This window comes from Streptomyces thioluteus, assembly GCF_039535865.1.
The window spans coordinates 1-53,969 of the sequence record NZ_BAAAXZ010000033.1; the positions used below are offsets into that span (position 1 = coordinate 1).

At 71.6% G+C, this 53,969-nt stretch carries 32 protein-coding genes, 1 tRNA gene, 13 pseudogenes and 1 riboswitch; of the genes and pseudogenes, 24 read left to right on the top strand and 22 right to left on the bottom strand.

All coding sequences use genetic code 11. The features are described from left to right. Nucleotides 1-1,073 precede the first annotated feature (1,073 nt). A pseudogene (locus ABD794_RS04135) lies at nt 1,074-1,214 on the bottom strand (threonine synthase); the annotation flags it as partial. Continuing rightward, nucleotides 1,208-1,351, bottom strand: a riboswitch (SAM riboswitch). (Overlaps the previous pseudogene by 7 nt.) Nucleotides 1,352-1,536: 185 nt before the next feature. On the opposite strand from ABD794_RS04135, the pseudogene ABD794_RS04140 reads away from it, so the two are divergent. From ABD794_RS04140 to ABD794_RS04150, 3 genes and pseudogenes are all read left to right on the top strand, one after another. Next, a pseudogene (locus ABD794_RS04140) lies at nt 1,537-2,497 on the top strand (glucosyl-3-phosphoglycerate synthase). A gap of 81 nt (nt 2,498-2,578) precedes the next feature. Next, nucleotides 2,579-4,069: an alpha,alpha-trehalose-phosphate synthase (UDP-forming) gene (locus ABD794_RS04145; RefSeq protein WP_344960949.1), complete on the top strand. Its 1,491-nt coding sequence runs from the start codon at nt 2,579-2,581 to the stop codon at nt 4,067-4,069. 67 nt (nt 4,070-4,136) lie between these two features. Beyond that, nucleotides 4,137-4,880 carry a hypothetical protein gene (locus ABD794_RS04150; protein WP_344960950.1) on the top strand — a complete coding sequence of 248 codons (744 nt, stop codon included), beginning with the start codon at nt 4,137-4,139 and terminating at the stop codon, nt 4,878-4,880. A gap of 81 nt (nt 4,881-4,961) precedes the next feature. On the opposite strand, the pseudogene otsB reads toward ABD794_RS04150, so the two are convergent. The 3 genes and pseudogenes from otsB to ABD794_RS04165 form a co-directional block, all read right to left on the bottom strand. Continuing rightward, nucleotides 4,962-5,820: pseudogene (gene otsB, locus ABD794_RS04155) on the bottom strand (trehalose-phosphatase). 30 nt (nt 5,821-5,850) lie between these two features. Next, nucleotides 5,851-6,081 carry a DUF3263 domain-containing protein gene (locus ABD794_RS04160; protein ID WP_344960951.1) on the bottom strand — a complete coding sequence of 77 codons (231 nt, stop codon included), beginning with the start codon at nt 6,079-6,081 and terminating at the stop codon, nt 5,851-5,853. Nucleotides 6,082-6,091: 10 nt separating this feature from the next. Next, on the bottom strand, nt 6,092-7,378 hold the full coding sequence (locus ABD794_RS04165) for an extracellular solute-binding protein (protein WP_425585918.1): 1,287 nt from the start codon (nt 7,376-7,378) through the stop codon (nt 6,092-6,094). A 172-nt stretch (nt 7,379-7,550) separates the two neighbouring features. Here ABD794_RS04165 and ABD794_RS04170 point away from each other — a divergent pair, with 172 nt between their 5' ends. The 5 genes and pseudogenes from ABD794_RS04170 to ABD794_RS04190 all read left to right on the top strand — a co-directional run bounded on the left by ABD794_RS04170 (nt 7,551) and on the right by ABD794_RS04190 (nt 12,891). Then, nucleotides 7,551-8,438, top strand: a complete 888-nt coding sequence (locus ABD794_RS04170) for an SIS domain-containing protein (RefSeq protein ID WP_344960953.1) — start codon at nt 7,551-7,553, stop codon at nt 8,436-8,438. A gap of 419 nt (nt 8,439-8,857) precedes the next feature. Further along, nucleotides 8,858-9,811 (top strand): ROK family protein, encoded by a 954-nt coding sequence (locus tag ABD794_RS04175; RefSeq protein WP_344960954.1) that lies wholly within the window; start codon nt 8,858-8,860, stop codon nt 9,809-9,811. Next, on the top strand, nt 9,811-10,965 hold the full coding sequence (gene nagA, locus ABD794_RS04180) for an N-acetylglucosamine-6-phosphate deacetylase (protein WP_344960955.1): 1,155 nt from the start codon (nt 9,811-9,813) through the stop codon (nt 10,963-10,965). Before ABD794_RS04175 ends, nagA begins: the two co-directional genes overlap by 1 nt. Before the next feature lie 128 nt (nt 10,966-11,093). Next, nucleotides 11,094-12,024 (top strand): annotated as a pseudogene (locus ABD794_RS04185) (1-phosphofructokinase family hexose kinase). 6 nt (nt 12,025-12,030) lie between these two features. After that, nucleotides 12,031-12,891: a class II fructose-bisphosphate aldolase gene (locus tag ABD794_RS04190; RefSeq protein WP_344960956.1), complete on the top strand. Its 861-nt coding sequence runs from the start codon at nt 12,031-12,033 to the stop codon at nt 12,889-12,891. Here ABD794_RS04190 and ABD794_RS04195 read toward each other — a convergent pair. The 3 genes and pseudogenes from ABD794_RS04195 to cdgB form a co-directional block, all read right to left on the bottom strand. Continuing rightward, nucleotides 12,854-13,060: a carbohydrate-binding protein gene (locus ABD794_RS04195; RefSeq protein WP_344960957.1), complete on the bottom strand. Its 207-nt coding sequence runs from the start codon at nt 13,058-13,060 to the stop codon at nt 12,854-12,856. The genes ABD794_RS04190 and ABD794_RS04195 overlap by 38 nt on opposite strands. Continuing rightward, nucleotides 13,057-13,491 carry a hypothetical protein gene (locus ABD794_RS04200; protein ID WP_344960958.1) on the bottom strand — a complete coding sequence of 145 codons (435 nt, stop codon included), beginning with the start codon at nt 13,489-13,491 and terminating at the stop codon, nt 13,057-13,059. Before ABD794_RS04200 ends, ABD794_RS04195 begins: the two co-directional genes overlap by 4 nt. 405 nt (nt 13,492-13,896) lie before the next feature. Continuing rightward, nucleotides 13,897-15,659: pseudogene (gene cdgB / locus ABD794_RS04205) on the bottom strand (diguanylate cyclase CdgB). 322 nt (nt 15,660-15,981) lie between these two features. Between cdgB and ABD794_RS04210 the strand changes: the two are divergent. Continuing rightward, a complete protein-coding gene (locus ABD794_RS04210) occupies nt 15,982-16,533 on the top strand; it encodes a flavin reductase family protein (RefSeq protein ID WP_425585919.1) in 552 nt (183 codons plus the stop codon). A gap of 487 nt (nt 16,534-17,020) precedes the next feature. Here the strand turns inward: ABD794_RS04210 and arfB are convergent, their stop codons facing one another. Beyond that, nucleotides 17,021-17,455 (bottom strand): alternative ribosome rescue aminoacyl-tRNA hydrolase ArfB, encoded by a 435-nt coding sequence (gene arfB / locus ABD794_RS04215; protein WP_344960960.1) that lies wholly within the window; start codon nt 17,453-17,455, stop codon nt 17,021-17,023. A 195-nt stretch (nt 17,456-17,650) separates the two neighbouring features. Between arfB and ABD794_RS04220 the strand changes: the two genes are divergently transcribed. The 3 genes from ABD794_RS04220 (at nt 17,651) to ABD794_RS04230 (ending at nt 19,056) form a co-directional block, all read left to right on the top strand. After that, a complete protein-coding gene (locus tag ABD794_RS04220; RefSeq protein WP_344960961.1) occupies nt 17,651-18,226 on the top strand; it encodes a TerD family protein in 576 nt (191 codons plus the stop codon). A gap of 386 nt (nt 18,227-18,612) precedes the next feature. Continuing rightward, entirely contained in the window at nt 18,613-18,798 is a 186-nt protein-coding gene (locus ABD794_RS04225; protein WP_344960962.1) for a hypothetical protein, read from the top strand. A 69-nt stretch (nt 18,799-18,867) separates the two neighbouring features. Further along, nucleotides 18,868-19,056, top strand: a complete 189-nt coding sequence (locus ABD794_RS04230) for an antitoxin (RefSeq protein WP_344960963.1) — start codon at nt 18,868-18,870, stop codon at nt 19,054-19,056. 15 nt (nt 19,057-19,071) lie between these two features. Here ABD794_RS04230 and ABD794_RS04235 read toward each other — a convergent pair whose 3' ends face one another. Next, complete coding sequence (locus tag ABD794_RS04235) at nt 19,072-19,629, bottom strand: GNAT family N-acetyltransferase (RefSeq protein WP_344960964.1); 558 nt, start codon at nt 19,627-19,629, stop codon at nt 19,072-19,074. A 365-nt stretch (nt 19,630-19,994) separates the two neighbouring features. Here ABD794_RS04235 and ABD794_RS04240 point away from each other — a divergent pair, with 365 nt between their 5' ends. From ABD794_RS04240 to ABD794_RS04250, 3 genes are all read left to right on the top strand, one after another. Next, nucleotides 19,995-21,539 carry a M4 family metallopeptidase gene (locus ABD794_RS04240; RefSeq protein ID WP_425585920.1) on the top strand — a complete coding sequence of 515 codons (1,545 nt, stop codon included), beginning with the start codon at nt 19,995-19,997 and terminating at the stop codon, nt 21,537-21,539. A 70-nt stretch (nt 21,540-21,609) separates the two neighbouring features. Continuing rightward, complete coding sequence (locus ABD794_RS04245) at nt 21,610-22,107, top strand: hypothetical protein (RefSeq protein WP_344960966.1); 498 nt, start codon at nt 21,610-21,612, stop codon at nt 22,105-22,107. A gap of 63 nt (nt 22,108-22,170) precedes the next feature. After that, nucleotides 22,171-23,676 carry an MFS transporter gene (locus ABD794_RS04250; RefSeq protein ID WP_344960967.1) on the top strand — a complete coding sequence of 502 codons (1,506 nt, stop codon included), beginning with the start codon at nt 22,171-22,173 and terminating at the stop codon, nt 23,674-23,676. Between the two features lie 158 nt (nt 23,677-23,834). On the opposite strand, the gene ABD794_RS04255 is transcribed toward ABD794_RS04250, so the two are convergent. Beyond that, a complete protein-coding gene (locus ABD794_RS04255; RefSeq protein ID WP_344960968.1) occupies nt 23,835-24,959 on the bottom strand; it encodes a M24 family metallopeptidase in 1,125 nt (374 codons plus the stop codon). 246 nt (nt 24,960-25,205) lie between these two features. On the opposite strand from ABD794_RS04255, the gene ABD794_RS04260 reads away from it, so the two are divergent. Continuing rightward, nucleotides 25,206-27,365, top strand: coding sequence for an MMPL family transporter (locus ABD794_RS04260; RefSeq protein WP_344960969.1), 2,160 nt, complete (start codon nt 25,206-25,208; stop codon nt 27,363-27,365). Between the two features lie 90 nt (nt 27,366-27,455). Here ABD794_RS04260 and ABD794_RS04265 read toward each other — a convergent pair. Further along, a tRNA-Thr gene (locus ABD794_RS04265) sits at nt 27,456-27,529 on the bottom strand. Between the two features lie 186 nt (nt 27,530-27,715). Here ABD794_RS04265 and ABD794_RS04270 point away from each other — a divergent pair. The 3 pseudogenes from ABD794_RS04270 (at nt 27,716) to ABD794_RS04280 (ending at nt 30,288) form a co-directional block, all read left to right on the top strand. Beyond that, nucleotides 27,716-28,839: pseudogene (locus ABD794_RS04270) on the top strand (ABC transporter ATP-binding protein). Nucleotides 28,840-29,049: 210 nt separating this feature from the next. Continuing rightward, nucleotides 29,050-29,467, top strand: a pseudogene (locus ABD794_RS04275) (hypothetical protein). A 163-nt stretch (nt 29,468-29,630) separates the two neighbouring features. Further along, nucleotides 29,631-30,288 (top strand): annotated as a pseudogene (locus tag ABD794_RS04280) (nucleotidyltransferase family protein). A gap of 1,811 nt (nt 30,289-32,099) precedes the next feature. On the opposite strand, the pseudogene rlmB reads toward ABD794_RS04280, so the two are convergent. Both rlmB and cysS read right to left on the bottom strand, forming a co-directional pair. Continuing rightward, nucleotides 32,100-33,052: pseudogene (gene rlmB / locus ABD794_RS04290) on the bottom strand (23S rRNA (guanosine(2251)-2'-O)-methyltransferase RlmB). Nucleotides 33,053-33,127: 75 nt separating this feature from the next. After that, nucleotides 33,128-34,519, bottom strand: coding sequence for a cysteine--tRNA ligase (gene cysS / locus ABD794_RS04295; protein WP_344960970.1), 1,392 nt, complete (start codon nt 34,517-34,519; stop codon nt 33,128-33,130). Between the two features lie 193 nt (nt 34,520-34,712). On the opposite strand from cysS, the gene ABD794_RS04300 reads away from it, so the two are divergent. Then, complete coding sequence (locus ABD794_RS04300) at nt 34,713-35,921, top strand: acyltransferase family protein (protein ID WP_344960971.1); 1,209 nt, start codon at nt 34,713-34,715, stop codon at nt 35,919-35,921. A gap of 139 nt (nt 35,922-36,060) precedes the next feature. Beyond that, nucleotides 36,061-37,275: an acyltransferase family protein gene (locus ABD794_RS04305; protein ID WP_344960972.1), complete on the top strand. Its 1,215-nt coding sequence runs from the start codon at nt 36,061-36,063 to the stop codon at nt 37,273-37,275. Nucleotides 37,276-37,397: 122 nt separating this feature from the next. Here ABD794_RS04305 and ABD794_RS04310 read toward each other — a convergent pair whose 3' ends face one another. From ABD794_RS04310 to ABD794_RS04325, 4 genes are all read right to left on the bottom strand, one after another. Continuing rightward, nucleotides 37,398-37,796 carry a PPOX class F420-dependent oxidoreductase gene (locus ABD794_RS04310; RefSeq protein ID WP_344960973.1) on the bottom strand — a complete coding sequence of 133 codons (399 nt, stop codon included), beginning with the start codon at nt 37,794-37,796 and terminating at the stop codon, nt 37,398-37,400. A gap of 53 nt (nt 37,797-37,849) precedes the next feature. Further along, the gene (gene ispF, locus ABD794_RS04315; RefSeq protein ID WP_344960974.1) at nt 37,850-38,344 is read right to left on the bottom strand and encodes a 2-C-methyl-D-erythritol 2,4-cyclodiphosphate synthase; all 495 of its coding nucleotides are present in this window, start codon (nt 38,342-38,344) and stop codon (nt 37,850-37,852) included. Next, entirely contained in the window at nt 38,331-39,089 is a 759-nt protein-coding gene (gene ispD, locus ABD794_RS04320; protein ID WP_344960975.1) for a 2-C-methyl-D-erythritol 4-phosphate cytidylyltransferase, read from the bottom strand. Before ispD ends, ispF begins: the two co-directional genes overlap by 14 nt. Nucleotides 39,090-39,380: 291 nt before the next feature. Next, nucleotides 39,381-39,863, bottom strand: coding sequence for a CarD family transcriptional regulator (locus tag ABD794_RS04325; RefSeq protein WP_003953493.1), 483 nt, complete (start codon nt 39,861-39,863; stop codon nt 39,381-39,383). Between the two features lie 533 nt (nt 39,864-40,396). Between ABD794_RS04325 and ABD794_RS04330 the strand changes: the two genes are divergently transcribed. Then, nucleotides 40,397-41,086 carry a copper chaperone PCu(A)C domain-containing protein gene (locus ABD794_RS04330; RefSeq protein WP_344960976.1) on the top strand — a complete coding sequence of 230 codons (690 nt, stop codon included), beginning with the start codon at nt 40,397-40,399 and terminating at the stop codon, nt 41,084-41,086. Nucleotides 41,087-41,161: 75 nt separating this feature from the next. Here the strand turns inward: ABD794_RS04330 and phoP are convergent, their stop codons facing one another. Together phoP and phoR are read right to left on the bottom strand one after the other, a co-directional pair. Further along, nucleotides 41,162-41,833 (bottom strand): two-component system response regulator PhoP, encoded by a 672-nt coding sequence (gene phoP / locus ABD794_RS04335; RefSeq protein WP_468532994.1) that lies wholly within the window; start codon nt 41,831-41,833, stop codon nt 41,162-41,164. Nucleotides 41,834-41,882: 49 nt separating this feature from the next. Then, entirely contained in the window at nt 41,883-43,115 is a 1,233-nt protein-coding gene (gene phoR / locus ABD794_RS04340) for a two-component system sensor histidine kinase PhoR (RefSeq protein WP_344960978.1), read from the bottom strand. 185 nt (nt 43,116-43,300) lie between these two features. On the opposite strand from phoR, the gene phoU reads away from it, so the two are divergent. Continuing rightward, nucleotides 43,301-43,999, top strand: a complete 699-nt coding sequence (phoU, locus tag ABD794_RS04345) for a phosphate signaling complex protein PhoU (protein WP_344960979.1) — start codon at nt 43,301-43,303, stop codon at nt 43,997-43,999. A 317-nt stretch (nt 44,000-44,316) separates the two neighbouring features. On the opposite strand, the pseudogene ABD794_RS04350 reads toward phoU, so the two are convergent. Beyond that, a pseudogene (locus ABD794_RS04350) lies at nt 44,317-45,082 on the bottom strand (phosphoglyceromutase). A 185-nt stretch (nt 45,083-45,267) separates the two neighbouring features. Here ABD794_RS04350 and ABD794_RS04355 point away from each other — a divergent pair. Beyond that, nucleotides 45,268-46,488, top strand: a pseudogene (locus ABD794_RS04355) (MDR family MFS transporter). On the opposite strand, the pseudogene ABD794_RS04360 reads toward ABD794_RS04355, so the two are convergent. Beyond that, nucleotides 46,485-47,011 (bottom strand): annotated as a pseudogene (locus ABD794_RS04360) (type III secretion system chaperone family protein). The pseudogenes ABD794_RS04355 and ABD794_RS04360 sit on opposite strands and share 4 nt — an antisense overlap. Continuing rightward, nucleotides 47,004-48,337 (bottom strand): annotated as a pseudogene (mshA, locus tag ABD794_RS04365) (D-inositol-3-phosphate glycosyltransferase). The pseudogenes ABD794_RS04360 and mshA overlap by 8 nt, the downstream one beginning before the upstream one ends. Nucleotides 48,338-53,969: the final 5,632 nt, after the last annotated feature.

Here is a 53,969-nt window from a genome sequence, read left to right on the forward strand (position 1 = left end):
TCCTCCACCGCAGACGCCCGTCCGCGCGCGATGTCCAGGATCGTACGGCGCCGTCGCCGTGCCGATGGCGAGGGACTTGGCGATACTGTGTCCGCTTCACCGGGCGGTACCGACGTCGTGGCCGTCCTTGTCCGCCGCGGGAGGACTGCGGAGCGCACCCGCGCCTGGGCGCGAAGATCCTGGTACGGACGGTCCTCGACCGAAGCCCGAGTCGCGACGATCAGCTCCGCCCCAGCCCCTGTGTCGATCTTCGATGAGCTGGGAGCACGTGCAGGCCACGGGATCACGAGCGTGATCGGCAGCCGCCAGCCCAGGCTTTTTTTGGTTCGCAGATCTCGTACGCGCGGGTCTTTGTGAGCCTCCCCGTGAGTAGTAGGGCAGCAGGTTGCACGTTGAGCGAAGCCCCACGGTGCCGCCCCAGCGGATCCACGCATGCAGCTCGAGCAGACGCGGTGACGTCGTTGCGTAGGTGCCCGTCTGAGTACTCTGAGACGACCAGGTCGCCCCGTAGACGCACTCGCGGCCACTGACGACCGTTCCGCTCCAGGTCGCTGCGGCTGATAGACGCAGGAGCGTCAGGCCGCGCGGGCGGCCCGCGGCGCGGCACGCGCACGCAGTGCCCAGTACGAGGATACAGGAGAGCGTCGGGAAACCGAAGGCGCGCGCCGCCTCGACGGCGATCGGCGACGACGTCGGTCGCTTGAAGGAGTAGGGTCTGCGGTATTCCTGAGTCGTCTCTTGAATCGAACATGCACGCCGCGTTGACGCCCAGTTCACCAAACGGAATTGTATAAACAACACTATAATGAATCATGCACAAAGACGAGGATGCTATACAGTACTGTCCATACCCAATCGAGACGGTGAGCTATGAGTGACGCTCGGGGTTCACAGACTGGGTCGTGCGTGTGCGACGTGCAGCGTACGTGGAAACAGCAGGGGGTGACGATTAGCGCCAACAGAAAAGTGTAGCTTCTGCCGCGACGCCCCGTACGACTCGATGCGGGCGCACCGCAGGCCCAGATCCTGTGTCCCGGCGGGCACGCTCTGTAGAAGTACGACCTCCAGCGGACGAAGCAGGAGGTGCAGGCGAAGACGGGCCCGAGGGCGAAGCGCTCGCCGCACTCGCGGCAGGAGAGCGCGACGGCGGGACCGAAAGACGTTGCGCGTTCGACGGCTTGCACAGCCATGGAGGCGAGGCCCTTTCTCCTCATCTTCCTCGTGACGAACCTCGCCACGAGACGGATTTGGCACCTTCCCCGCCGGGAGCCTCGCCGTGAGAACGGTGAGACCGGCTGGAGGGTTGCCGGGGCTTCATCGGGCCGTGTCCCTCTGCCCCTCTGGATGAGCGGTATGGCACCGGTCGGCGGCATCGCCGGCCGGGCGTTTGTGGCACGCGCACGGACCCCGACATACGGGCGGGCCGTGCGTTGTTCAAGACTGTATCGGACGGTGCGCGCCCTTGAGAGGGGCGTCCGCACAGCGAGATGCGTCACAAACGCAACAACGTGCCTGAGTCAACGAGGAGTCGTACACGTGCTGGAAGAGGTGGAGCGCTGGCTGGCCCGGCGGTCCTGGTCCGCCGAAGACCGTCCGCTCGACCGGCTGCTCGCCGCCAAGCGCGAGACGGGGAGCACCGTGAGCGTGGTGCTCCCCGCCCTGAACGAGGAGGCCACGGTCGGAAACGATCGTGGCCACGATCCGGCGCGAGCTGATGACGGAGGACGTGCCGCTGGTGGACGAACTGGTGGTGCTCGACTCCGGCTCCACGGACGGGACGGCCCGGGTCGCCCGGGCGGCCGGGGCGCGGGTGGAGCACCGGGACGCGGTGCTCCCGGAGCTGCCCGCCGTGCCGGGCAAGGGCGAGGTGCTGTGGCGGTCGCTGCTGGTGACGAGCGGCGACATCGTGTGCTTCGTGGACGCCGACCTGCGCGACTTCTCGGCGACGTTCGTCTCGGGGATCGTCGGGCCGCTGCTCACCGACCCGGAGGTGGCGTTCGTCAAGGCGATGTACGACCGTCCGCTCGGCTCGGAACCGGGCCAGGGCGGCCGGGTGACCGAGCTGGTGGCCCGCCCGCTGCTCAATCTGCACTGGCCGCGGCTGGCGGGCTTCGTCCAGCCGCTGGGCGGGGAGTACGCGGCGCGGCGCTCGCTGCTGGAGCGGCTGCCGTTCCCCGTGGGGTACGGCGTGGAGCTGGGGCTGCTGGTGGACGCGCTGCATACGGTCGGGCTCGACGCGCTCGCGCAGGTGGACGTGGGCGTGCGCAAGCACCGGCACCAGGACGGGCAGGCGCTGGGCCGGATGGCCGCCGCGATCTACCGCACCGCGCAGCTGCGGCTGGGCCGCGGGCCGCTGGTGCGGCCGGAGATCGTCCAGTTCGAGCGTCCCGCGGACGGTGCGGCGGCGGGCTTCGTACCGCGGACGTACCCGGTGGACACGGAGGAGCGGCCGCCGATGGCCGGGATACCCGCGTACGCGGAGCGCCGCGCCGCCTGAGCGACGGCCGCGAGCAGCATGGGCGGCGTAGGCGGCGTAAGCGTACGTTTGAGCGGTTGGCGGCGCGGCAAGGCTGGCGTCATGGTCGCCGATCACGTGCCCGCCGCCCCGCATGCCGCCCCGATCCTCGTCGCCTCCAACCGGGGCCCGGTCAGCTACCGGCTCGCCGAGGACGGCGGCCTCGCGGCGGGCCGCGGCGGCGGCGGGCTGGTCTCGGGGCTGAGCGCGATCGGACCGGAGGCCGGGGCCGTATGGGTGTGCGCCGCGCTCGGCGAGGGCGACCGGCTGGCGGCCCGCCGCGCGGGCCGCAGACTCGACCCCGCCGACACCGGCGGGCAGCGGGTGCGGATGCTCGACATCCCCGCCGAGACCTTCGCCACCGCGTACAACGGCGTGGCCAACTCGGTGCTGTGGTTCGTCCACCACCTGCTCTACCAGACCCCGCTGGAGCCGGTCTTCGACGCCGGCTTCCGCGAACAGTGGGCCGCGTACGAGACGTACAACGCGGCCTTCGCGGACGCGCTCGCCGAGGAGGCGGCCGAGGGCGCCGCCGTGCTCGTCCAGGACTACCACCTGACGCTGGTCCCCGCGCTGCTCCGGGCCCGCCGCCCCGACCTGCGCATCGGCCACTTCTCCCACACGCCCTGGGCGCCGCCGGACTACTACCGGATGCTCCCCGACGACGTGGCGGCGCAGGTGCTGCGCGGCATCCTGGGCGGCGACCGGGCGGCGTTCCTCACCCGGCGCTGGGCCGAGGCGTTCGCCGCGTGCTGCGCGGACGTGCTCGGGGCCGAGGTGCTGCGCGTCGGGGACCGGCTCGCGGTGCGCTCCGAGGGACGGACGACGGCGCTCGGCGTCCACGGGCTGGGCACGGACGGCGACTTCCTGCGCGAGCGCGCGCACCGGCCGGACGTCGAGGAGCGGATGGCGGCCCTGCGGGAGCAGATCGGGCCGGACCGCCGGACGATCGTCCGGGTGGACCGCACCGAGCTGTCCAAGAACATCGTGCGCGGCCTGCACGCCTTCCGGTCGCTCCTGGAGGAGCACCCGCAGTGGCGCGGCAAGGTGGTGCACATCGCCTTCGCCTACCCCTCGCGGCAGGACCTCGCCGTCTACCGCGACTACACGGCCGAGGTGGAGCGGCTGGCCGGCGAGATCAACGCGGCCTGGGGGACGGCGGACTGGACCCCCGTCGCCCTGCACGTCAAGGACGACTTCGCACGCTCGCTGGCCGCGTACCGGCTGGCGGACGTGGCGCTGGTCAACCCGATCCGGGACGGGATGAACCTGGTGGCCAAGGAGGTCCCGGTGGTCTCCGACCACGGCTGCGCGCTGGTGCTCTCCCGGGAGGCGGGCGCCGCGGCGGAGCTGGGCGAGGACGCGATCGTCGTCAACCCGTACGACGTGGTGGCCACGGCCCGCGCGCTGCACGAGGCGCTGCTGATGGACCCCGTCCAGCGCGCGGAGCGCTCGGGGCGGCTGGCCGCGGCGGCGACGGCGCTGCCGCCGGCGCGCTGGTTCGTCGATCAGCTGGAGGCGCTGACGGCGGCAACCGCGGGGCGCGCGGGGTGAGTTGACGTGCGCCGTCGCGCATCCACCGCCCGGCTGAGGGTGCGCGGGAGCGGGTAGCCATGCTGCCATGTCCACCACACCGCGTTGGATCGCCCTGGCGACGGCCTCGGCCGCGCTCCTCGCCGTGACGACGTCCGGCTGTTCGTCCGGCTCCGACGACAAGAAGTCCGAGTCCAAGGGGACGTCGCCGTCCTCTTCATCCGCCTCTTCGTCTTCGTCTGCCTCCCCCGGGAGCGAGGAGCCGGTCCCCGTCGGGGCGGGCCCCCAGCCCTCGTACACGGTGCAGAAGCAGCCGGCGGCCGGGACGTGCACCTACCGCTTCACGGCGGGCAAGGAGCCGCTGCCCGACCCCAAGTGCACGCCGGGGGCGACCAATCCGAAGGTCACGCAGGCGACGCTGAAGACGACGATCTGCCGCGCCGGGTACACGAAGGGCATCCGGCCGCCGGTGAGCATCACCAACCGGGAGAAGACGGCGAACGCCGAGTCCTACGGCTACAAGAAGTCGCTCCGCGAGGCCGAGTACGACCACCTCATCAGCCTCCAGCTCGGCGGCGACCCCAACGACCCGCGCAACCTCTGGGTGGAACCCCCCTCCCCCGGCCACCGCGACGGCGCGGGCCCCAACAACCCCAAGGACGCGATCGAGACGAAGCTGAAGAACGCGATCTGCTCCGGGAAGGCGGACCTGGTGAAGGTCCAGCGCGCGATCGCCCACGACTGGACGACGGCACTGGCGGCGGTGGGCGTCGCGGACGACGCGAAGGGGAAGGGCAGGCGGGAGGAGGCGCCGGACGCGGACGGGGACTAGTCGCGCGGTTGGAGTCGCCCCGGTCCCGCCCTTTCTCCCCCAGCGGTAGCCGGGGGAGAAAGGGCGGGACCGGGGCACACCTCACGCCACGGCGGCGGCCAGCGCACCCAGCAACGCCACCACACCCCCCGGCCCGTCCACCACCACATCCGCCCGCGCCGCCAGCTCGGCCACCTCCGAGCTCCCGCTGCACACCAGCACCCCCCGAACCCCTTCCCCCCCGCAACGCCTCCACCGCCGCGAACGCCGCCAGGTCCCCCAGGTCATCGCCCGCGTACAGCACGCACTCCGCGCCCACTTCCCGCACGTACTCCGCGAGGGCGACGCCCTTGTCCATGCCCGGGGGGCGGAGCTCCAGGACCAGGCGGCCCGGCTCGACGATCAGGCCGTGGCGGGCGGCGAGTTCACGCAACGGCTCCTGGAGGGCACGGAATGCGGCCTGCGGGTCGGGCGCGCGGCGCGTGTGGACCGCCACCGCCCGGCCGCCCTTGTTCTCGATGGGCGCGGTCTCGACCCATGTCCCGCTCCAGACACCGGACTTGTCGAGGACCCCCGGCAGCTCCGCCAGCACCCCCGCGACCCCGGGATGCGGCGCCGGCGAGTGCACGGTCCCCGACACCGCGTCCCAGCGCTCCGCGCCGTAGTGCCCGAGCACGACCAGGTGCTCCAGCCCCGCGACCCCGGCGAACCCCCCGTAGCGGACCGCGACCCCGGCCGGCCGACCGGTGATCACCGCGACGGAGGCCAGCCGCGGGGCGAGCCGGGAGAGCGCCGGCACGGCGCCGGGGTGGGCGCGGGCCCGCTCGGGGTCGGGCACGATCCCGGCGAGCGTGCCGTCGAAGTCCAGAGCGACGACCGCCCGCTCGGGCCGGGCGAGGAGCGCGGCGAGGCCCTCGCGCCCGGCGGCGGTCACGGGTTCCGGAAGGGGTTGGCTGCCCATGGCAGCGACCCTACCCACGCGGACGCCACTTCAGCGCCGCGCCCGCCGCTCCTCCCGCAGCCGCCGCAGCCGGTTGACGGTCACCGGGTCGTGCGCGAGGGCCCGCGGGTCGTCCAGGAGCGCGTTGAGCAGCTGGTAGTAGCGGGTCGGGGTGATGCCGAGCCGCTCGCGGACGGCCCGCTCCTTGGCGCCGGGCCCCGCCCAGGACTCGCGTTCCAGGGCGAGGACGGCGAGGTCCCGCTCGGACAGATCGCCGGACATGCCCGCCAGCCTAACGGGACGCGCCGTCCGTGGAGTCGGCCTCCCGCTGGATCTCGTCGAGGATGCCCTGCACGTCGGCGCCCTTCTGCACCGTGCCGCCGATCCTCTCCTTGACGGTCTTGCTGACCTTCGCCCAGGAGGTCTTGTTGGCGGGGTAGAACTCGGCGTTCTTGAGCTGCGCCAGGAACGGGATCAGCTTCTTGCGGCGCGGCGTCGCGTCGTCGTCCTTCATCATCTTGTCGGACGCGGTCTGCGTCACCGGCAGCAGGTCGTACTTGCCGGTGAAGTCGAGGACGGTCTGCGTGCTGTAGAGGAAGTCGAGGAACAGGCCGACCTCCTTCTTGTGCCCGGTCTGCTTGAACGCCATGACCCAGTCGGCGACGCCCATGGTGGACGCTGCCCGGCCGTGACGGCCGGGCAGCGGCTGCATCCCGTACTTCACGTCCTTGGCCTCGGCCTGCTGCATCAGGGACGGGTGGCCGTGGATCATGCCGACCTCGCCGCGCGCGAAGGCGTCGAAGAGCTCCTGGCGGTTGGTACGGGCGGGGTTGCCGGGGCCGGTGAGCCCCTTGCCGACGAGTTCGTCGCGCAGCCACTCGAAGGCCTCGACGTTCTTGGCCTGGGCGATCTGGTAGTTGCCGTTCTTGTCGGCGTAGCCGCCGCCGTTGCCCAGCATCCACAGCATCGTCTCGGCCGGCGCCTCCTCCGGGCCCAGCGGGAGCCCGAAGGGGATCTTCACCTTGGCGGCCTTCAGCTTGACGGCCGCGGCCTGGAGCTCGTCCCAGGTCTCGGGGGCCTTGAGGATCCCGGCCTTCTCGAAGAGCGTCTTGTTGTAGAAGAGCAGTCGCGTGGAGGAGACGAACGGCAGGCCGTACTGCATGCGGTGCACCTCGCCCGCCTTGCCGATCGAGGTGATGAAGTCGGCCTGGGTGGGCACGGAGAGCAGCTGGTCGGCGCTGATCAGCTTGCCGGCCGCGGCGAAGTCGGCGTACGCGCCGATCTGCGCGATGTCCGGGGCGTTGCCGGCCGCGACCATGTCGGCGACCTTCTTGTCGACCTCGGTCCAGCTGTAGACCTGGACCTCGACCTTGACGCCCTTGTGGTCGCCCATGAACGTACGGGCCACCGACTCCCAGTACTTCTGGGAGCTGTTCTCCGGCTTGCCGTCGCCGTACTCGGCCGCGACCACCGTCAGCGTCTTGCCGCCGGGGCCGCCGCTGCACGCCGTGAGGGCGGGCGCCATCGCCGCCGTGGCGGCGCCCGCCGCCGAGAGACCCAAGAACCGCCGCCGCTGCACGTGCTTTCCGCCCTCGTGGTTGTGATCGTTCGGCCGCCGTGGACCGCGCGTGTCTTCCGCGCCACCTTAAGGGCTCTTCGAACGGGCACTCGCTCCGGCCTCACTCTTCCGCTTCCGGGCGGTCGGCTGCTATCCACGGACGTACTGCCGGATTCATGGAGGAGCCCAGGTCATGGCCGTATCCCGTACCGCTCTCGAACTCGCCGCCCAGCCCGACTGCTGGCGCCGGGCCGCCGCGCTCGCCCCGGAGGGGCTTCCGCTTCCCGGCGAACGGGTCGCCGTCACCGGCTGCGGCACGTCCTGGTTCATGGCGCAGGCCTATGCCGCGCTGCGCGAGGCCGCGGGGGAGGGCGACACGGACGCGTTCCCGGCGTCCGAGTTCCCCGCGCGGCGGCGCCCCTACGACCGCGTCGTGGCGATCACCCGCTCCGGGACGACGACGGAGATCCTCGGCCTCCTCGCCGCCCTGGGCCGCACCACGCCACGGCTCGCCGTCACCGCGTCCCCGGGGACCCCGGTGACCCGGGCGGCGGAGACGGTGGCGGTACTGGACTGGGCGGACGAGGAGTCCGTCGTCCAGACGCGCTTCGCGACGACGGCCCTGGCCCTGCTCCGGGCCGCCCTGCCCGGCGGCGCGGACGCGGTGGCGGCGGCGGCCGACGCGGCGGAGACGGCCCTCGCGGAGCCGCTGCCGGAGGAGGTGCTGACGGCGGAGCAGTGGACGTTCCTGGGACGGGGCTGGGCGTACGGCCTGGCCCAGGAGGCGGCGCTGAAGATGCGGGAGGCGGCGGGGGCGTGGACGGAGGCGTACCCCTCCATGGAGTACCGCCACGGCCCGGTGGCGATCGCGGGCCCGGGACGGGTCACGTGGTCCTTCGGGCCGGTGCCGGACGGCCTGGCCTCGGCGGTCGCGCACGCCGGGGGCGTCCTGGTCCGGGGCGACGACCCGCTGGCCGAACTGGTGCGGGCGCAGCGGGTGGCCGTCGCGGTGGCGGAGAGCCGGGGCTACGACCCGGACCACCCCCGCGGCCTCACGCGCAGCGTGATCCTCACGCCCTGAGGGCGGCGCCCGGCGGGGGGCCCGCGTGCGGGGCGTGGTCTCCGCCGGGGGCGCCCGCGTGCGGGACATGCTCCCTGCGGAGGGCGCCCGCGTACGGGGCTTGGTCCCAGCTGACGGCGCCCACGTACGGCGGCTGGTCCCCGCCGGGGGGCGCCCGCCTGCGGCGTGTGGCCCCTGCCACGGACGCGCCGCGGGCGGCTGCGGATCGGGGGCCGCCCGTACCGCCCACCCACGCGCAGACGCCGGCGGCGCTCGGCCCCCGCCGGTGAGCGCACCCGTTCACTCGACGGTGCCGGGCGGCGCGCGGGTAGGGCAGGGCCCACGCGCCGCAGGCGCGTGCCCACCCGCCCCGCCGCGCGCCCCACCACTCCCCCAAGTGGACTAGACCTTTCACGCCCGAACGCGCGACACTACGTCCCGTGAAACATGTCATCGCCCTCGACGTGGGCGGCACCGGGATCAAGGCCGCCCTCGTCGGCGCGGGCCCAGGCACCGAGCTCCTGCACGAGACCCGCCGGCCCACCGGCCGCGACCGCGGGCCGGAGGCCGTCGTCGAGGGCATCCTCGACCTCGCCGCGGAGCTGTACGCGCTCGGCGAGAAGGAGCTGGGCGAGCCGCCGGCCGCCGCCGGCGCCGCCGTCCCCGGCATCGTCGACACCCGCACCGGCACCGCCGTCTACGCCGCCAACCTCGGCTGGCGCGACGTCCCCCTCCGCGACCTGCTGAGCCGTCACCTCAAAGGCATCCCGGCCGCCCTCGGCCACGACGCCCGCACCGCCGGCCTCGCCGAGGGCCGCGTCGGCGCCGGCCGGGGCGCCGACCGCTTCCTGTTCGTACCGATCGGCACCGGCATCGCCGGCGCGATCGGCATCGACGGCCGCGTCGAGGACGGCGCCAACGGCTCCGCCGGCGAGATCGGCCACATCGCCGTACGCCGCGGCCCCGACGCCCCGGCCTGCGGCTGCGGCGCCCGCGGCTGCCTGGAGACGCTCGCCTCGGCGGCGGCGGTCGGACGGGCCTGGGCGGCGGCGAGCGGCGATCCCGCCGCCGACGCGGCCGGCTGCGCCCGCGCCGTCGAGGCCGGCGACCGGGCCGCCGCCCGTGTCTGGCAGGACGCGATCGACGCCCTCGCCGACGGCCTCGTCATCGGTCTGACCCTGCTCGACCCCCGTACGCTGATCGTCGGCGGCGGCCTCGCCGAAGCCGGCGAGACCCTGTTCCGCCCGCTGCGCGCGGCGGTCGCGGAGCGCGTCACCTTCCAGAAACTCCCCCTCATCGTCCCGGCGGCCCTCGGCGACACCGCCGGCTGCCTGGGCGCGGGCCTGCTCGCCCGGGACCTGCTCGCCACCCACACCACGGAGGTAACCGGCTGATGGTCGAACGAACGGTTCTCGACGGCGCCCGCGTCGTTCTGCCGACCGGGGTGGTGGAGAACGGCCGGCTCACCATCGAGGACACCCGCATCGCCGCGGACGTCCCCGAGGAGCCGCCGACGTGGGACCTGACCGGCCACTGGATCGTCCCCGGCTTCGTGGACATGCACGTCCACGGCGGCGGCGGCGCCTCCTTCTCGTCCGGCGACCCGGCCGAGGCCCTCACGGCCGTCCGCGCGCACCGCGCGCACGGCACCACCACCATGGTCGCCTCGACCGTCACCGGCGACCTGGACGACCTGGCCCGGCAGGCCGCCGTCCTCGCCGAGCTGACCCAGCAGGGCGAGCTGGCGGGCGTCCACTTCGAGGGCCCGTTCATCTCCCCGCACCGCTGCGGCGCCCACCAGCCGGAACTGCTGCGCGACCCGGACCCGGCGGACGTGCGCAAGCTCCTCGACGCCGCGCACGGCACCGCCCGGATGATGACCCTCGCCCCCGAACTCCCCGGCGGCCTCGACTCCGTCCGGATGCTCGCCGACCACGGCGTGATCGCGGCCGTCGGCCACACGGACTCGACGTACGAGGCGACCCTCGACGCCATCGAGGCCGGCGCCACGGTCGCCACCCACCTCTTCAACGCGATGCCGTCACTCCTGCACCGCGCCCCCGGCCCGATCGCCGCGCTGCTGGAGGACGAGCGCGTCACCGTCGAGCTGATCAACGACGGGACGCACCTCCACCCGTCCGTCCTGGAGCTGGCGTTCGCCCGCGCGGGCGCGGACCGGGTCGCGTTCATCACCGACGCGATGGGCGCGGCGGGCATGAGCGACGGCATGTACGCGCTGGGCCCGATGCGGGTCGAGGTCAAGGACGCGGTCGCGCGGATCGCCGACGGCCCGACGGCCGGCTCGATCGCCGGGTCGACGCTGACCCTGGACACGGCCTTCCGCCGCGCGGTGACCGTCGACCGGCTGCCCGTCGAGGACGCCGTGCGCGCCCTCTCGGCCAACCCGGCCCGCCTGCTGGGCCTGGACGACCGGGTCGGCTCCCTGGAGGAGGGCAAGGACGCCGACCTCGTCGTGCTCGACGCCGCGTTCGAACTCGTCGGCGTGATGCGCAAGGGCGAATGGCTGGTTCGCCCCGAAGTACGGTAATTATTCCCGAGGTTGTCGAAGAGCGGCAGGTCCAGGGTCTGGGCCTGCCGCTGCTGTTTTGGCATGATCGCTCCCGCAATCGTGTCCCCGCGCCGCCCTGCCCGCGCCCGGTCCGAGAGAGGTCGCCGATGATCCTCACGGTCACGCTCAACGCCGCGCTCGACCTCACCTACCGGGTGCCCAGGCTGCGCCCGCACACCTCGCACCGGGTCACCGATGCCGTCGAACGGCCGGGCGGCAAGGGCCTCAACGTGGCGCGCGTCCTGGCCCGGCTGGGCCACGCCGCCACCGTCACGGGCTTCGCGGGCGGCCCCACCGGCGAGACGCTGCGCCGCCTCCTCGCCGACACCGCCCCCGCCCTGACGGACGCCCTGCTCCCCGTCACCGGCCCCACCCGCCGCACCGTCGCCGTCGTCGACTCCGCCACCGGCGACACGACGCAACTCAACGAACCGGGCCCGCAGATCACCCCCGCCGAGTGGTCCGCCTTCACCACCCGCTACGACCGACTCCTGGACGGAGTCGGCGCGGTGGCCCTGTGCGGCAGCCTCCCGCCGGGCGTACCGGTCGGCGCGTACGCCCACCTGATCCGCCAGGCGCGGGCCCGCCGCATCCCCGTCCTCCTCGACACGGACGGCGAACCCCTGCGCCGCGGCATCGCCGCCCGCCCCGACGTCGTCACGCCGAACGCGGTCGAACTCGCCGCGCTCACCGGCTCGACCGAGCCGCTCCGCGCGGCCCTCGACGCCCGCCGCCGCGGCGCCCACACGGTCGCCGCGACGCTCGGCCCCGACGGCGTGCTCGCCGTCACCCCCGACGGCGCCTGGCGCGCCACCCCCGCCGTCCCGCATCAAGGGCAACCCCACGGGCGCGGGCGACTCCGCGGTCGCCGGCCTCCTCTCGGCCTGGCTGGAGGGCCTCTCCTGGCCGGACCGGCTGACCCGCGCGGTCGCCCTGTCGGCCGCGACGGTCCGGGCGGCGACGGCCGGGGAGTACGACGAGGGGGCGTACGAGGCGGCACTGCCGCTGGTGAAAACAGTCCCACTGGGAGGGAGTTGACCCGCCTTGCCCCTGACCCGCACCGCGGACCTGCTGGCGAGCGGCTCGCCCGTGGCCGCGTTCAACGTCATCACCGTCGAGCACGCCGAGGCGATCGCCGCCGGCGCGGAGGCGGCCGGATCCCCCGCGATCCTCCAACTCTCGGAGAACGCCGTGAAGTTCCACGGCGGCCGCCTGACCCCCATCGCCTCGGCCACGGCCGCCGTGGCCCGCGCCTCCTCCACCCCCCTGGCCCTCCACCTCGACCACGTGGAGTCCGTACGGTTGCTCCACGCCGCAGCCGCGCACGACTTCTCATCGGTCATGTACGACGCGTCGAAACTCCCCTACGCGGAGAACGTCAAGGCGACAGCAGAGGCAGCCCGTTGGGCCCACGCCCGGGGCCTGTGGCTGGAGGCCGAACTGGGCCGCATCGGCGGCAAGGCGGGCGACGCCCACACGCCCGGCGTCCGCACGGACCCCGCCGAGGCGGCGGCGTACGTCGCGGACACGGGCGTGGACGCGCTGGCGGTGGCGGTCGGCAGCAGCCACGCGATGACGGACCGCACGGCGACCCTCGACCACGCCCTGATCGCGGCCCTCCACACCGCGCTCCCGGTCCCCCTGGTCCTCCACGGCTCGTCCGGCGTCCCCGACCCCGAACTCCGCCGCGCCGTCGCCTCCGGCATCACGAAGATCAACGTGGGCACGGCCCTCAACACGGCCTACACGGGCGCCGTCCGCGCCTTCCTGGAGGCCCACCCGTCGACGGTGGACCCGCGCCGCTACCTCGCCCCCGCGCGGGAGGCGATGGCGGGGGCGGTGGAGCGGTTCCTGCGGGTGATCGGGGCTACGAGGGACCCGAGACCTCTCCCGGGATCACCCTGATCCGGGCCACGTTGGCGTTGCAGTTGCCCGAGTCGCACGACAGCTTGATGTCGTTCTTGCCACCCTTGAGCGAGACCCAGTTGTAGGTGTGCGACCAGTCGGTGCCGGAATAGCTCTTCAGCTTCGCGGTGGTCAACTTCTGCCCGTTGATCCAGAGATCGCCGGTCACGTCCCCCGCCCGGGGCACCGTAGTCGATGTACACCGTGTAGCGGCCGTCGCTCGGGACAGTCACCTTGTTCCACTCGATCGAAGCACCCGGCTTCAGAGTGACGTAGGCACCACCGTCCGACGGCGCCCCCTTCACATCCTTGGCCGTGGCCGCGCCACCGCTCAGGCGCAGGGGACGACGCGTCCCGGTCCAGGTCCAGGACCGGCTTGCCGGACGGCTTGTCGTCGTCCTTCTTCTTCTCGTCCTTCTTCTTCTCATCGGCACTCGGCGACTGCGAGCCGTCCGCGTTCACGGACGTGCTCTTGCCGTCGCCATTGTCCTTGTTCAGGACTATCGCCGTACCGATGCCGCCCGCGACCACGAGCACCACGGCTATCGCGGCTATCAGCAGCCCCCGCCGCTTCGGCCGCGGCTGCGCGGCCGACGGCATCGGGCGGCTCGGGGCGCCGCCGCCGGGGAAGGTCTCCGGCGCCGCGTAATGCGGCGCCGGCTGGTGCTGCGGGGGGATGCCCGCGCCGTACGTGCCGCCGCCGGGCTGCTGGTTGTACTGGCGGGAGCCGACCGGGCGGACCTGGTTGTACGACGTGCGCGGGACGCCGGGCTGTGGCGCCTGCGTGCCCGGCGCGCTCGACGCGCCGCCCTCCGAGCGGTAGAGGTGGGGCGAACGGATCGTCCTCCTCCGGCTTGCCCGTGCCGTCGGCGCCGCCGTTGTTACCGGCCGTCATCCCTTGTCACTCCCCACGTGATGTGCCCATCGGCACCCACGTCGCTGTGCACCGGGCGGTGCCGTTCGGCGCAGCCTACCTCGGCCCGCCCGCACACACGCATCCCCGCGTCAGCCCGCACGGCGTCCCGCCCGGGCCCGGGACCGCTTCTCGACGTACATCCGCTGGTCGGCGGAGCGCAGCACCTCGTCTGCGGACATGCCGCAGCCCGCCCAGCCGATGCCGAAGCTGGCCCCGACGCGGACCGCGCGGCCGTCCACCCGTATCGGGGGGATGATCGCGTTCCGCAGCCGGACCGCGAGGTCCTCCGCGTCGGCGAGGCCGAGCCCGTCGGCGAGGACGACGAACTCGTCGCCGCCGAGCCGGGCCACCGTGTCGCCGTCGCGGACGCCGCTGGTCAGCCGGCGGGCGACCTCGATCAGGACGGCGTCGCCGGTGTGGTGGCCGAAGCGGTCGTTGATCGACTTGAAGCCGTCGAGGTCGCAGAAGAGGACGGCGAGGCCCTTGCTGCCGTCGTCGCTGTCCTCGTCGAGCGCGACGGTGTGCTCGTGGTGGTCGAAGCCGCCCTCGATGCCGGGCGGGTAGTCGTCGACGAGCGAGCCGGGGATGTCGGGGCCGTGGTCGTGGCCGTAGGCGCGGTCGGCCGCGTACGCCCCGTCGGCGCCCAGCAGGACCGGCTCGCCGAAGGGCCCCCCCGAAGGGGCTGCCCACGCCGACGACCTCGGCGAAGCCGTCGAGGCGGCCGAAGGGGCCGGGGACGGCCTCCGCGCGCCCGTCGGCGCCGGGCGGGCGGGAGCACAGCCGGCTGCTGAGCCGGGCGCGCAGCTCGGCGCTGTTGGGCAGGCCGGTGAGCGCGTCGTGGCTGGCGCGGTGGGCGAGCTGGAGCTCGTGCCGCTTGCGGTCCTCGATGTCCTCGACGTGGGTGAGCAGGAAGCGCGGGCCGTCGGCGGCGTCGGCGACGACGGAGTTGCGCAGCGAGACCCAGATGTAGCTGTCGTCGCGCCGGCGCAGCCGCAGCTCGGCCCGGCCGCCCTCGGCGGAGGTGCGCAGCAGGGTGCCGATGTCCTCGGGATGGACGAGGTCGGAGAACGAGTAGCGGCGCATCTGGGTGGCGGGGCGGCCCAGCAGCCGGCACAGCGCGTCGTTGGCCTTGTGCAGCCGGCCGTGCTGGTCGCCGCCGAGCTCGGCGATGGCCATGCCGCTGGGCGCGTACTCGAAGGCCTGGCGGAAACTCTCCTCGCTGGCGCGCAGCGCCTGCTGCTCGCGCTCCAGGCGGAGCAGGGCCCGTTGCATGTTGGCCCGCAGCCGGGCGTTGCTGATGGCGATGGCCGCCTGGAAGGCGTACATCTGCAGGGCCTCGCGGCCCCAGGCGCCCGGGCGGCGGCCGTTGCGCGGCCGGTCGACGGAGATGACGCCGAGCAGCTCGCCGGTGGTGGAGCCGGCGGTGTACATGGGGGCGAGGAGCCGGTCCATGGGGTGCCACTCGTCGGCGAAGCCCGGCGCGGGGCCGGTGGTGCGCCACTGCGGGGACGTCGTCCTCGTCGAGCACCCATCCCTCCGTGTACGGGATGAAGCGCAGCTCGCCCCAGCGCTCCCCCATCGACAGCCGGCGCTCCCAGGACACGCGTGATCCGACGCGGCCGGACAGGAACGCCTCGGCGCTCGCGTCGCCCGCCACGGCGGCCACGACGAGATCGCCGTTCTCCTGGACCAGATTGACGGCCGCGAGCTCGTACCCGAGCCCGTTCACGACGCCTTCGGCGACCGTCTGCAGGGTGTCCGCGAGACTCCGTGCGCTATTCAGCTCCGCTACGGCCTGATGAACCTGCCTCAAGGTCGCCAGACGGACATACGGCTCCGACTCGGTTTCCATGGTTCGCTCTCCCCCGAGACCTCGACAGCGACTCTCCAGATTTTCTTGTCGTCCGTTTACACGGCCACTGAATCACAGCGAGCTGACAACTCGGTACACAGGGTCAACAAATAGGGCCTTATGTGACTCATGTCACAGGTCACACCTGCACGCTTCGCTTCGGGAATTTCCGTCCATTGACCGTTCACGAATAGCAAATACGGCAGTCCCTGTCAGGGTTCCCGGAAGGGAAAGCGCCGGAAGCCCTAGTCCCCAATACCAGGCCGGTCCTGGGACCGCAGCCCGATGCAGCGGCCCGGCGCGGGCCGCTAGCGTGCGGAGCGTGTTGCAGACGACTTCGCCCGCAGAGGCCCGCATACCGCATCCTGACGGTGTGACCGCCGAGGAATTCCGCGCAGCTCTCGCCCGCCTCGCCGCCGGTGTGGTGCTCGTGACCGCGCACGACCCCGAGGAAGGCCCGCGCGGTGAGGACGTGGGCATGACGGCGACGGCGTTCCTCTCCGTCTCCCTGGAACCGCCTCTCGTGATGGTGAGCGTTCGCAACGACTCGCGCATGGAGGACCTGCTCGACCGGCAGCCGCTGTGGGCGGTGTCCCTGCTCTCGGAGAGCCAGCGGCACATCGCCGGCCGCTTCGCGATGAAGGGGCGCGTCAGCGACCGGCTGCTCTTCGAGGACATCCCCTGGGAGCGCGGCGGCGTCTCGGGCGCGCCTCTGGTGCGGGGGTCGCTCGCGGTGCTGGAGTGCCGGACGGAGCAGCGGGTGGCTGCGGGCGATCACACGCTCTACATCGGGCGGGTGCTCGGCGCGTCCACCCCGAGCTCGGAGAGCTCTCCCCTGATGTACTTCCGCGGCCGCTACCGCCAGCTGTCGTAGCGGGGGTTTGCTCCCCGCCCCGCCCTAATCCGTTTTCACAGGGGCTGCGCCCCTGCGCCACCCGCGGTGCGCGGAGCCGTGCCCCGCGCGGGTGGGCGGGGCTCCGCCCCTGCACCCCACCGGGGGCTCCGCCCCCTGGACCCCCGACGGGGGCTGCGCTCCTGGCCCCCGCCGGGCCCTCCGAGCGGGCTCCATCAGCGCCCTGCGGGCGCTGTCCTCAAGCGCCGGACAGGCTGAAGTGCGCACCCACGCCGGATTTAGAGCGCGGGCTGCATGGTGCGCCCGGGCTGGATTTCAGGCGCGGGCACGCCATTTCAGCCCGTCCGGCGCTTGAGGACGAGCGGCGGAGCCGCGATACGGGGTCCGGGGCGGAGCCCCGGCCAGGGGCCCAGGGGGCGAAGCCCCCAGCGAACGCGGCGCAGCCGCGATACAGGCCCGGGCGCGGCCGCCCAGGACGCGGCCACCACCCGCCACGACCACCCCACCCTCAGTCCCAGCGACCCGAGCGCCCCCGCTTGGTGTCCGACCGCTGCTTCTTCTCCCTCAGCCGCCGCTCATTGATCCCGCGAGGGATCCGCGTGGCCCGGCGCGGCTTCGGCGGTGGTGCCGTCGCCTCCGCCAGCAGCGCGGCCATCCGTACCGCCGCCGCCTCGCGGTTGCGCCACTGGGAGCGGTGTTCCGACGCCCGTACGGTCAGGACGCCGTCCGTCAGCCGCCCGGCCAGCCGCTCCAGCGCGCGTTCCTTCCACACGGCGGGCAGTGATTCCGTCGCGGCCAGGTCGAAGCGCAGCTCCGCCTGGCTGTCGCTGGTGTTGACGTGCTGGCCGCCCGGGCCGGAGGAGCGCGAGAAGCGCCACACCAGCTCCGCCTCGGGCAGGGCCACGGCACCGCGGATGATGTGGGGTCGGGAAGCGGAGGACACGGACCCATGGTCGCCCGCCGGTGATGCCCATGTCACCTGGGTTTGCCCCGGTCCGTCGCCGACCCGGCATCAGAAACCGGTAAAGAAAGTAAAGGAGGACGGAACCTCACCACCCCCCGTCGGCGTTTACCGGGGTGACAGCGGCTCGCGCAGGCAGCGCGTGGCCGCGAGTCCGACGAGAAAGGGATCACCCCCATGCCTGTAAGCCTGTCCAAGGGCGGCAACGTCTCCCTCACCAAGGAGGCCCCGGGCCTGTCGGCCGTCACCGTCGGCCTCGGCTGGGACGTCCGCACCACCACGGGCACGGACTTCGACCTCGACGCGAGCGCGATAGCGGTGAACCCCGCCGGCAAGGTCTACTCGGACGGCCACTTCGTCTTCTTCAACAACAAGCAGACGCCGGACGGCTCCATCGTGCACACCGGTGACAACACCACCGGTCAGGGCGACGGCGACGACGAGCAGATCAACGTCAACCTCGCCGCCCTCCCGGCCGACGTCGACAAGATCGTGTTCCCGGTCTCCATCTACGACGCCACCGCGCGCTCGCAGAACTTCGGCCAGGTGCGCAACGCCTACATCCGCATCGTCAACCAGGCCGGCGGCGCCGAGCTCGCCCGTTACGACCTGAGCGAGGACGCGGCCACCGAGACCGCCATGGTCTTCGGCGAGCTCTACCGCCACGGCGCCGAGTGGAAGTTCCGTGCCGTGGGCCAGGGTTACGCCTCCGGCCTGGTCGGCATCGCGCAGGACTTCGGCGTCAACGTCTGACATTCCACGGGCGATTGAGCCGGATCGCGTGACGCGCGTGACGAGGGCCGCTTTCCCGCCGGGGAGCGGCCCTCTTCGCCGCCATTGTCGAAATGCATTCGAAAATGCAAGTACGCGCCCGGATTCCCCTGACGAATATGTCAGGTGACGATCCCGTACGGATGCCGGCGCGGATGCCGGCGCCGATGCCCATACGGATGAAGGGCCGCCGTTTCCCGGAACCGGCACCGCGGTACGGACCATCATCGTCCGCGATGACGGACAGCGATAACCCCCAGGAGCCGGGCCCGGATTCCGATTCCGGATCCGGCCCGGATTCCGGCTCCGGCCCCTTTCCGGCGCGCCCGCTCTGCCATTGGTGCCAGGGCTCCGGATTCGTTCCCCGCGTGCTGGCCCACCACCCCGGCCCCGACCCGTTCCGGGGCCCGGCCGACACCGTCCACCGGACCGGCCAGTGCAAGCACTGCCGGGGCACGGGGACGTACGACTCGGCCCTCGACCCCACGATCGGCCCGGAGGAGCGCACGCCCCCGCACGAGCCGCGCAAGCCGCCGGGGCCGCACGAGCCCTGAGACGCGCACTGGCCAAATACCGCGGATGCGGTGATCCTGGACTTGTCAGGCACTCGCAAGGAGGACTCCATGTCCATGCTCGACAAGCTCAAGGGCCTGCTCAAGGGCCATGAGGACCAGGCCAGGCAGGGCGTCGAAAAGGCCGGCGATGCGTTCGACGCGCGGACCGGCAACAAGTACCAGAGCCAGGTCGACGAGGCCCAGCGGAGGATCAACGAGCAGCTCGGCAACCGGCCGCCCACGGACGACCAGCCGTAGCGGCCCGTAGAGGACTCACCACAGCCTGTCGACGCCGCCCGGGTACAGCCCGACGCGGCACCCCCGGAACGCGTCCGCGTCCCGTCGCGCCCGCGCCGTGAAGAATCCGGCCATGGTGACTTTGTCGAACCCGGGCCCGTCGCTGGGGAAGGGATCCTCCGGCGTTCCGCCGACGAGGACGGTGCCTTCCAGCTCCTCCCACCCGGCGCTCGCATAGAAGCCCCGCAAGGGGCGGTCACAGGTGAAAACGCCCAGGTCGACGCTTTGCGCGGCGATCCACTCACGGGCGGCGGCCACCAGCCGCCGCCCGTTTCCGCTGCCCCGGTGCGCCGGGTCGGTGACCACCGCGCTCAGCCCGGCGGCCCGGTAGACCCGGCCCGCGTGGGCGACGTCCTTGAAGAGGACGTCCAGCGCGGCCACCACCTCGTCGTCCGCCGATAGCAGCAGCATCACCACCGGCCGCAGCGCCGGATCGTGCGGCCCGCCGCCGGGCCACTCGCGCTCGCGCAACGCCTCGGCCGCGGCGGCCAGATGCCCCGGTACGGCGCCTTCCGCATACGTCCTGACCCGCATGGATCCCCTGTTCCCCGGCCCGTTCCACCGGCCGGCGGGGCGGGGGATCCGGCATGTCCACCGGGCAGTCCCACCAGCCTCATCGGCCACTTCAGCCTCAACTCTGCCTTTTCTAAACCCGATCGGCCAACACCGACCGGAATTAGTCGTTCTGAGATAACGACAGATCACATCCTTGTTGCGCCCCTGTCAAAAGCGCTCAAGGGGTGGCACGCTCTCCTCACATTCGCTCCTGCACCTCTCGTACCAAGGGGCCGCCCCCACCCGGGCTGCCCTAACCCCCCTCAGAGGAGACAGAGTTGAGACTCACCGCCACCCCCCGCACCACCGCCCTGCGTGCCGCCGCCCTCGTCGCCTCCGCCGCGATGGTCGTGGTCGGCGTCCAGACCGGCAGCGCGAGCGCCTCGGGTGACCGTGACAGCGGAGGACTTCCGGTGGGCCTGTCCGCCGGACAGCGGGCCGCCGCCATCCAGGACGCCCAGGGCGCCGCCGCGGGCACCGCCGCGAAGATCGGGCTGGGCAGCAAGGAGAAGCTCGTCGCCCGCGATGTCGTCAAGGACGCCGACGGCACCGTGCACACCCGCTACGAGCGCACCTACGACGGACTCCCCGTCCTGGGCGGCGACTTGATCGTCCACGAGACGAAGGCCGGGGCGCGCTCGGTCACCAAGGCGAACGAGGCGTCCATAGCCGTCTCCACGGACGCGTCCCTCGCCCCGGCCGAGGCCAAGAAGTCCGCGCTGAGCGCGGCCGCCGCGCAGAAGACCGCCAAGCCCGCCGGCCAGTCCCCGCGCAAGGTCGTCTGGGCCGCCCAGGGCAAGCCGGTCCTGGCGTACGAGACCGTGGTCACCGGCGTCCAGAAGGACGGCACCCCGAGCGAGCTGCACGTCGTCACCGACGCGGCGAACGGCAAGAAGCTCTTCCAGTACGAGGGCATCGAGACCGGCAGCGGCACCAGCACGTACAGCGGCACGGTGCCCCTGGACACCACCAAGTCCGGCTCGCAGTACCAGCTCGTCGACGGCAAGCGCGGCGGCCACAAGACGTACGACCTCAACCAGGGCTCGTCCGGCACCGGTTCGCTGTACACCAACAGCACCGACACCTGGGGCGGCGGCCGGCAGACCGCCGGCGTCGACGCCCACTACGGCGCGGCCGTCACCTGGGACTTCTACAAGAACACCTTCGGCCGCAACGGCATCCGCAACGACGGCAAGGCCGCCTACTCCCGCGTCCACTACGGCAAGGGCTACGTCAACGCCTTCTGGTCGGACTCCTGCTTCTGCATGACCTACGGTGACGGCGAGGGCGACAAGAAGCCGCTGACCGCCATCGACGTGGCCGCGCACGAGATGAGCCACGGCGTCACCGCCGCCACCGCCAAGCTGGTCTACAGCGGCGAGTCCGGCGGCCTCAACGAGGCGACCAGCGACATCTTCGGCACCGCCGTCGAGTTCTACGCCAACAACAAGTCCGACGTGGGCGACTACCTCATCGGCGAGAAGATCGACATCTTCGGCAACGGCAAGCCGCTGCGGTACATGGACAAGCCCAGCAAGGACGGCAAGTCGAAGGACAGCTGGTACTCCGGCCTCGGCGGGATCGACGTCCACTACTCGTCCGGCCCGGCCAACCACTTCTTCTACCTGCTCTCCGAGGGCAGTGGCAAGAAGACGATCAACGGCGTGAACTACGACAGCCCGACCGCGGACGGCTCCAAGGTCACCGGCATCGGCCGCGACAAGGCCACCAAGATCTGGTACAAGGCGCTGACCACGCAGTTCACCTCCAACACCAACTACGCCAAGGCCCGCACCGGCACCCTCGCCGCCGCGGCCTCGCTCTACGGCAACAACAGCGCGGAGTACAAGGCGGTGGCCGCGGCCTGGACCGCGATCAGCGTCAAGTAGTCCCGCCCTGCGACCGGGCGGAGCCGCCCCCGGCCTCCGGGGGCGGCTCCGCCGTGGCACCATCGACGACGTGATCGACCTCGGCTACTCCCTCTCCCGCCGCTTCCCCGACCCGCCGCAGACGGACTACCGCACCGCCGACGTGCGGACCCTGCGGCACGACCTGTTCTGCGGCGACGTCTACGTCGCCGACACGAAGGAAGACCGGGAGCTGTCCACAGCCTGGGGATGGGTGCCCGTACTGGACTTCGCCTGGGCCCTGTGCGACATCGTCGAGGAGCTCGACCGCGACCCCCGCGGCTCCCGCTCGGCCGCCCCGCAGTACGCGGAGCTCGACTTCACCGAGTCCAGCGACCGCATGCTCTTCGAGCGCCGCTTCGGCTGGGTGGAGGTCACCGCCGACTGGGCACCGGTCGACGAGCCCCCGCTCGTCCTCGACCACCGGGCACTGCGCCGCGAGGCCCGGGACTTCCTGCACGACCTCGTCGCGGACCTCACCGACATGCACGACGGCCTCGACGCCAACCCGGCCGTGTGGACGCTGCTGAGCCGCTTCCCCCGGGTGTGACTCGGGTGTGACTCGGGAGGCAGATGCCATCCGGCGGGCCTAGCCTGGTGCGAGAGGTCCCCGATGAGCACTGTGTACCCCGCACCGGACGCCGTCTGCCGTTCCCGCCGCTGGTGGGGACTGGCCTTCATCGGCATCGCACAGCTGATGGTCGTGCTCGACTCGACCATCGTGAACATCGCCCTGCCGTCCGCCCAGCGCGAGCTGCACATGTCGGACACCAACCGGCAGTGGGTGATCACCGCGTACACGCTCGCCTTCGGCGGCCTGCTGCTGCTCGGCGGGCGCGTGGCGGACCTGGTGGGGCGCAAACGCACCTTCCTCGTGGGCCTGATCGGCTTCGCCGTCGCCTCGGGAGTGGGCGGCGCGTCCCAGGAGGACTGGCACCTCTTCGGCGCCCGTGCCCTGCAGGGCGTCTTCGCGGCGACCCTGGCGCCGTCCGCGCTCTCCCTGCTGACGACGACGTTCACCGAGCCGCGGGAGCGGGCCAGGGCGTTCGGCGTGTTCAGCGGCACCGCCGCCGCGGGCAGCGCGATCGGGCTGATCGCCGGGGGCCTGCTGACCGAGTACCTGGACTGGCGTTGGTGCATGTACGTCAACGCGCCGATCGCCGTGCTGGCCTTCCTCGGCGGCCTGTGGTCCCTCCACGACCACCGGCCCGAGCGGCGGCCGCGGCTGGACATCCCCGGCGTCCTGCTCGCCTGCACGGGCCTGGTCGGCGTGGTCTACGGGTGCAGCGAGGCGTCGTCCCGCGGCTGGGACAGCCCGCGGGTCCTGGGCTCGCTGGGCGCGGGAGCGGTGCTGCTCGGGCTGTTCGCCGTCCGGCAGACCCGGGCGGCGAGCCCGCTGCTGCCGCCGCGGATCGTGCGCGATCGCAACCGCACCGGGGCGTTCCTGACGCTCTGGCTCGCGGTGATCGCCATGTTCGGGATGTTCCTGTACATGACGTACTACTTCCAGGGCGTCCTGGGCTACCGGCCGGTGGAGGCGGGCCTGGCGTTCCTGCCGATGTCCGCGACGATCATGCTGACCAGCACCCAGCTCTCACCGCGCCTGCTGCACCGGCTGCCGCCGCGGGTCCCGCTGTCCTGCGGGGCCGTGCTGGCCGCCACCGGGCTCTTCCTCCTGACGTTCCTGCCGGTCCGCGCGGAGTACGCCGTGCACGTCCTGCCGTCCACGATCCTCTTCGGGCTCGGCATGGGACTGCTCTTCGTGCCCGTCATGGACACCGCCACGAAGGGGGTGGACCCGTCGGACGCGGGCGTCGCCTCCGCGACGGTCAACACCTGCCAGCAGGTGGGCGGTTCGATCGGTACGGCGCTCCTGAACACGATCGCGACGAGCACGACGGCGGCATACCTGGCGGCCCGCCGGCCGGCCGTCACGACCGACGTCGTCAAGTCCGGCGTGGTGCACGGCTTCCACGTGGGCCTGGCGTGGGCGTCCGGGATCATGCTGCTGGCGGCGGTGACGGCATGGCTGCTGATCACGGCGGGGGCGCCGGTGCGCCGGGAGACGGCGGGGGGTGCCGCGCCGTACGACCCGCACCGAATGCGGGCGGGTCGGTGAGGGGGTTGTGCCCCCGCCCCGCCCTTTCCCCGTTTCCCGGGGCGGAGCCCCGGCCCCGAACCGCCCTCCGGGCGGCGGCGGGGGCTCCGCCGAGCGCGGCTTCGGGCCGAGGGGCGGAGCCCCGGGAGAAACGGTGAAAGGGCGGGGCAGGGGCGGACTCACCTCACCACACGAAGCTCCCGCTCCGTGTTGTTCAACCGCCGCCCACCCGACTCCCCGCACACCACGATGTCCTCGATCCGCACCCCGAACCGCCCCGGCAGATAGATCCCCGGCTCGATCGAGAAGCACATCCCCGGCACCAGCGGCTGATGCTCCCCCTCCACCATGTACGGCGGCTCGTGCGTCGTGACGCCGATCCCGTGCCCCGTCCGGTGGACGAAGTACTCGCCGAATCCGTTCCGCACGATCACCGACCGCGCCGCCCGGTCGATGTCCTGGCACGCGGCCCCGGGCCGCACCGCCTCGAACGCCGCCTGCTGCGCCTCCCGCACGACGTCGTGGACCTTGCGCTCCTCCGCCGTCGGCTCGCCGACGTGCACGGTGCGCGTCGTGTCGGAGCCGTAGCCGCCCAGCAGTCCGCCGAAGTCCATGACGACCATGTCACCTTCCCCGATGACGCGGTCCCCGGAATCGTGGTGCGGATCGGCCCCGTTGGGTCCGGAGCCGACGATGGTGAAGTCGACCTGGGAGTGCCCGTGTTCGCGCAGCAGCCGGTCCAGGTCGGCCGCGACCTCCAGTTCGCGCCGCCCGGCGAACGGCCGCTCCACGATCGCCTCGTAGACCGCGTCGGCCGCCGCCCCCGCCGCCGCCAGCCGCTCCACCTCGGCCGCGTCCTTGACCGCCCGCAGCATCGGCAGGGCCTCGGTCAGCGCGGCGTAGCCGGCGCCGGGGCGCAGGCGCTGGAGGGCCAGCAGGTGGAGGGCCCAGGTGTTGTCGGAGACGCCGTAGCGGCCGCGCGCGTCGAGGTGGCCGGCGGCCACGTCGTACGGGTTCTCCCCGTCCCGCCAGCCGGTGATGGTCAACGCCCCGGCGCCGGGCGCGTGTTCGGCTCCGCCCCGCTCCAGCTCGGGGACGATCAGCAGGGGCCGCCGGCCCGGCACGAGGATCAGCGCGGTGAGCCGCTCGGAGCCGGGCGAGGCCCGGTAGCCGCAGAGCCAGACCAGGTCGGGGCCGGGCGAGACGATCAGCCCGGTGAGCCCCTCCTGGGCCGCCGCCCGCGCGGCACGCTCCATGCGGGCGGCGTAGTCGTCGGGGTTCCCGCTGCCGGAGGCAAGATCCATCGTGGAGACCATGGGGGCAGCGTAATCCGGGTGGAGACGTTCGGCAGGTGATCTCTACCTCACGGGTGAGGGGTCTCTCCTCCCCGGGGAGGAGGGTTCCCCCACCCCAGGACCGATTTCCCCCTGATATCCCAGGGATTCGTTGTCTCCGCATAAAGAGCTTCCCTAGCGTAGGTCTGCCCGCACAGACATTCCCATCCCGTCTCCGGGCCGTGCCACCACCAGTTTGAGGGGGAGCTCCACACCATGTTCCGACGAGTCGGACGGTTCGCCGTCCACCGGCCATGGCTCACGATCGTCGCGTGGATACTCGCGGCGGTCGCGCTGGGCATGCTGGCGCCGGGTCTGAAGTCCACCAGGGACCAGGCGGAGTTCCTGCCCTCGCACTACGAGTCGGTGAAGGCGGGCAAGCTCCAGGAGAAGGCCTTCCCCCAGACCGAACAGTCCGCGTCGATCATCGTGTTCAAGCGCGGGGACGGCGGGAAGCTCACGGCCGCGGACAAGCAGGACGTCGTCAAGGTCACGAACGGCCTGCAGAACAAGCACTTCGAGAAGATATCCAAGGTGGCGACGAGCCCCCAGGCCGTCTCCCCGAACGGCGAGATCGCGCTGGCGAACATCGTCTCCACCGACAAGGACCTGAACAACCAGAAGCTGCTGGACTCGGTCAAGCAGCTCCGCAAGGACGCCAAGCCCCTGCTGCAGGGCACCCAGTTGAAGATGGGCGTCACCGGCCAGGCGGCGTCCACCGTCGACGCGATGGAGTCCTCCGGTGACACGGACGGCTTGATCATGATGGCCACGCTGGTGCTCATCGTCGTGCTGCTGCTGGTCATCTTCCGCAGCCCGCTGATCGCGATCCTGCCCGTGATCATCATCGGTATCGTCGCCTCGGTGGCCAACGGCCTGATCGGCACCGCCGCCGAGGTCGGCGGACTCAAGGCCGACGCCAGCATCTCCCAGATCCTGATCGTCGTCCTCTTCGGCATCGGTACGGACTACATCCTCTTCCTGCTCTTCCGCTACCGCGAGCTGCTGCGCGCCGGCAAGGAGCCGAAGGAAGCCCTGGCCGAGGCCGTGGCCCGGGTCGGCGAGACCATCGCCTCCGCCGCCGGCGCGGTCATCGCGTCCTTCCTCGCCCTGCTGCTGTCCACCATGGGCATGCTGGCGGCGATGGGCCCGTCGCTGGCGATCGCCGTCGCGGTAACCCTGGTCGCGGCGCTCACCCTGGTCCCCGCCGTCTTCTCGCTGCTGGGCCGGGCGGCGTTCTGGCCGTCGAAGGCATGGAAGAAGACCCCGAAGAACCGCATGGCCAACGCGGTCGGCGGCCTCGTCTCCCGGCGTCCGGCCGCGGTGGCGCTGCTGTCCACCGTGGTGCTCGCCGTACTGGCCGTGGGCGCGTTCAGTTTCAAGAACAAGTTCGACATGGACAGCCAGCTGCCCGCCAAGCTGGAGTCCGTCCAGGCGATGAAGGACCTCCAGAAGGGCTTCTCCGCCGGCCAGTCCGACCCGGCCATGGTCTACCTGGAGTCGAAGAACAAGGCGCCGCTCGACAAGGGCGAGCTGGAGGCGTTCCGCGGCAAGATCGCGGCGGTCAAGGGCGTGGCCCAGGTCGCCCCGGCCGTCCCCAACAAGGACGGGTCCGTCGCGCAGTACACCGTCGTCACCAAGGACAAGCCCACCGCGGACAAGGCCATCAGGGTCGTCGGCGACGACCTGCGCGACGCGGCGCACGCCGCCGCGCCCAAGGACACAGAGGCCCTGGTCGGCGGCACCTCGGCGGTCCTCGCGGACGTCGAGAAGGCCGTCGCCCACGACTACAAGGTGGTCTTCCCGGTCGCCGGTCTCGCGATCATGGTGATCCTGGGCCTGCTGCTGCGCAGCCTGGTGGCCCCGGTCTACCTGATGCTCGCCGTGGCCCTCGGCTACGGCGCCACGCTCGGCTCGACGGTCTGGCTCTTCCAGGATGTGAAGGGCGAGGACGGCATGCTCTTCATGCTGCCGATCATCATCTACCTCTTCGTGGTCGCCATCGGCACGGACTACAACATCCTGATGGTCGCCCGGCTCCGGGAGGAGGTCCGCAAGGGCGTACCTCCGCGGCAGGCCATCCGCACCGCGGTGGCCCAGTCGGCCCCGACGGTCTCCGCCGCCGCGATCATCCTCGCCGGTACGTTCGGCGTCCTGGTCCTCGCCGACAACTCGATGCTCCAGCAGATGGGCTTCGCGGTGGCCTTCGGCATCCTGCTCACGGCCTTCGTGATGGCGATGCTGCTGGTGCCGACGATCACGTCGCTGCTGGGCCACAAGGCCTGGTGGCCGGGCCACCAGGACGCGGTCCGGCCCGAAGGACCGGATGACCACCGGGCGGTGGCGGACGCGCCGTCGTACTCGGGTCACCGGTAGGAGGACCCCACCCCGCCCCCGCCCCTGACCGGGGAGGGGCGGGGCAACAGCGGAAGCCCGGGCCGAAGGCCCGGGCTTCACTGTGCTCAGAGCCGCCTGTCGGGTTCGAACCGACGACCCCCTGTTTACAAGACAGGTGCTCTGGCCAACTGAGCTAAGGCGGCACGCGGAAGCAGTCTAACCGGACTCCCCCGCCCGCCCGGCCGTGATTTTCACGACGTGGCCCGGGGCCTGCTGACAACCGGACCCCGCGGCGGTAGCGTCACCCGCAACCCGGCCCGATTGGACTGGACCACTCCCTCTACTCGGATCGTCCGGCACGTTCCTGCCGGTGAAGGGACCGCATCACCATGGCCACCGTCACGTACGACAAGGCGACCCGGATCTACCCGGGCTCCGACAAGCCCGCCGTCGACCAGCTCGACATCACCATCGAGGACGGCGAGTTCCTCGTCCTCGTCGGCCCGTCCGGCTGCGGCAAGTCCACCTCGCTGCGCATGCTCGCGGGGCTGGAGGACGTCAACGGCGGAGCGATCCGCATCGGCGACCGCGACGTCACGCATCTGCCGCCCAAGGACCGGGACATCGCCATGGTGTTCCAGAACTACGCGCTCTACCCGCACATGACCGTCGCCGACAACATGGGCTTCGCCCTGAAGATCGCCGGCGTGCCGAAGGCCGAGATCCGGCAGAAGGTCGAGGACGCCGCGCGCATCCTGGACCTCACCGAGTACCTGGGCCGCAAACCGAAGGCGCTCTCCGGCGGCCAGCGGCAGCGCGTCGCGATGGGCCGGGCCATCGTCCGGGAGCCGCAGGTGTCCTGATGGACGAGCCGCTGTCCAACCTGGACGCCAAGCTCCGCGTGCAGACCCGCACCCAGATCCGCCGGCCTGCAGCGCCGCCTCGGTCATCACCACGGTCTACGTCACCCAACGACCAGGTCGAGGCCATGACGATGGGCGACCGCGTGGCGGTGCTCAAGGACGGGCTGCTCCAGCAGGTGGACTCGCCGCGCAACACATGTACGACCGCCCGGCCAACCTCTTCGTCGCCGGCTTCATCGGCTCGCCCGCCATGAACCTGGTCGAGGTGCCGATCGCCGACGGCGGCGTGGAGTTCGGCAACAGCGTCGTCCCGGTCTCGCGCGAGGCGCTGTCGGCCCGCCGCGGACAAGGGCGACCGGACCGTGACGGTGGGCGTGCGGCCGAGCACTTCGACGTCGTCGGGCAGGGCGGTGACGCGCCCGCGCTCGCCAAGGACGCCTCGGCCGGTCTCGCCGTCACACGTCAACGTGGGTGGAGGAGCTGGGCGCCGACGGCTACGTCTACGGCACGGCCGAGGTCGGCGGGGAGCGGAAGGACCTCGTCGTCCGCGTCAACGGACGCAGCGTCCCGGAGAAGGGGCGCCACCCCTGCGCGTCGTCCCCCGGCCGGGTGAACTGCATGTGTTCTCGACGTCGTCCGGCGAGCGCTGAGCGATTGATTCACGCCGCCGTGCCGCCCGCGGGACGGGCGGCACGGCGGGCCCCGCGGGCGGTCAACCGGGCGCCCGCGCGCCCGGGCAGGGCCTCCCCTGGTCCGGGCGCGCGGGCGTCAACCGATTTCCCTCGGCCGCCGAAACAAACGTCACTCGACCGGGTGACTAAATGTCGCGGTCTCATTACGCCGTCGCTACCATCTGCGGCATGAACCAGGCCGCCCGCCGCATCGGCAGAACCCTCGCCCTCGTCCTCCCCGTCGTCCTCGTGCTCTCCGGGACCCTCGCGGTGACTCGTGTCCCGTGGGCGGCGCCCCAACGCCGAGTCCCAGGTGCTCACCGCATCCTCGGACGCCGCCTCCAGCCAGGCCAGGGCCCGCGCCCCGCACGAGGTGCTGCGCGACAAGCTGCTGACCGAGCTCCAGGAGAAGAACCCGGGCGTGGCCCTCACCCACCTCCAGGAGGCCACCAACGGCCGCCCCTCGCTGGCCCGTTACTGCGTGGACATCGACCGGGTGCTCGGCCAGGCGGCCGTCGCCAAGTACCACTCGGCGAAGAAGGCCCAGGCGTACGCCCGCCCCGTCTGCGACACCTCGTACGCCTCCGGGGTGGCCCAGGGCCACTGACGGCCCGCCCCCGGCACCCGTCGGGCCAACACCTTCCCGGCGAGCCTCTTTCCCGGCGAAGCCTCCCTCGCCGGCGCACGCCGGTCGCACCGCACCCCGCGGCCACGGCATATCGTGCGGGGCATGACCGGCACGCACCCCGCTCCCCGCACCCGCGCAAGCCGTGATCCTGGCGCGGTGCCAGGGGTCACGGCTTCGCCCGTTACACCGACGACCGCCCCAAGCCGATGGTGGAGATCCCCGGCACGGGCGTCCCGATCATCGGGCACCAGCTGGCCTGGCTGGCCGCCCGAGGGCGTCACCGACGCGGTGGTCTCGTGCGGCCATCTGGCCGAAGTCCTCCAGGCCTGGCTCGTGTCGGCCGACCTCCCGCTGCGGGTGACCACGGTCGTCGAGCCGGAACCGTCTCGCGCGGCGGCGGCCTCAAGCACGCGCGGCCTGCTGCCCCGCCCCGACCGAGCCCTGGTACGCCAACCAACGGCAGACATCTGGACGCGGTTCTCGCTGCGCGAGATGGGCCGCCTTCCACCACGAGCGGGACGCCACCGCCACCCTGGCGCTTGGCCCGGCGCGCATCCCCGTGGGGCGCGCGTTGAACCGACGAGTTCGGCCACGTCCTGGACTTCACTCGAGTCGCCGCCCTCGCCGTACCTCATCAACGCGGGCAGTCTACGTCTTCTCGCCGGGCTTCGCGGACCTGCTGCCGGAGCGCGGCGACCACGAGCGCACCACGTTCCCCCGGCTGGCCGGGAGCGCCGCCTGGCCGGATTCCGCTGCCGCAGGGGTCGTACTGGCGGGCCATCGACACGGCGAAGGACTGACCGACGGCCACCGCCGCGAACATGAGCGGTGACCAAGGGATTGGACGACGACGGCCCGTACCACCCCAGTGGGTACAGCAGGCCACGTTGCGCGCACGGCGGGCGGCGTCAGCCGAGGATGGACCGTCCGAGCGGCGCCGCACAGCCGCCGTGAGGCCGCCGGAGGAGCCGGTGCCGCCCGAGGACCCGCTGCCGCCGTACCGCCGCTGGTCGCGGCGCCCGTGGGGCTGTGCGGGGGCGGCCGGTGCGGCGGGCCGCTGGTCGCGTCTGGGGCGCGGGACGGGGTCCGCCCGAGGGTGGCTCCGGACGGCTGGAACCGGCCGGTCCCGTGGGGGACTTGACGGCGCCCTGGGGCGGGCGGCGTGGCGGACGGGCGTGGCCGTCCGGTGGCTCGTGGCGCTCGGCCGCGGACTGCCGGGCCCGGCCGGACCATGGGTGCCGCGCGGGGTGTTGCCGGACTCCGGGCGCTGCGGGAGCGGCGAGCCGGGCAGGCTGTTGACCGGCGGCGCGGACGGGGCGCCCGGCCGGGTGGCCGGCTGCGCGGAGCGGACGGCGCCGCCGAGCATCGAACCGGTCAGCAGCGTCAGCCCGATGAGCACGGTCGCCATGACGGCGCCGCGGCGCAGCACCCGCCGCCGCAGGTCCCCGAGCGCGGCCCGGGGGCCGAGCCGGCGCCACGCCTCGCCCGGCCAGCCCGGCCGTCGACGGAGTAGAAGGGGGCGCCGGCGATGACCAGCGGGCTCCAGGCGGCCAGGTAGATGATGTCGGGCGTGTCGTAGACGGGGTGCGCGCGCCAGCTGACGGTGACCATCAGCGCGATGGACAGCAGGGCCCCGACGGCGGCGGCGAGCCGCTGCCAGAGACCGAAGATCGTCAGGACGCCGACGATGATCTGGAGGAAGGGCCACCGTCAGGCCGGAGCCGACGGGGTGGGCGAGGGCGAACTCCCGCAGCGGCGCGGCCGCGGCCCAGGGGTGCAGGGAGGTCAGCCAGGTGACCATGGAGCCGCGCCTGCCGCCGTCGAAGTAGACGGGGTCGCACAGCTTGCCCATGCCGGCGTAGACGGAGATCAGCCCGAGGAAGATCCGCAGCGGCAGCAGGACGACGCCGAGATTCATCCGGCGGCCGGGGTAATAGGCGTGCCGGACGGAGTCACCGCCCTGGAGGGAACGGCCCGTTGGGTCGTCGTCCTCGTCGGGCCAGTCGGCCTCGTCGTCGAACTCGCCGTTCGGGTACGGCTGTTCGTCGAACGCACCGGTCGTGGGGCGCATCCCGCGCAGGAGTTGGGTCTGCTCGGCGGGGCCGCGCGGGCCGACCACCGTGGCGGGGGCGTCCCCGTCGACGCCGAGGCGCGGCAGGACCTGGGTGGCACCCGCGTCACCACCGCCCCCGACGGCGGCGTGCATGGCCTCCAGCAGCTGGGTGGGGGCCGCGTCCCCGGGCGCCGCCCGCCCGCTCCACACCACGGGGGCCCGGCGCCTGGCCGGGCCCTTGACGGTGGGCAGCTGCGTCGTGTCGGCGGCGATCCCGGCGAACTGCCGGGCGCGATGCGGGGGACGCGCGAGCTGCACGCGGAAGCTCAGGTGGTTGCCGGAGACCTGCGCGGGATCGGACGGGACCTTCACCGTACTCAGCGCGGGCTGGTCGTCGTACCCGGAAGAGCTTCCCCCCGTAGGTGTGCGGGGTGTTCTGGTGTCCACACTCATCTAACCGAGTGACCGGAGGTTAGGACACTGCCTTGACCGACACGGGTGTCCGAGACCCGTCAACGTGGCTGCGCCGCCCGTGCGATGACGGCGCAGCCGTTCGCACTAGGCGCGGCGGCGGGCCGCCTCGTAGAGGACGACACCGGCGGCGACGCCCGCGTTGAGCGACTCCGCGCCACCGGGCATGGGAATGCGCACCCGGAAGTCGCAGGTCTCGCCGACGAGCCGGGACAGGCCCTTGCCCTCGCTGCCCACGACGATCACCACGGGGCCTTCCAGGGCGTCGAGTTCGTGCAGCTCGACGTCGCCGTCGGCGGCCAGGCCGACGACCATCAGGCCCTCCTTCTGGTACGCCTCCAGCATCCGCGTCATGTTGGTGGCGCGGGCCACGGGGGTGCGGGCGGCGGTGCCGGCGGAGGTCTTCCAGGCACTGGCGGTCATGCCGGCCGCGCGGCGCTCGGGGACGACCACGCCGTGGCCGCCGAAGGCGGAGACGGAGCGGACGACGGCGCCGAGGTTGCGCGGGTCGGTGATGCCGTCGAGGGCGACGATCAGCGGGTCCTCGCCGTTGTCGGCGGCGCGGGCCGTGAGGTCCTCGGGGTGGGCGTAGTCGTACGGCGGCACCGACAGGACCAGGCCCTGGTGGTTGAGCCCGTTGGTCATGCGGTCGAGCTCGGGGCGGGGGGCCTCCATGAGGTTGAGGCCCTTGTCCGTGGCGAGCTGGAGCGCCTCGCGCACGCGCTCGTCGCTGTCCACGAACTGCTGGACGTAGAGCGTGTTCGCGGGGACGCCCTCGCGCAGCGCCTCGACCACCCGAGTTGCGGCCGACGACCAGCTCGTTGGTGCCCTTGGGGCCGCCACGGCGCGGGGCCGGACGGCGCTGGGCCTGCTTGGCCTGGGCGTTGGCGACACGGTTCTTCTTGTGCCCCTTGCGCATGCTCGCGGGCGGGGTGGGGGCCCTTGCCCTCCAGGCCCCGGCGCCGCTGGCCGCCGCTGCCGACCGTCGCGCCCTTCTTGTTGGACGTGCGGCGGTTCCTGCGCTGGCTGTTGCCGGCCATGGGGGTCACCTGTTTCTTTACTGCTCAGAGCCGCCCGTACAGCGGCTCAGTAAACGTACGTACGAAAAGTGTCGCTCAGGACAGCGACCAACGCGGACCGGACGGGGTGTCCTCGATCGCCAGGCCGGACTGCTGGAGCTGGTCGCGGATGGCGTCGGCGGCGGCCCAGTCCTTGCGGGAGCGGGCCGCCTGGCGCTGCTCCAGGACCAGGCGGACCAGCGAGTCCACCACGCCGTGCAGGTCGTCGCCGCGGTCCGAGCCGGCGGCCCACTGCTCGTCCAGCGGGTCCAGGCCCAGGACGCCGAGCATCGCCCGGACCTCGGCCAGGCGGGCGACGGCGGACTCCTTGTCGTCCGCGCTCAGCGCGGCGTTGCCCTGGCGCACGGTGGTGTGGACGACGGCCAGCGCCTGCGGGACGCCGAAGTCGTCGTCCATCGCCTCGGCGAACGCCGGCGGCACCTCGGCCGCCGGCTCGACCGCGCCGGCCTTCTCGACGACGCGCTGGACGAAGCCCTCGATCCGCGCGAACGCCGACTCGGCCTCGCGCAGCGCCTCCGGGCTGTACTCGATCATCGAGCGGTAGTGCGGGGTGCCCAGGTAGTAGCGCAGGACGATGGGGCGCCACTCCTTGACCATCTCCGAGACCAGCACGGAGTTGCCGAGCGACTTGGACATCTTCTCGCCGCTCATGGTGACCCAGGCGTTGTGCGCCCAGTACCGCGCGAAGTCGTCGCCGAAGGCCTTGGCCTGGGCGATCTCGTTCTCGTGGTGCGGGAAGATCAGGTCGAGGCCGCCGCCGTGGATGTCGAAGGCGGTGCCGAGGTATTTGTGCGCCATGGCCGAGCACTCCAGGTGCCAGCCCGGGCGGCCGCGGCCCCAGGGGGTCTCCCAGCTGGGCTCGCCCTCCTTCGCCGCCTTCCACATGGCGAAGTCGCGCGGGTCGCGCTTGCCGGTCTCGCCCTCGCCGGAGGGCTGGAGGAGGTTCTCCAGCTCCTGGTTGGAGAGCTGGAGGTAGCCGGGGAAGGAGCGGACGTCGAAGTAGACGTTGCCGTCGGACGCGTAGGCGTGACCGCGCTCGATCAGCCCGCGCATCATCTCGATCATCTCCGGGACGTGCCCGGTCGCCCGCGGCTCGACGGTCGGGCGCAGGCAGCCCAGCACGTCGTAGCCGTCGTTGAAGGCGCACTCGTTCTCGTAGCCGATGGACCACCACGGGCGGCCCTGCTCGGCGGCCTTGTTGATGATCTTGTCGTCGATGTCGGTGACGTTGCGGACCAGGGTCACGTCGTAGCCGCGGTAGGTGAACCAGCGGCGCATGATGTCGAAGTTGAGCCCGGAACGGATGTGGCCGATATGGGGCGCGGCCTGCACGGTCGCGCCACAGAGGTAGATCGAGACGCAGCCCGGGACGATCGGGGTGAAGTCACGGATCTGCCGGGCGCTGGTGTCGTACAGGCGAATAGTCACGGAACCAGGGTAGTGGGCGCGGGGCAGTGCCTCGGGCCCGTACGGCACGGAGCAGGCGCGATGCCGCCACCGGCCCTGACACTCACCCACTTTGCCCGTTATTTAATGTTTTGCGGCAAAAATGCAATTCCGCGTGATAGCTTCCCGGGCACACCTCGGGACAGGCGGGGCGCCGCGGACACCAGGAGGGGCGTTGCACTCCACTCTGCCGCCACAGCAGGAGCACTCGGAACCCCCGCGCACCGCGCCGCACGCCCCGCCGCCGGGCGGCCGGCGACCCGGCAGGGTGGCCGCCCTGGACGGGCTGCGGCTGTGCGCGGCGCTGATGGTGGTCGCGTACCACTGGATGGCCTTCGGCAGCGGCGCCTGGGGCGCCCCGGCCCGCGCGGTCTTCCCCACGGCCCATGTGCCGGCCTCCTACGGCTGGCTGGGCGTCCAGCTGTTCTTCCTGATCAGCGGGTTCGTCATCTGCATGAGCGGCTGGGGCCGGGGCCTCGGCGAGTTCGCCGCCTCGCGCGCCGCCCGGCTCCTCCCGGCCTACTGGTTCGCGGTGCTGCTGGTGTCCCTCGTCGTACGGCGGTGGCCGACGGTCAACTCCGCCCCCGCCCTGCGGGACGTCGCCGTCAACCTGACGATGCTCCAGGATCCCCTCGGGGTGGAACCCGTCGACGGCGTCTACTGGACCCTCTGGATCGAGGTCCGCTTCTACCTCCTCTTCGCCCTGGTCGTCGCCGCGGGCCTCACCTACCGGCGGGTGCTCGCCTTCTGCGGCCTGTGGGCCTGCGCGGCCCTCATCGCCCGCGCGACCGGCGACGACCTGCTGCGGGAGCTCCTGCTCCCCTACGACTGCTGGTACTTCCTCGCGGGCATCGCCTTCTACCTGATGCACCGCTTCGGGCCGAACGCGCTGCTCTGGCTGATCACCGGCGGAAGCCTGCTCATCGCGCAGCACGACCTGGTGGCCGCCCAGGCCAGGGCGGAGTCCCACATGGGCCACCGGGTGCCGCACTGGCCCACCCCCGCTGCTGCTCGCGCTCTTCTTCCTCGCGATGTCCGCCGTGGCTCTGGGCTGGACACGGCGGCTCGACTGGCGTTGGCTGTCCACCGCCGGGGCGCTCACCTATCCGCTCTATCTGCTCCACGAGCGCGTCGGCTGGGTGCTCATCAAGCACGCCGACGGCCGGGTGCCGGCGCACGTCCTGCTGCCCGTCCTGGCGGTCGCGATGCTGATGGCCGCCTGGCTGGTGCACGTGGGGATCGAGCGCCCGCTGGCCCGCAGGGTCCGCGACGGACTGCGGCGGGCGACGGCCGCAGTCCGGGCCGGCTGACCGCCCGCACCGTACGGCCCACGGACAAGAGTTGGGCCCATGGACACCGGACGGTCATGAAAGGGCACGGATGAGTACCACCATCCAGGGGAGACGGTGGAGAAAAACAGGGACAGGAGACCACTGTCACGGTCATCCGGCAGCCCCCTGTGTCAGCATTCCCGCACACCCCCGCTACGTACGACGATCCGACAAGCCACGGAAGAGGACGACATGCGCTTCGCCAGGCGAGGTGGCCCCGACGGCAGCCCGGCGACCGCCCGGCGCCAGGCACCCAGACTCGTTGTCCTGGACGGTCTCCGCATCGTGGCGGCCCTCATGGTCGTGGTCTTCCACTACACGGCCCTGCGCGGCGGCTGGGGACAGAACCCCGACGAGGTCTTCCCCGTCCTGCGCACGGCCACCCGCTACGGCTGGATCGGCGTCGAGGTCTTCTTCCTGATCAGCGGCTTCGTCATCTGCATGAGCGCCTGGGGCCGGTCGCTGGGCGACTACGTGGTCTCCCGGGTCTCGCGGATCTACCCCGCCTACTGGTTCGCGATCTTCCTGACCGCGGGCGTCATCACGCTGTGGCCGCAGGTGCGCAGCGTGGAGAACATGGACGTGGTCTTCACCAACCTGACCATGGTCCAGGAGGCCTTCGGGGTCTGGGACGTGGACGGCGTCTACTGGACGCTCTTCATCGAGCTCAAGTTCTACGTGCTCTTCGCGATCGTGGTGGCCACCGGCGTCACGTACCGCAAATGCGTGCTGTTCTGCGGCCTGTGGACGCTGGCGGCGGTCATGGTCCCCAAGTCGGACAGCAAGCTGCTCGAGATGTGGGCGATGCCGCTCTACACGCCGTACTTCGTCGCGGGCATCTGCTTCTACCTGATGCGCCGCTTCCGGCCCACCGCGCTGCTGTGGGGCATCGTCGGGATGTCGCTGCTGATCGCCCTGCACGGGGTGCCCAAGCGGGTCGCCGACAACACCAACGCCGGCATCCCGACCCTGCCCGCGAAGGTGATAGTGGTCGCGGCGTTCGCGATCATGGCGCTGATCGCGCTGGGGTACCTGGACCGGATCCAGTGGCGCTGGCTGACGACGGCGGGCGCGCTGACCTTCCCGCTCTACCTGATCCACCAGTACATCGGGATGACCGTCATCCACGGCCTGCGCGAGCACGTCCCGCCGTACCCGCTCGTCGGCGGCCTGATCGTGGTGATGCTGCTGGCGGCGTGGCTGATCCAGCGGTATGTGGAACGGCCGTTGGGGAAGTGGATGCGGCGGGCTCTGCAGCGCGGCATGGAGGAGGTCCGCCGCGAGTCGGCCTCCGCGCCCGCGCCGAAGGTCCTCCGCAAGGACCCGCTGCCGGCCCTGCAGGAGCCCCGCGGCCACAAGCCGGCGGAACCGGACCGCGTGTCCGCGGGCACGACGGACGGGTTGTAGGGAGATCCGGCGCCGGACGGGCTGAACAGCCCGCCCGGCGCTTGAGGACAACCCGCGCGGAGCGCGGTGAGAAACGGTGAAAGGGCGGGGCGGGGGCTCAATCCCGGGCGCGGAGCGCCCGCCTACAACGACCCGACCACCTTCCGCGGAGCGATCCGCACGACCACCCGCTGCGCGTCCTCCCCCGCCGCCGGGTTGAAGTCCGCGTAGTCCTTGCCCGTGTACTTCCGCGAGAGCTCGTCGATCAGCTCCGGCCCGCCCTCGGTGGTGATCGTCGCCGTGCCGCGCACCTCGGCGTAGGTGTACGGCGCGTTGGGCGGGTTCACCAGCACGGTCACCCGGGGATCCCGCCGCAGGTTCCGCTCCTTGCGGCGGCCGACCGTCGTCGAGATCAGCAGGTCGTCGCCGTCGCGCTTGACCCAGGTCACCGAGACCTGCGGGCTCCCGTCCGGCTGGACGGTCGCGACCGTGACGAAGGCGGGGTTGTCGTCGAGGTACTGCTTCAGGTCGTCGGAGAGCACGGCGGGTCCTTCCGCGGGACGGATCTTCGATCCACCGTATCCGCGCCGCGGGTTCAGCGCCGGGCGACGACCAGCGCCGTGGCGATCGCGGCGAGCCCCTCCGCGCGCCCCGTGAGACCGAGCCCGTCCGTCGTCGTCCCGGAGATGTGCACGGGGGCACCGACCGCCGCGGAGAGCACCTCCTGCGCCTCCGCCCGCCGCTTGCCGATCTTCGGACGGACGCCGATCACCTGGATCGCGACATTGCCGATCTCGAAGCCCTCGGCCCGGACGATCCGGGCGGCCTCGGCCAGCAGGGTGACGCCGGAGGCACCGGCCCACTCGGGCCGCCCGGTGCCGAAGTGCGCGCCGAGGTCGCCGACGCCCGCCGCGGAGAACAGCGCGTCGCACGCCGCGTGTGCGGCCACGTCCCCGTCGGAGTGCCCGGCGAGGCCGTACCCCGCGTCCTCCCAGAGCAGGCCCGCGCACCACAGCTCGCGGCCCTCCTCGAAGGCGTGCACATCGGTGCCGATGCCGACCAGCGGCAGGGGCCCGTCAAAAACCGTCATTGGCCCTCCTGCGGGCGATCACGGCCTCGGCCAGCACCAGGTCCAGCGGCCTGGTCACCTTGAAGGCCTCCTCATGGCCGGGGACGACGACCACGGGGGCGCCGAGCCGCTCGACCATCCCCGCGTCGTCCGTGGCGCCCTCGCCGGGCGCGTCGTCGAACGCCCGGTGGGCCTCGTCGAGCGTGCGGCGGTCGAAGCCCTGCGGGGTCTGCACGGCGCGCAGGAGCGCGCGCTCGGGCGTGGCGACGACGGGCTCGGGCCCGTCCTCGCGCGGCTCGACCCGCTTGACGGTGTCGGCCAGCGGCAGGGCCGGGACGACGGCCGGGGCGCCCTCGCGGACGGCGGCGACGACGGCGTCGACCGTGTCGACCGGGACGAGGGGGCGGGCGGCGTCGTGGACGAGGACGACCCCGACGTCGTCGGGCAGCGCCCGCAGCCCCAGGGAGACGGACTCCTGGCGGGTGGCGCCGCCGGGGACGACCCGGACCTCGGTCCGGTCGCCGGCGAGCGGGAACTCGTCCAGCAGGGCCCGCACCCCGGCCGCGTCGTCCGCGGGTGCCACGACGACGACGAGCGAGACCGCGCGGGAGGCCGCCATGGCCCGCACCGCGTGCACGAGCATCGGGGTCCCGCCGAGGGCGCGCAGCGCCTTGGGCGCACCGGGGCCGAGCCGGACGCCCCGGCCGGCCGCGGGAATGACCGCCGCGGTGCGCACGGCCGCCGGAACAGTGGCTCGATCAGACATTGCGTTGGCGTTCAGGTTTGCTTCCTCGGCCGGATTGGGTATGGCCTGGGGGTGCCCCCTGCTCCCGGAGCTCGGGGAGTGCCCGGCGCTCCGCCGCGACCAGCCCCTTCCGTGACGAACTGGTCGGGTCGGCCGCCGGGTGCACAACACCGGCGCCGCCGGTGCAGAGATGCCGCAGCGCCCGTCGGATGACGTTTGTCATCGCACGGGCACCGCGGCACTTCTGCGTCCGGCTGCGTTCACCGCCCGGCACGGCACGTCGATAAGGACGGCGGGGCCGGCACGGGTGCGTCAGGAGGCGAGGACCTCGTCGAGCAGGGCCTCTGCCTTGTCCTCGTTGGTGTTCTCCGCGAGAGCCAGCTCGCTCACCAGGATCTGGCGGGCCTTGGCCAGCATGCGCTTCTCACCGGCGGACAGACCGCGCTCGCGCTCACGGCGCCACAGGTCGCGGACCACCTCGGCGACCTTGATGACATCGCCGGACGCCAGCTTCTCCAGGTTCGCCTTGTAGCGGCGGGACCAGTTCGTCGGCTCTTCGGCGTACGGCGCGCGGAGCACCTCGAAGACCCGGTCGAGCCCGTCCTGGCCGACCACATCGCGCACACCGACGAACTCGGCATTGTCCGCCGGCACCCGAACCGTCAGGTCACCCTGGGCGACCTTCAGCACCAAGTAGGTCTTGTCCACGCCTTTGATCTGGCGAGTTTCGATGGCCTCGATCAGCGCGGCCCCGTGATGGGGATAGACCACGGTGTCGCCAACCTTGAACGTCATGTGACAGGTACCCCTTCCGTGGCTATCCAGTCTAACACGGGAAGTGCGCGTTCTGAATGGCGTTTCCGCAGGTCAGGGCATATCTCGGGGCTTGACAACAGCGGCCGGGACGTGCTGCGGCAGGGTTCCGGAAGCGGGTATTCGCAGGTCGGAGCGGTTGTCCGGGGGAAGCGAAACGAGCACGTTACACGTACCGGAGCGGCCTCGCGAGCGGTCGAACGTCCCGTTTTGCCGGGGTCCGGTCGGCGCACTTCCCGTACTCCGTTCGGGGCGGACGAACCATCGGCGCACCTTCTGCGCGCGGATTACGGAATTGATCAAGCCGAACTTGATCAATTCCGTAACTCACTCCCCTTGGGCCCCGCATTCCTTACCGATAATCCGCCCGTAGGTGTCCTCTTATAAGCCGGTCGTAGGACCCGCGAGGACCGAGTGGACCTTGAGGGGCGGGTCGGGTGCGGGGCCCGTCGGACGGCTCGGTAACCTAAGCGCGCTGACACACCTCTTACTTCGTCCAAGGAGATGCCGCCGCCGTGAGCAGCAGCCTTCGACGCGGCGCTCTCGCCGCCACCGTCCTCGCGCTCTCGATCGCCACGCTCTCCGCCTGCGGGGCGGGGAACGACGCACAGACGCTTGAGGTCAAGCCGGACAACGCCGCAGCCGCGGTCGGTGACATCAAGCTCCAGAACGTCAACCTGATCACTCAGCCGGAGCTCGACGCCACCGGCCCGGCCGTGATCACCGGCCAGCTGTTCAACAACGGTGACAAGGACCAGACGCTGTCGGCGGTCAAGCTGCCCGGCAAGAACGTCACCGTCCAGCTCACCAGCGCCAAGGGCTCGGGCCCGGTCGTCGTGCCGGCCGGCGGTTCCCTGACGCTCGGCGGCAAGGGCAACGCCTCGGCGGTCCTGCCCAGCGGCCGCGAGAGCATCAAGGACGGCGAGCAGCAGCAGCTGTCCTTCGTCTTCAGCAAGACCGGTGACGTCCGCATCGGCGCCTTCGTCGTGCCGGCGACCCACTACTTCAAGGAGTGGGGCCCCTCCGAGGCCCCGTCCGCGCCGGCCAGGAGCGGCCAGCCGGGCAAGCCGGGCTCCTCGGCGTCGTCCACCCCGTCCGGCAAGGCGGAGGACAAGAAGGGCGAGAAGGACGCGGGCGCCAACACCGGTGCCAAGAAGAACGAGAAGAACCGGCAGGCCACGGCCACGCCGGACGCCGGTCACTGATCCGGACACGCGGGAGGGCCGGAAGCCTCGGGCTTCCGGCCCTCCCGCGTATGCCCGTCCGGGCCGGGCCAGGGTCTACGGCTCGAACTTGTAGCCCAGGCCGCGGACCGTCACCAGGTAGCGCGGGGCTCCCGGGTCCGGCTCGATCTTGGCGCGCAGGCGCTTGACGTGGACGTCGAGCGTCTTGGTGTCGCCCACGTAGTCCGCGCCCCAGACGCGGTCGATCAGCTGCATGCGGGTCAGCACCCGGCCCGCGTTGCGCAGCAGCATCTCCAGCAGGTCGAACTCCTTGAGCGGCAGGTCCACCTTGCCGCCGGCGACGGTGACCACATGGCGGTCCACGTCCATCCGGACCGGGCCGGCCTCCAGGGCGGCGGGGGCGACCTCCTCCGGCTCGCCCCGGCGGCGCAGCACCGCGCGGATGCGGGCGACCAGTTCGCGCGAGGAGAAGGGCTTGGTGACGTAGTCGTCGGCTCCTATCTCCAGGCCGACGACCTTGTCGATCTCGCTGTCCTTGGCGGTGACCATGATGACGGGGACGTTGGAGCGGCCGCGCAGCTGCCGGCAGACCTCGGTGCCGGGCAGGCCCGGCAGCATCAGGTCGAGCAGGACGAGGTCGGCGCCGTTGCGCTCGAACTCGTCCAGGCCGTCGGGGCCGGTGGCCGCGACGGCGACCTCGAACCCCTCCTTGCGGAGCATGTAGGACAACGCGTCGCTGAAGGACTCCTCGTCCTCGACGACGAGCACTCGGGTCACGGGATGACCTCCGGTGGGGTCTCGGGCTGGCTCATGGGGGTCACGGGAGGACCTCCCGGGTCGGGAGGCCGGTGTCCGGGCAGTCGTCGCCGATGACGGGCCGGACGCGGTGGCGGTCGCGGACCAGGCCCGCCTCGGGCAGGCGGAGGGTGAAGGTGGAGCCCTGGCCCTCGGCGCTCCAGACCGTGACCTCCCCGCCGTGCGAGGCGGCCACGTGCTTGACGATCGACAGGCCGAGGCCGGTGCCGCCGGTGGCGCGGGAGCGGGCGGGGTCCACGCGGTAGAAGCGCTCGAAGACGCGCTCGCGGTCCTTCTCGGAGATGCCGATGCCCTGGTCGGTCACGGCGATCTCGATGAGGTCCCCGCCGGGGGCGGCCACCCGGCGGGCGGCGATGCCCACCCGGGTGCGGGCGGGGCTGTAGTTCACGGCGTTCTCGACTAGGTTGCCGAGGGCGGCGGCGAGCTGGCCGCGGTTGCCCCAGACGTGCAGCCCGGCGGCTCCGCCGGAGGCCATGGTGATCTGCTTGGTGCCGGCCTGGTGGCGGCAGCGGTCGACGGCCTCGGCGACGAGCTCCTCGACGGCCACCGGCTCGGCGTCCTCCAGCGGGTCGTCGTTCTGCACCCGGGAGAGGTCGATGAGCTCCTGGACGAGGTTGGTCAGCCGGGTCGCCTCGATCTGCATCCGGCCGGCGAAGCGGGTGACGGCCTCGGGGTCGTCGCTGGCGTCCATCACCGCCTCGGAGAGCAGCGAGAGGGCGCCGACCGGGGTCTTGAGCTCGTGGCTGACGTTGGCGACGAAGTCGCGGCGGACGGCCTCGATGCGGCGGGCCTCGGTGAGGTCCTCCACCAGCAGCAGGACCAGGCGCGAGCCCAGCGGGGCGACCCGGGCGGAGACCGCGAGCGCCTCGCCACGGCCGGTGCCGCGCCGCGGGAGGTCGAGCTCGACCTGGCGTATCTCGCCGTCGCGCCGGGTGTCGCGGGCCATCTGGAGCATGGGCTCGACGGCGAGCTTTCCGCCGCGCACCAGGCCCAGGGCGTACGCGGCCGAGCTGGCCTTGACCACGGCGTCGCCCTCGTCGAGCACGACGGCCGAGGAGCGCAGGACGGAGAGCACCGTGTCCACGCCGGGCGGCAGGACCGCGTCGGAGTGCAGGGAGCTCCGGGTGGGGCGAGCCTGGTCGCGCTCGCTCCAGCGGAACGCCAGCATGGCGATCACGCCGGTGCACAGCCCGGCGAGCGCTGCCGCTGCGGCGACGGCCGCGTCCACGTTCATGGCTCCAGGTTATGCGGGCCCACGGACGGGCCCACAGCCAAATGGGGGGCGTCTCGAACACACGTTGCCGAGAGTTCACCTTCAGGACGGCGGTGGTTCACTCCGGGGGTCGGCATCCGTCGAGTTCCGGCCGGATGGTGGAGCCCTGCCCGAAGCGAGAGCCCGAAGCGAGAGAAGGACACGTAATGCGGGACGCGTACCACGAGGAGCTGGATTCGATAGGTGACGGGCTGGTCGAAATGGCCCGGCTCGTGGGCTCCGCGATCGGGCGCGCCACCACGGCGATCCTGGACGCGGACCTCAAGCTGGCCGAGGCCGTGATCGCCGGCGACGCGAAGGTGGACGACCTCCAGCGCGATCTGGAGGCGCGGGCCATCGCGCTGCTGGCCCGGCAGCAGCCGGTCGCCACCGACCTGCGGATCGTGGTGACCTCGCTGCGGATGAGCGCCGACCTGGAGCGCTCCGGCGACCTCGCGCAGCACGTGGCCAAGCTGGCTCGGCTGCGCTTCCCGGACACGGCGGTCCCGCGCGACCTGCACTCCACGGTGCTGGAGATGGGCCAGCTGGCCCAGCGGCTGATGGCCAAGGCCGGCGAGGTGCTGATCACCAAGGACGTGGACCTCGCGCTCCAGCTGGAGCAGGACGACGACGCGATGGACCTGCTGCACCGTGCGCTCTTCCAGCACCTGATGGACGACCGCTGGCAGCACGGCATCGAGACCGCCGTGGACGTGACCCTCCTGGGCCGCTACTACGAGCGCTTCGCCGACCATGCCGTCTCGGTCGCCAAGCGCGTCGTCTACCTCGTCACCGGCGAGCACGCGGACGAGCTGCAGCAGTCCTCCGGGCAGTCCGGACAGGGCGACGCCGGGGAGGCGCACTGAGCGCCGCGCTCACCTCCCCGCGCCCCAATGCGCCCGGTGCGCGCTGAAACATACGTCCAAAGTGCGCATTGACTGCCGACACGCTCAGGCGTTGAGTGGGAGCGAGGCACACCCGATCCCTGCAATCCCGACCCATAGAGGAGGTACCGGATGAGCGGATGCCAGTGCGGCCCCGGGTGCAATTGCGGTTGCCAGCAGGGCGGATCCTGCCAATGCGGTGGGAGCTGCGGCTGACGAACCGCCCACGTCACTCACGGGGAAAGGCCCCCGGCCGGTGCGTTCACCGGTCGGGGGGCCTTCTCGTCGGCAAGGGGTGGCTACTTCTTCTTGCCCTGGTTCTTCACGGCCTCGATGGCGGCCTTGGCGGCCTCGGGTCGAGGTAGGTGCCGCCGGGGGTGACCGGGCGGAAGTCGGCGTCCAGCTCGTAGGCGAGCGGGATGCCGGTGGGGATGTTCAGGCCCGCGATGTCGGCGTCGGAGATGCCGTCCAGGTGCTTGACCAGGGCGCGCAGCCGAGTTGCCGTGGGCGGCGACCAGGACGGTGCGGCCGGCCAGCAGGTCGGGGACGATGCCGTCGTACCAGTACGGCAGCATGCGGACGACGACGTCCTTGAGGCACTCGGTGCGCGGACGCAGCTCCGGCGGGATGGAGGCGTAGCGCGGGTCGGCGCTCTGCGACCACTCGGTTCGTGCCGTCCTCGAGGGCCGGCGGCGGGGTGTCGTAGGAACGGCGCCAGAGCATGAACTGCTCCTCGCCGAACTCGGCCAGGGTCTGCGCCTTGTCCTTGCCCTGGAGAGCGCCGTAGTGGCGCTCGTTCAGCCGCCAGGAGCGGTGGACGGGGATCCAGTGGCGGTCGGCGGACTCCAGGGCCAGCTGCGCGGTGCGGATGGCGCGCTTCTGGAGGGAGGTGTGGACCACGTCCGGGAGCAGGCCGGCTTCCTTGAGCAGCTCGCCGCCGCGGACGGCCTCCTTCTCGCCCTTCTCGTTGAGGTTGACGTCCACCCAGCCGGTGAACAGGTTCTTCGCGTTCCACTCGCTCTCGCCGTGGCGGAGGAGGATGAGCTTGTACGGTGCGTCGGCCATGCCTTCGAGCGTAATGGACCGTGGCCGGTGCCCCGTCCCGGGCGGGGACCGCGCGTGGGTCGGCGCCTCCCGTCAATGGGATGGCGTGCCCATGGCCCGCCTCCGTAAGGTACGGGCCACGGTGTCGGCGCTTACTTCTGGGGGACGCGTGATCGCGCGCATGGGCAGGGCCGCGCGGGGAGAGCGTGGCGGGGCTGCCGCGGGAGTTCTGGTGGCTGTGGACGTCCACGCTGGTCAACCGGCTGGGGTCGTTCGTCTCCGTTTTCCTGGCGCTGTATCTGACCGTCGAGCGGGGGGTACTCCGTCTCCTACGCCGGTCTGGTCGCCGCGCTGCTCGGGCTCGGCGGGGTGGTGGCCTCGCTCGTGGCCGGGGTGCTGACCGACCGGCTGGGCCGCCGCCCGACCCTGCTGGCCGCGCAGCTGTCGACCTCCGCCTCGGTGGCGCTGCTGGCCTTCATGCACGGCCCGCTGTCGCATCGCGGGCGCGGCCTTCCTGGTCGGCCTGACGAGCAACTCCTCGCGGCCGGCGGTGTCGGCGATGATGGCGGACATCGTCCGGCCCGAGGACCGGATGCGGGCGTTCGCCGTCAACTACTGGGCGATCAACCTGGGTTTCGCCTGCTCCGCGGGTGATCGCCGGGCTGGTCGCCCAGTACAGCTACCTGGCGGGCTTTCTCGGCGAGGCCGCCCTGACGCTGGTCTGCGCCGTGCTGTGCTTCCTCAAGCTCCCCGAGTCGCGCCCCGAGCCCGCCGCGCGGGCGGAGGAGGCGGACGGACCGGCCGTGGGACTCGGATCGGTGCTGCGCGACGGGCGGTTCATGGCCGTCACGGGACTGTCCCTCCTGCTCACCCTCCTCTTCCACCAGTCGTCGGTGGCCCTGCCGGGTGTCGATGGGCCGGGCCGGGCTCTCCAGCGGCGACTACGGGATGGCGATGGCCGTCAACGGCGTCCTGATCGTCGCCCTCCAGATCCCGGTCACCCGCCTCATCGAACACCGCGACCCCGCGGCTGCTGCTGACCCCTCTCGGCCGTGCTCGCCGGGGCGCGGCATCGGGCTCACCGGCCTCGCCGGGTCGATGCCCGCCTACATGCTGACGATCGCGGTCTGGACCCTGGCCGAGATCATCAACTCCCCGACCCAGATGGGGCTGGTGACCCGGCTCTCCCCGCTCCACACGCGCGCGGCCGCTACCAGGGCGTGTTCTCCCTGTCCTGGACCCTCGGCGACGTGATCGCCCCGCTGTCCGGCGGCGCGGCCATCGACCGCTTCGGCGAGGGCGCGCTGTGGACCGCGTGCGCCGCGGTCGGCGTGCTCGCCGCCGCGGGCTACTGGACGCTGATGAGGAGCCTGCCGGAGGCGGGCGGGAGCGCGGCCCCCGCCCGCGCCGCCGCGGCAGGACGCTAGCCCTGTTCCCCGTCCCGGGAGTCCCGGGACTCCCGGGTGAGCTTCGTGAACGCCTCCAGGTTGCGCGTGGACTCGCCGCGCGAGGTGCGCCACGCGTACTCCTTGCGGATCGCGCTCGCGAAGCCCATTTCCAGCAGCGTGTTGAAGCTGCCGTCGGCGTTCTCCAGCACGGTGCCGAGGATCGGTCGATCTCGTCCGGCGTCACGGCGGCCAGCGGCAGCCGGCCGACGAGGTAGACGTCGCCGAGCCGGTCGACCGCGTAAGCCACGCCGTAGAGGCGGGTGTTGCGCTCCAGCAGCCAGCGGTGCACGGCCTCGTGGTTCTCGTCGGGGCGGCGCACGACGAAGGCGTTGACCGACAGGGAGTGCTTGCCGACGACCAGCGACACGGTCGTCGAGAGCTTGCGGGTGCCCGGCAGCTTCACGACGTACGAACCGTCGGCCGGGCTCTCCCACTCCAGCGCGGCCTCGCTGAGCGTCCGTTCGATGATGGTCTTCGCGTCGGGCAGAGGGCGATCAGACATGGGGCGAGCGTAGGCGACGCCGCCGTTCGGTGATCGCCTCGGTGTACACACTCGGCCGTGGCGAGGGCCGCCGCGTCCCAGCCGAAGGAGCGGGAGTGCGCCGAGGGCCGCGGCGCCCATCGTGCCCACCAGCTCCGGCGCGTCGGCGAACCGCTCCAGCACCCGCGCGTAGTCCGCCGGGTCGTGGCCCTCGACGAGGAAGCCGCTCGCGCCGTCGCGGACCGCCACCAGGCAGCCCGCCCACGGACGCGGCCAGCACCGGCGTCCCGCACGCCTGCGCCTCCACCGCGACCAGCCCGAACGACTCGCTGTGCGAGGGCATGACGAGGACGGACGCGGCCCTGGTACCAGTCCGCCAGGCGGGCCTGGTCCACCCGGCGGGTGGAACCGGACGACGTCCGTGATGCCGAGCCGGGCGGCGAGCTTGATGCAGCCCCTCGGGCCGGGCCAGGCCGCTGCCGCTGGGGCCCGCCCACCACCGGGACGACGAGCCGCCGGCGCAGCTCCGGCCGCCGCTCCAGCAGCACGGCCACCGCGCGCAGCAGCACGTTCCGGCGCCTTCAGCGGCTGGATCCGGCCCGCGAACAGCGGGATCAGCGCGTCGGCCGGGAGCCCCAGCCGGGCCCGGGCCGCCGCCCGGCCGTCGGCGGGTCTGAAGCGCTCCAGATTGACGCCCGGTGGACCACCGCGACCTTGTCCGGCGCCGCGTCGTAGTGGTGGATCAGCTCGCCGGCCTCGCCCTCGGTGTTGGCGATCAGCCGGTCCGCGCACGGACGATCTGCGTCTCGCCGATCACCCGGGCCGACGGCTCGTGTCGCCCTCGGCCAGCGCCGCGTTCTTCACCTTGGCCATCGTGTGCATCGCGTGCACCAGCGGGACGCCCCAGCGGTCCGCCGCCAGCCAGCCGACGTGCCCGGACAGCCAGTAGTGGGAGTGGACGAGGTCGTAGTGGCCCGGCCGGTGGTTGGCCCACGCCTGCATCACGCCGTGGGTGAAGGCGCACAGCTGGGCCGGGAGCTCCTCCTTCGCCAGGCCCTCGTACGGGCCCGCGTCGATGTGCCGGACGAGCACGCCGGGCGACAGCTCCACGGCGGCGGCAGCTGGCCGGTGGTGGCCCGGGTGAAGACCTCCACCACCTCGATGCCGAGGGCGGCGAGCCGCTCGGCCAGCTCGACGATGTAGACGTTCATGCCGCCGGCGTCGCCCGTGCCGGGCTGGTGCAGCGGCGAGGTGTGTGACGCTCAGCATCGCGACGCGGCGCGGGCGGCGGCGTCTGGCGAAGGGGCCGTTCGCACGGGTGCGGAGCCTGGATGTGTACTGGCTCACGGTCGGGTCCTCCGTCCGCCTGTGGGGGGCGTGCGTTCACATGTTCGGGGTCTAAGCCCTGGAACACGAAGGACAGGTCCCTTTCCTGCTTTACCAAAGGAGTGATGAGAACAGCGCTTACGCTCGGTGCATGGCCGCCTTTCGTATCTTCTCCCGCCGCCCCGCCCGCGTACCGGGCGTCCCGTCGGGTCGGTGCGACGCGCGGCGAGCCTACCACCCGAACAGGCTGCGTGCCGCATGGACCGGCTGGATCGGCCGACGCACGGGGGCTGGCGGGCTGGCGAGGCGGTCCGACCGACCCGTGCGTGCATTCGACCTCGGCTAAGGGGCCTCGCCCTGGACCCAAAGCCGTCGAACTGCTGACGCTCGCTGCGTCAGTGGTGAACGGCGCGGGACGCGGGCCGGTCGGCGCTCGTCGAGAAGACCAAAAAGAAAAAAACCAAGGACGGGCTACCTGCCGGCCGCGGCCGCCGTACGCGCGGGGAACGTCTGAACACTGTACGCCTCACGGCCGTCATTCGAGAGTGGCCGGCTGGGCGCGGGCCGGGCGGCGGCCGCTGCCATGATCACGGGCCGCAACGTGCTGCGGAAAAAGGGTAACTGACCGAGAAATAACTTGAGAGAGCTAGGCTGGCGTGGCCGTCTGGGTCGTAGCGGCTAGGTGGGCGTGGCTTGCTCTCAAGCAATGCCGACGGGGGTGTGCTCGGTGGAGAGGCAGGCGTGGGTGCGCGAGTATAGGCCGGGGCGGGCCTGACGTGTGGTGGCGGTGCTGGGGCCGGTCGAGGGGGCGTTTCGCGGACAGGCGCGGTGACGCTATGCGGGCGACACTCGGCTAGGGCGAGCTGGTGCATGGGCCGCCGGCGGCCGTCTCAAAAGGAGGCGTCTCCGGCCTGAGCGCTATCGGCCTGCATAGGCGGCTTTCATACACGCGAGGATACGTGCTGCGCGGGGAGGTGGCGGTGTGGCACCGCCTTCCTGCGATGCGGACTGTGACCGTGCGACCAAAGAAAAGGAAAGGTGGGCTCGGGCGGCGTAAGGGCGGGCGCTCCTACAGCGCGTACGCTGGGGGCGGCGAGGCGACTTTATGGCCTCTTGGCGTTGTCCACGTGCTGGGTCGCGAGGGGGACACTGGTGCTCAGGGTGGTGGTGAGATCCAGGCGTCGCGGTGGGGGCTCAGGGGGAGGTGTCACGGCTGCGGCTGGCGCATGGTAGTGTGGCGGGCCTGCCGTGGGTGGGGATGAGTTTTTTCCGGCCCGTCATGACGCTCGCCGACGCTAAAAATATAATGCGACGCCGCTGGGGCACTTCCGAGCGCGGGCAGTGGGCTCCGTGTCCCGTCCCTGGGCCCCGCGAGCGGCACGATGAGTGTCGCCGCAAAAAGAAGCTAAGGCCCGTCCTTAAGGCGGATCCTCTGTGAGGGGCTCCGCCGCGGGGAAATCGTGGGGGGGTGGAGGGTGGGGGGGCGGGGAGTTAAGGTGGCGGGGGTTGTGGGGTAGTGGGGTATCATTCCTTGTCCCGCCGCCAGGACCACGGTCTATGGAGGGGCTGTCGGTGCCGGCGCGCCTTCGATAAGCGAACACTCGGCAGCCGTGGGCGCTCGCGTACCTGGGTGTCGTGCCGGCTAGGTGCGTGCGCGTTTGATGTGAAGGAGGCGGAGCACGTTTCGCTTCGTCGGGCGGGCGGCGATCGCTGGGGCGGGGTATATCACCATGTGAGTGATCTCTGCTTCACACACAACTAGAGCGCGGAGAGGGAGGATCCTGGCACAACAAGAGATAGAGACATCGACGCCTCCACGCTCCGTGGATTACTTGCCTTTGTCCGTCATACGGGCTTCGGGCGCGACGTCGTACGTGTCGCGCTGCGGCGTCCTCCACGCGGACGCGAGGGCGTGCACGAGCGCTGGTAGCGGCTGTGGTGGTACTCGGCTATTCAGGGGCGTGGCCTGGCAGGCGTGGCGCCTTCAAAAAAAAAATATCGACCGTGTTGCCTGGGCGGGGCGCGGATGATCCCCGCACGGGACCCCCGTAGGGCTTCCCCGTGCCTTTTTATTTTAGGGGAGGAGTTTTGCAAAGAGGTTGCCCCGCGTTTACGCCGCGTCTTCCCGCTGGGTGCGGTAGCGGCGCGTTGTGCCTAAGAGGTGGCCAGTCAGGGGCGACACCTCCGCGGTGCGGGAGGGGCCTGGAGGGGGCTGGATGAGCACCCTTTCGGTGGGGAACGTGTGCAGGGGGCTGGTTATCATCGGCGGAAAAAACATAAGCTGCAGCGTGTGCATGGGGCGTGGAGCACGTGCGTTCTCCGTTACCACCTGCGTTAGCCCGGAGGGGCGCTACCAATGCGCCCGCTTGACCGTCACCGTTGATCCTTCTGTCGCCCTGACGCGGCACCGGCGAGCTACGGAGTGTTGCCCGTACGGCCGCGACTCACTTTCAGCTGCGTGGTCCATCCGCGCGTCGGAGGGCATCGGGATTCTTTGGACCCAGGATGGGCCGAGAGATCCGAGGCGGGCTGGGCCTGAGTTAGCCCCGCCGGCCGTATTGCCGTGCCCGTAGGGGCAGCCCTCCCTGGGCCTAGGCGCGCCGGGAACACCACGCCGGGTCGAGATGTGTCCCGAGGAGTAGGTCGTGTCTAGCCTGGTCCGCCTCGTGGCCCTTGGGTCAGGCGTTGCCGTTGTGTATAGCGCCGTGCGTACAGGCGGCTGCGGCGCAGGTCGGACTGGGCTGTCCTCAGTGGAGCCACAGAGCCGGCGCGTTCGTGGCGGAAGGTCACCGTCCATGCTGGTCGGCGCCTTTGGCCGGGTGCCAACAGTCGGCCGTATACCTCACACGTGCATGCGGCTCGGCGCTAGGCGCTTATCTCGTCGTCATGCGTCGCTCTTTCCTACGCAGTAGCCACGGTCCGGCGGCGATGGTGCGGTATCCATGTTTGCGCACAGGGCTGCCGCTTCCAGGAAGAGCGTGTAACGGCCACGACGCCGTCGGCTGCGTGCGTAGCTGCCGCAGCACAGGTCGTTGGTCTGCCGCGTAGATCAGCAGCGGAGCCGTACGGGGCCCAGGGGCCGCGCCCTGAGGCACCGTCGAAGCCGCCGTGCCTGGCGAAGTCCGCACGGTCAGTCCTGGCCGAGGGCGGACGTAGGGCAGGCGGGCGGGCCGGGGCGGACTACTGGTTCCCGAGGTGATCTCTAATCTCACGCACGTACGATCGGGCCGGCGTCCGCTGCGCATCATGCGCTAGCTCGCTTTGCGTGATCATATATTCGTTAACGCTCGGCGTATGGGGCCGTAGCGGCGTGTTGTTCGCGGCCGTAGGTAGGGGCCTTGAGGTGGCGACAAGGGGCGACGGGTGCGGCGGTAACCGCGGTCGCATGCCGGCGCTACGGAGCCGTGCGCGTCCGGGCGATCCTAGCTGGTTACGGCTAATCGGCGCTGAGGTCCAGGTTAGCGGTACGGGTGGTTGGGGGTGGGGCGCGCGCGTGACGGCCCGAGAACTCGGGGCCGACAGGGACGCGCCGGTAGTAGCTGCACGCGGGGCTCGGGGCGGTCGGGGAAGGTATATATGGAGTAAACGGCGGCCGACTCGGACAAAACCGAGGCGTTAAGGCGCTAGTTGCTGATTCTGCATCACTCTTGAGTAATAGAGCAAGGAATAATGGGGACACTAGCGTTCCGGCCTTCGTGTTCCGCAGAGGTTGACGCGAAGGCGTCGTACATGGTGAAAGCGCACTAGCGGCCACGCTCAGCAGTGAGGGAGAGAGGGTTGGTATGCTTGAGGTACCGGGGCTGGCGGATGCGGAGGACCTGGGGACGACCGAGTGAGCCAGTAGCAACATGGCCAATGTGCTCCGGCAGTCTTATCCGTGCGAACACGGCCGCGCTTCGCCTAAAGGCACGGAGCGCGCTCCGCCCGCTTGACCAATAGGCGTCAGCTTTATGCTGGAGCGTCCATCAGCACCTCGGCCTGGGGCTGCAGGGGAACACGGCCGGGCTACGGGTGCGAGCGCCGGCGGTGCGATGAACTGTCTACATCGATCGGGTAAGGCGTGGGCCGAGGGGGGGCTGGCTCGACGGCCCATCGGCTATCGAGGTGGAGGCTCTTGCAACGCGTGTCCTATCGTGCACGGCTCGGGCGCAGCTGCCGCGCGGCGCCGGTGGAGGGACTTTGTGCGCCCCGTGCGTGGGCATCGTCCCTGGCTAACTTAATCGACGCGGGCCGCGTAGCGAGGGTGGCTGGGGTGCTTGGGCAGAAGAGCAAGGTATGCGTGTCCTGCTTGCCGACGCAGCTGTGTCGCGCTTCATCCGAGCTAGCCGCGCCGTGATGCTATGGCGTGGCCGTAAGAGCCAGTCTGTCGGCCGGGCCACATTACCAGCGCAGTTGTCGGCCACTCGCTGTTTCCTACTGGCTGTGGCCGGGGCAGCGTCGCTGGCTGGCGCAGGTACGGCGGCTGGGTGCAGTCCCGCTGGTGCTACGCGATGGTCAACGCAGTGACGAGATGGCCCAAAGGGTGGAAGAATAACGCGGCGCTGGACGAGAGGGCTACAAGAACAGCCTGCGCTCAAATAAAAGCCCGTTTAGCCGTCACAGGCGCCGGGTGATCGGGCGTAAGCGCAGGTAATCGTCCTTGGGGCGCGGCGGTACCGGCTGATGTCGTACTCGAACGACCATGGGCGGCGAGGTAGGCGAGGTGCTTTCGAGGGCTAAGGGCTGGATGGGGCAGCTTACTCCAGGCTACACTGACGCAGAAGCGCCGGTACATAGGTTCGGCGAGTGGTCATCACTGGCCGGCTTGCAAATCTGGAGGGCGTCTTCATACCCAGCGCGGACTGGGCCGGTGCGGCGTCCCTTGGGCGGCGCTGAGGGGAGGTGCTGGTTGGGGGCGGCCCCACGCTGGGGAGTCTCTGCCGGCCGACAGCGGCTGATGCCCATGGGCTGTTTGCGGGCCGGATGTCGCGCCGCTGTAAGGGCGTCGGCGGATCTGTGGGCTGCTTAGTGTGCTTACCGTCCTGGTGGCTCAGTGGTTCTGGCTGTGAGCGGTTGGGGCGGCCCGACTGGAGGCATGGTTTGCGCCGGTGTGGGCTCAGAGATCAGTCCGGTGTGCGCGCGGGCTGCGCTGAGGCGGCCGCAGTGGCCTTGGCGGCGCTGGGTCCCGTAGTGGGCTGCTAGGCAAGGGCATGGGCAGGCGCGCCCGCTCGTGCATCTATTGCAGGTTAAAGACGTTGCGTCTCTAAGGGTTCCCGGCACCGGCAGCCGGTGGAGCTATGGGCCCGTTCTGGCAGTGATCTTGGTGCGCGTCGTCATAGCGCTCTCGTGTCATTTCAGCGACGTCAGTCTTGTGGCGTTGGTGCGGTGGTGAAAAAGGACTCGTTGTCTGTACTGTGTACGTCGACAGGGCACCACCGTGCGGGACGGCAGCGGTGTCTGGTGAGGTTCGCTGCTGAGGTACTCGTGGGCGGCTGGTGGCGGCGGTGGCTTGTCCCGGCAGACGGACCGCTTGAGGGGCCGTCTGTCTCTGCGAGTCAGAGCGTGGTCACCCACTACCCGTCGACTGACGCTGCGCTTGCGTGGATGGGCGGTTCGGGGCTAGTCTTTCGAGGACGTGCATTGGTTTCGCAGATATGGATGAAAGGGTGCGGAG

Excerpts from the sequence above, each read along its gene's own strand:
- ABD794_RS04145 (WP_344960949.1), top strand. The coding sequence starts at position 2,579 with ATGGTCGCCGATCACGTGCCCGCCGCCCCGCATGCCGCCCCGATCCTC.
- ABD794_RS04150 (WP_344960950.1), top strand. The coding sequence starts at position 4,137 with ATGTCCACCACACCGCGTTGGATCGCCCTGGCGACGGCCTCGGCCGCG.
- ABD794_RS04160 (WP_344960951.1), bottom strand. The coding sequence starts at position 6,081 with ATGTCCGGCGATCTGTCCGAGCGGGACCTCGCCGTCCTCGCCCTGGAA.
- ABD794_RS04170 (WP_344960953.1), top strand. The coding sequence starts at position 7,551 with ATGGCCGTATCCCGTACCGCTCTCGAACTCGCCGCCCAGCCCGACTGC.
- nagA (WP_344960955.1), top strand. The coding sequence starts at position 9,811 with ATGGTCGAACGAACGGTTCTCGACGGCGCCCGCGTCGTTCTGCCGACC.
- ABD794_RS04200 (WP_344960958.1), bottom strand. The coding sequence starts at position 13,491 with ATGCCGTCGGCCGCGCAGCCGCGGCCGAAGCGGCGGGGGCTGCTGATA.
- ABD794_RS04220 (WP_344960961.1), top strand. The coding sequence starts at position 17,651 with ATGCCTGTAAGCCTGTCCAAGGGCGGCAACGTCTCCCTCACCAAGGAG.
- ABD794_RS04230 (WP_344960963.1), top strand. The coding sequence starts at position 18,868 with ATGTCCATGCTCGACAAGCTCAAGGGCCTGCTCAAGGGCCATGAGGAC.
- ABD794_RS04235 (WP_344960964.1), bottom strand. The coding sequence starts at position 19,629 with ATGCGGGTCAGGACGTATGCGGAAGGCGCCGTACCGGGGCATCTGGCC.
- ABD794_RS04240 (WP_425585920.1), top strand. The coding sequence starts at position 19,995 with ATGGTCGTGGTCGGCGTCCAGACCGGCAGCGCGAGCGCCTCGGGTGAC.
- ABD794_RS04250 (WP_344960967.1), top strand. The coding sequence starts at position 22,171 with ATGAGCACTGTGTACCCCGCACCGGACGCCGTCTGCCGTTCCCGCCGC.
- ABD794_RS04255 (WP_344960968.1), bottom strand. The coding sequence starts at position 24,959 with ATGGATCTTGCCTCCGGCAGCGGGAACCCCGACGACTACGCCGCCCGC.
- ABD794_RS04260 (WP_344960969.1), top strand. The coding sequence starts at position 25,206 with ATGTTCCGACGAGTCGGACGGTTCGCCGTCCACCGGCCATGGCTCACG.
- ABD794_RS04305 (WP_344960972.1), top strand. The coding sequence starts at position 36,061 with ATGCGCTTCGCCAGGCGAGGTGGCCCCGACGGCAGCCCGGCGACCGCC.
- ispF (WP_344960974.1), bottom strand. The coding sequence starts at position 38,344 with ATGACGGTTTTTGACGGGCCCCTGCCGCTGGTCGGCATCGGCACCGAT.
- ispD (WP_344960975.1), bottom strand. The coding sequence starts at position 39,089 with ATGTCTGATCGAGCCACTGTTCCGGCGGCCGTGCGCACCGCGGCGGTC.
- ABD794_RS04325 (WP_003953493.1), bottom strand. The coding sequence starts at position 39,863 with ATGACGTTCAAGGTTGGCGACACCGTGGTCTATCCCCATCACGGGGCC.
- phoR (WP_344960978.1), bottom strand. The coding sequence starts at position 43,115 with ATGAACGTGGACGCGGCCGTCGCCGCAGCGGCAGCGCTCGCCGGGCTG.
- phoU (WP_344960979.1), top strand. The coding sequence starts at position 43,301 with ATGCGGGACGCGTACCACGAGGAGCTGGATTCGATAGGTGACGGGCTG.